48 protein-coding genes (1 of these 48 running past the window's edge) are annotated in these 57,671 nt (G+C 63.0%); 16 read left to right on the top strand and 32 right to left on the bottom strand.

All coding sequences use genetic code 11. From position 1 onward, the window contains the following. Window positions 1-533, bottom strand: the 5' portion of a protein-coding gene (locus ACXAF3_RS03250; protein WP_475110843.1) for an SLC13 family permease. 844 nt of this gene lie to the left of the window's left edge; only the first 533 of its 1,377 coding nucleotides appear in the window; its start codon is at window positions 531-533; the stop codon falls past the left edge of the window. A gap of 288 nt (window positions 534-821) precedes the next feature. Here ACXAF3_RS03250 and ACXAF3_RS03245 point away from each other — a divergent pair, with 288 nt between their 5' ends. The 4 genes from ACXAF3_RS03245 to ACXAF3_RS03230 all read left to right on the top strand — a co-directional run bounded on the left by ACXAF3_RS03245 (window position 822) and on the right by ACXAF3_RS03230 (window position 3,495). Continuing rightward, window positions 822-1,439 (top strand): MliC family protein, encoded by a 618-nt coding sequence (locus ACXAF3_RS03245; RefSeq protein WP_475110842.1) that lies wholly within the window; start codon window positions 822-824, stop codon window positions 1,437-1,439. Between the two features lie 146 nt (window positions 1,440-1,585). Then, on the top strand, window positions 1,586-2,170 hold the full coding sequence (locus tag ACXAF3_RS03240) for a DUF4231 domain-containing protein (RefSeq protein WP_475110841.1): 585 nt from the start codon (window positions 1,586-1,588) through the stop codon (window positions 2,168-2,170). A gap of 138 nt (window positions 2,171-2,308) precedes the next feature. Next, complete coding sequence (locus tag ACXAF3_RS03235) at window positions 2,309-2,674, top strand: hypothetical protein (RefSeq protein WP_475110840.1); 366 nt, start codon at window positions 2,309-2,311, stop codon at window positions 2,672-2,674. Continuing rightward, window positions 2,674-3,495 carry a hypothetical protein gene (locus tag ACXAF3_RS03230; RefSeq protein WP_475110839.1) on the top strand — a complete coding sequence of 274 codons (822 nt, stop codon included), beginning with the start codon at window positions 2,674-2,676 and terminating at the stop codon, window positions 3,493-3,495. The genes ACXAF3_RS03235 and ACXAF3_RS03230 overlap by 1 nt, the downstream gene beginning before the upstream one ends. A gap of 41 nt (window positions 3,496-3,536) precedes the next feature. Here the strand turns inward: ACXAF3_RS03230 and ACXAF3_RS03225 are convergent, their stop codons facing one another. The 4 genes from ACXAF3_RS03225 to purL form a co-directional block, all read right to left on the bottom strand. Beyond that, window positions 3,537-3,860, bottom strand: coding sequence for a TfoX/Sxy family protein (locus tag ACXAF3_RS03225; RefSeq protein ID WP_475110838.1), 324 nt, complete (start codon window positions 3,858-3,860; stop codon window positions 3,537-3,539). A gap of 10 nt (window positions 3,861-3,870) precedes the next feature. Continuing rightward, on the bottom strand, window positions 3,871-4,221 hold the full coding sequence (locus ACXAF3_RS03220; protein WP_475110837.1) for a DUF1801 domain-containing protein: 351 nt from the start codon (window positions 4,219-4,221) through the stop codon (window positions 3,871-3,873). 117 nt (window positions 4,222-4,338) lie between these two features. Further along, window positions 4,339-5,076 carry a carbonic anhydrase family protein gene (locus ACXAF3_RS03215; RefSeq protein ID WP_475110836.1) on the bottom strand — a complete coding sequence of 246 codons (738 nt, stop codon included), beginning with the start codon at window positions 5,074-5,076 and terminating at the stop codon, window positions 4,339-4,341. A 387-nt stretch (window positions 5,077-5,463) separates the two neighbouring features. Then, the gene (purL, locus tag ACXAF3_RS03210; RefSeq protein WP_475110835.1) at window positions 5,464-9,342 is read right to left on the bottom strand and encodes a phosphoribosylformylglycinamidine synthase; all 3,879 of its coding nucleotides are present in this window, start codon (window positions 9,340-9,342) and stop codon (window positions 5,464-5,466) included. A 422-nt stretch (window positions 9,343-9,764) separates the two neighbouring features. Between purL and mltF the strand changes: the two genes are divergently transcribed. Continuing rightward, entirely contained in the window at window positions 9,765-11,243 is a 1,479-nt protein-coding gene (gene mltF / locus ACXAF3_RS03205; protein WP_475110834.1) for a membrane-bound lytic murein transglycosylase MltF, read from the top strand. Window positions 11,244-11,321: 78 nt separating this feature from the next. Here mltF and ACXAF3_RS03200 read toward each other — a convergent pair whose 3' ends face one another. The 15 genes from ACXAF3_RS03200 to sdhC form a co-directional block, all read right to left on the bottom strand. Beyond that, window positions 11,322-11,942, bottom strand: a complete 621-nt coding sequence (locus ACXAF3_RS03200) for a TIGR04282 family arsenosugar biosynthesis glycosyltransferase (protein ID WP_475110833.1) — start codon at window positions 11,940-11,942, stop codon at window positions 11,322-11,324. Continuing rightward, a complete protein-coding gene (locus tag ACXAF3_RS03195) occupies window positions 11,935-12,609 on the bottom strand; it encodes a TIGR04283 family arsenosugar biosynthesis glycosyltransferase (protein WP_475110832.1) in 675 nt (224 codons plus the stop codon). Before ACXAF3_RS03195 ends, ACXAF3_RS03200 begins: the two co-directional genes overlap by 8 nt. Beyond that, a complete protein-coding gene (locus ACXAF3_RS03190; protein ID WP_475110831.1) occupies window positions 12,609-14,090 on the bottom strand; it encodes a dihydrolipoyl dehydrogenase family protein in 1,482 nt (493 codons plus the stop codon). Before ACXAF3_RS03190 ends, ACXAF3_RS03195 begins: the two co-directional genes overlap by 1 nt. Before the next feature lie 9 nt (window positions 14,091-14,099). Further along, window positions 14,100-14,783, bottom strand: coding sequence for a TVP38/TMEM64 family protein (locus ACXAF3_RS03185; RefSeq protein WP_475110830.1), 684 nt, complete (start codon window positions 14,781-14,783; stop codon window positions 14,100-14,102). Window positions 14,784-14,892: 109 nt separating this feature from the next. Continuing rightward, the gene (arsS, locus tag ACXAF3_RS03180) at window positions 14,893-15,840 is read right to left on the bottom strand and encodes an arsenosugar biosynthesis radical SAM (seleno)protein ArsS (RefSeq protein ID WP_475110829.1); all 948 of its coding nucleotides are present in this window, start codon (window positions 15,838-15,840) and stop codon (window positions 14,893-14,895) included. A gap of 62 nt (window positions 15,841-15,902) precedes the next feature. Further along, complete coding sequence (mtnP, locus tag ACXAF3_RS03175; RefSeq protein ID WP_475110828.1) at window positions 15,903-16,793, bottom strand: S-methyl-5'-thioadenosine phosphorylase; 891 nt, start codon at window positions 16,791-16,793, stop codon at window positions 15,903-15,905. Between the two features lie 163 nt (window positions 16,794-16,956). Continuing rightward, window positions 16,957-17,829: a succinate--CoA ligase subunit alpha gene (gene sucD / locus ACXAF3_RS03170; protein ID WP_475110827.1), complete on the bottom strand. Its 873-nt coding sequence runs from the start codon at window positions 17,827-17,829 to the stop codon at window positions 16,957-16,959. 123 nt (window positions 17,830-17,952) lie between these two features. Beyond that, window positions 17,953-19,113: an ADP-forming succinate--CoA ligase subunit beta gene (gene sucC, locus ACXAF3_RS03165; protein ID WP_475110826.1), complete on the bottom strand. Its 1,161-nt coding sequence runs from the start codon at window positions 19,111-19,113 to the stop codon at window positions 17,953-17,955. 153 nt (window positions 19,114-19,266) lie between these two features. Continuing rightward, window positions 19,267-20,709, bottom strand: coding sequence for a dihydrolipoyl dehydrogenase (lpdA, locus tag ACXAF3_RS03160; RefSeq protein ID WP_475110825.1), 1,443 nt, complete (start codon window positions 20,707-20,709; stop codon window positions 19,267-19,269). A 63-nt stretch (window positions 20,710-20,772) separates the two neighbouring features. Continuing rightward, window positions 20,773-21,969, bottom strand: coding sequence for a 2-oxoglutarate dehydrogenase complex dihydrolipoyllysine-residue succinyltransferase (gene odhB / locus ACXAF3_RS03155; protein WP_475110824.1), 1,197 nt, complete (start codon window positions 21,967-21,969; stop codon window positions 20,773-20,775). Between the two features lie 74 nt (window positions 21,970-22,043). Continuing rightward, the gene (locus tag ACXAF3_RS03150) at window positions 22,044-24,872 is read right to left on the bottom strand and encodes a 2-oxoglutarate dehydrogenase E1 component (protein ID WP_475110823.1); all 2,829 of its coding nucleotides are present in this window, start codon (window positions 24,870-24,872) and stop codon (window positions 22,044-22,046) included. 341 nt (window positions 24,873-25,213) lie between these two features. Beyond that, complete coding sequence (locus ACXAF3_RS03145) at window positions 25,214-25,918, bottom strand: succinate dehydrogenase iron-sulfur subunit (RefSeq protein WP_475110822.1); 705 nt, start codon at window positions 25,916-25,918, stop codon at window positions 25,214-25,216. Window positions 25,919-25,936: 18 nt separating this feature from the next. Further along, window positions 25,937-27,709, bottom strand: coding sequence for a succinate dehydrogenase flavoprotein subunit (gene sdhA, locus ACXAF3_RS03140; RefSeq protein WP_475110821.1), 1,773 nt, complete (start codon window positions 27,707-27,709; stop codon window positions 25,937-25,939). Window positions 27,710-27,712: 3 nt separating this feature from the next. Next, window positions 27,713-28,081: a succinate dehydrogenase, hydrophobic membrane anchor protein gene (gene sdhD, locus ACXAF3_RS03135; RefSeq protein WP_475110820.1), complete on the bottom strand. Its 369-nt coding sequence runs from the start codon at window positions 28,079-28,081 to the stop codon at window positions 27,713-27,715. Next, window positions 28,075-28,449: a succinate dehydrogenase, cytochrome b556 subunit gene (gene sdhC / locus ACXAF3_RS03130; RefSeq protein ID WP_475110819.1), complete on the bottom strand. Its 375-nt coding sequence runs from the start codon at window positions 28,447-28,449 to the stop codon at window positions 28,075-28,077. The genes sdhD and sdhC overlap by 7 nt, the downstream gene beginning before the upstream one ends. 603 nt (window positions 28,450-29,052) lie before the next feature. Here sdhC and gltA point away from each other — a divergent pair. The 5 genes from gltA to ACXAF3_RS03105 all read left to right on the top strand — a co-directional run bounded on the left by gltA (window position 29,053) and on the right by ACXAF3_RS03105 (window position 35,620). Further along, window positions 29,053-30,342, top strand: a complete 1,290-nt coding sequence (gltA, locus tag ACXAF3_RS03125) for a citrate synthase (RefSeq protein WP_475110818.1) — start codon at window positions 29,053-29,055, stop codon at window positions 30,340-30,342. Window positions 30,343-30,858: 516 nt separating this feature from the next. After that, on the top strand, window positions 30,859-31,383 hold the full coding sequence (locus ACXAF3_RS03120) for a hemerythrin domain-containing protein (RefSeq protein ID WP_475110817.1): 525 nt from the start codon (window positions 30,859-30,861) through the stop codon (window positions 31,381-31,383). A 301-nt stretch (window positions 31,384-31,684) separates the two neighbouring features. Then, window positions 31,685-33,712 (top strand): FAD-dependent oxidoreductase, encoded by a 2,028-nt coding sequence (locus ACXAF3_RS03115; RefSeq protein WP_475110816.1) that lies wholly within the window; start codon window positions 31,685-31,687, stop codon window positions 33,710-33,712. Beyond that, a complete protein-coding gene (locus ACXAF3_RS03110) occupies window positions 33,713-35,059 on the top strand; it encodes a cytochrome c3 family protein (RefSeq protein ID WP_475110815.1) in 1,347 nt (448 codons plus the stop codon). It begins immediately after the preceding gene. Between the two features lie 12 nt (window positions 35,060-35,071). Then, window positions 35,072-35,620: a Tll0287-like domain-containing protein gene (locus tag ACXAF3_RS03105; RefSeq protein ID WP_475110814.1), complete on the top strand. Its 549-nt coding sequence runs from the start codon at window positions 35,072-35,074 to the stop codon at window positions 35,618-35,620. A 176-nt stretch (window positions 35,621-35,796) separates the two neighbouring features. On the opposite strand, the gene ACXAF3_RS03100 is transcribed toward ACXAF3_RS03105, so the two are convergent. The 3 genes from ACXAF3_RS03100 to ACXAF3_RS03090 all read right to left on the bottom strand — a co-directional run bounded on the left by ACXAF3_RS03100 (window position 35,797) and on the right by ACXAF3_RS03090 (window position 40,559). After that, window positions 35,797-36,369 (bottom strand): RNA polymerase sigma factor, encoded by a 573-nt coding sequence (locus tag ACXAF3_RS03100; protein ID WP_475110813.1) that lies wholly within the window; start codon window positions 36,367-36,369, stop codon window positions 35,797-35,799. A gap of 438 nt (window positions 36,370-36,807) precedes the next feature. Further along, window positions 36,808-39,702, bottom strand: coding sequence for a glycosyl hydrolase family 18 protein (locus ACXAF3_RS03095; RefSeq protein ID WP_475110812.1), 2,895 nt, complete (start codon window positions 39,700-39,702; stop codon window positions 36,808-36,810). A gap of 635 nt (window positions 39,703-40,337) precedes the next feature. Further along, on the bottom strand, window positions 40,338-40,559 hold the full coding sequence (locus tag ACXAF3_RS03090) for a DUF3820 family protein (RefSeq protein WP_475110811.1): 222 nt from the start codon (window positions 40,557-40,559) through the stop codon (window positions 40,338-40,340). 83 nt (window positions 40,560-40,642) lie between these two features. On the opposite strand from ACXAF3_RS03090, the gene ACXAF3_RS03085 reads away from it, so the two are divergent. Beyond that, entirely contained in the window at window positions 40,643-40,915 is a 273-nt protein-coding gene (locus ACXAF3_RS03085) for a hypothetical protein (RefSeq protein ID WP_475110810.1), read from the top strand. Window positions 40,916-41,238: 323 nt separating this feature from the next. Here ACXAF3_RS03085 and ACXAF3_RS03080 read toward each other — a convergent pair whose 3' ends face one another. From ACXAF3_RS03080 to dcd, 7 genes are all read right to left on the bottom strand, one after another. Beyond that, entirely contained in the window at window positions 41,239-41,424 is a 186-nt protein-coding gene (locus ACXAF3_RS03080) for a hypothetical protein (RefSeq protein ID WP_475110809.1), read from the bottom strand. A 5-nt stretch (window positions 41,425-41,429) separates the two neighbouring features. Then, complete coding sequence (locus tag ACXAF3_RS03075) at window positions 41,430-42,563, bottom strand: BaiN/RdsA family NAD(P)/FAD-dependent oxidoreductase (protein ID WP_475111010.1); 1,134 nt, start codon at window positions 42,561-42,563, stop codon at window positions 41,430-41,432. A gap of 56 nt (window positions 42,564-42,619) precedes the next feature. Beyond that, window positions 42,620-43,777: a Wadjet anti-phage system protein JetD domain-containing protein gene (locus ACXAF3_RS03070; RefSeq protein ID WP_475110808.1), complete on the bottom strand. Its 1,158-nt coding sequence runs from the start codon at window positions 43,775-43,777 to the stop codon at window positions 42,620-42,622. Between the two features lie 226 nt (window positions 43,778-44,003). Then, window positions 44,004-47,387 (bottom strand): ATP-binding protein, encoded by a 3,384-nt coding sequence (locus ACXAF3_RS03065; RefSeq protein WP_475110807.1) that lies wholly within the window; start codon window positions 47,385-47,387, stop codon window positions 44,004-44,006. Continuing rightward, window positions 47,384-48,040 (bottom strand): DUF4194 domain-containing protein, encoded by a 657-nt coding sequence (locus ACXAF3_RS03060; RefSeq protein ID WP_475110806.1) that lies wholly within the window; start codon window positions 48,038-48,040, stop codon window positions 47,384-47,386. Before ACXAF3_RS03060 ends, ACXAF3_RS03065 begins: the two co-directional genes overlap by 4 nt. Beyond that, on the bottom strand, window positions 48,027-49,490 hold the full coding sequence (locus tag ACXAF3_RS03055) for a DUF3375 domain-containing protein (protein ID WP_475110805.1): 1,464 nt from the start codon (window positions 49,488-49,490) through the stop codon (window positions 48,027-48,029). Before ACXAF3_RS03055 ends, ACXAF3_RS03060 begins: the two co-directional genes overlap by 14 nt. Before the next feature lie 10 nt (window positions 49,491-49,500). Beyond that, a complete protein-coding gene (gene dcd, locus ACXAF3_RS03050; RefSeq protein ID WP_475110804.1) occupies window positions 49,501-50,070 on the bottom strand; it encodes a dCTP deaminase in 570 nt (189 codons plus the stop codon). Window positions 50,071-50,303: 233 nt separating this feature from the next. On the opposite strand from dcd, the gene imuA reads away from it, so the two are divergent. The 5 genes from imuA (at window position 50,304) to hepT (ending at window position 56,674) form a co-directional block, all read left to right on the top strand. Next, window positions 50,304-51,011, top strand: a complete 708-nt coding sequence (imuA, locus tag ACXAF3_RS03045) for a translesion DNA synthesis-associated protein ImuA (RefSeq protein WP_475110803.1) — start codon at window positions 50,304-50,306, stop codon at window positions 51,009-51,011. 81 nt (window positions 51,012-51,092) lie between these two features. Then, the gene (locus ACXAF3_RS03040) at window positions 51,093-52,604 is read left to right on the top strand and encodes a Y-family DNA polymerase (protein ID WP_475110802.1); all 1,512 of its coding nucleotides are present in this window, start codon (window positions 51,093-51,095) and stop codon (window positions 52,602-52,604) included. 63 nt (window positions 52,605-52,667) lie between these two features. Next, window positions 52,668-55,751 carry an error-prone DNA polymerase gene (locus ACXAF3_RS03035; protein ID WP_475110801.1) on the top strand — a complete coding sequence of 1,028 codons (3,084 nt, stop codon included), beginning with the start codon at window positions 52,668-52,670 and terminating at the stop codon, window positions 55,749-55,751. A gap of 90 nt (window positions 55,752-55,841) precedes the next feature. Beyond that, entirely contained in the window at window positions 55,842-56,261 is a 420-nt protein-coding gene (gene mntA, locus ACXAF3_RS03030; RefSeq protein ID WP_475110800.1) for a type VII toxin-antitoxin system MntA family adenylyltransferase antitoxin, read from the top strand. Further along, the gene (gene hepT / locus ACXAF3_RS03025) at window positions 56,258-56,674 is read left to right on the top strand and encodes a type VII toxin-antitoxin system HepT family RNase toxin (protein ID WP_475110799.1); all 417 of its coding nucleotides are present in this window, start codon (window positions 56,258-56,260) and stop codon (window positions 56,672-56,674) included. Before mntA ends, hepT begins: the two co-directional genes overlap by 4 nt. A gap of 25 nt (window positions 56,675-56,699) precedes the next feature. Here hepT and ACXAF3_RS03020 read toward each other — a convergent pair whose 3' ends face one another. Both ACXAF3_RS03020 and ACXAF3_RS03015 read right to left on the bottom strand, forming a co-directional pair. Further along, entirely contained in the window at window positions 56,700-57,116 is a 417-nt protein-coding gene (locus ACXAF3_RS03020; protein ID WP_475110798.1) for a PIN domain-containing protein, read from the bottom strand. Then, on the bottom strand, window positions 57,095-57,671 hold a 577-nt coding region (locus ACXAF3_RS03015), incomplete at its 5' end, for a transposase (protein WP_475110797.1). The genes ACXAF3_RS03020 and ACXAF3_RS03015, both read right to left, overlap by 22 nt.

The raw sequence follows: 57,671 nt of genomic DNA, 5'->3' as shown, positions 1-57,671 counted from the left end.
CCGCCGAGGCTGGCCGCGTAGGCGATGCCCAGGATCAGTGCGATGGTCAGGCGCTGGTTGTCGATCCGCGACAGTATCGCCAGCGCGATCGGCAGCATCATCAGTGTGGTGGCGGTATTGGAGATCCACATGCTGAGCAGGCCGGCGGCCAGCATAAAGCCCAGCACCAGGCGACGGCCGCTGGAGAGGCCGACCAGTTTCAGCATGTAGAGCGCCAGCCGCTCGTGGGCACCGCTCTTTTCCAGCGCCTTGGAGAGCATAAAGGCGCCCATCAGCAGCAGTATCACATGGCTGCCGAGAGACGAGGCCACCAGCTTGTGATCGGCCACACCGGCGAGCGGCAGCAACACGAAGGGCACCAGCGAGGTGGCGGGAATCGGCAGCGCCTCGGTGACCCACCAGATCACCGTCAGCAGCGTGATGGCCGCGGTCGCGGCGGCGGCATGGGGCATACCCAGGCTGCCCAGAATCCCATAGAAAACTGCGGCCACAAGCGGCCCCAGCGCGATGAAGTGCTGTCGCTTTATCGACATGAATGAACCTTCCCCAAGACTGCGCGCCGTGCGGTTGCCGGCCTCTTCTTTATTGGCGCTATTTTACCGCGAAAAATCTTCCGCCCCGTATGCGAATCGCGGACAGGCAGCATACCTGAATCCGGGCGAGCGGGTTGTGGCGCCCGCGCAGACCGCATCCGGCATCCGCCAACCCCGGCGACCGTTGACCAACCTGACAGAGATACGGCCGTTGGGCTATCGTTAAACGGATTTCTGCCGCCGAAGGCCCGATTCGCGACCCCAACCACACCACCGAGGAGTGCGACCATGCCCCCATTTCTCCGCCGCGCCTGCCGCCCGCTGATACTGACCCTCGGCTGCGTTCCGCTGGGCTGTGCGGCCGAAAACGGCGGCCCGTCCTTTGCCTGCGAGCGGGTCGAAAGCGGTAGCATCGAGGCGATGATCTGCGACGATGGCGACCTGGCGGCACTGGACCGCAAGCTGGCGGATGTCTACGCATCGGCGTCCGCCAAGGCCACCGGCGAGCGACCGCCGGTGCTGAAAGCGGAGCAGCGCGGCTGGATCAAGGGCCGCAACGACTGTTGGAAGAGCGAAGATAAAAGGCAGTGCGTGGCGGACGCCTACCGCCACCGTATCGCCGAGCTGCAGGCCCGCTACCGCCTGGTCGCGGGCACCGGCCCCGTCACCTATATCTGTGGCGACAGCCCCGCCAACGAGGTCGTGGCCACCTTCTTCCACACGGATCCGCCGACCCTGATCGCCGAGCGCGGCGACAGCGTCTCGCTGATGTACCTGCAGCCCAGCGCCAGCGGTGCCAGGTACCGGGGGCGCAATGAGAGCCTGTGGGAACACCAGGGCGAAGCGCTGATCACCTGGGGCTATGGCGCCGAGGAAATGCGCTGTGTGAAATCCCGGCGACAATAGCCCGAAGCCTCCATAGGGGCCCGGCGGCGGCACATCCCGGTGCCGCCTCACCCCCTCTACACAGTGCGTTGCCGGATCAAAAGCCCTGTACATCCGGTCGCCAATCGGCAAACTATAGCTTCCGACAGTCTTGGCCGAATGGATTCATGCACCATATCCCCAACACCGTAGAAGTCCTGGATAAACTGCGCTGGAATGCCCACCTGTGCAAGCACAGCCACTTTCGCGCGTCGATGCGCGGCCGCAATCTGCATGTGCTCTGCGGTGTGCCGATCGTGGTCATCAACCTGTTCCTGGGCTCGCTGTTCTTCTCGCTGATCAACGCAGAGCTACCGGACTGGACCAAATGGACCGGCGCCGGCCTGGCGCTGGTCACCGCTCTGCTCGGCGGCGTACAGACGTTTTTCAATTTCAAGAAAAACTACGAAGGCCACCGCGAGGCGGGCAACGAATACCTGGCCATTGCCCGCGAGTGCGAGCGCCTGATCGCGCTCTATTTCGACGGCATCCTGGACCTGGAACACCTGTCGCGGAAAATCGAGGAGCTGAACGGCCGCTACAGCGAGATCAATCAGCGCGCCGAGGAGTACATAGTCTCCGACAAGGTCTACCGCGAGGCGCTGCGGGTGCAGAACCAGAAAGCGGAGCGCGAGCCCTCGCTGGTGGAGCGCATGCGCGAGATAGCCCGGCACAAAAACAACACGGCGGAAGAGACGGCCCCATCGCTCTAGCGGGCCGTTTCAGGCGGCCAAGCCGGCCGGACGCCCGCTAAACGGCCCACTTTTTGCGCCGCATCACAGAACAGTGCTTTAATGGCGCCGCCACCGGATGCCCATAGTCGACAACCAATAAGAAGAAGGACTGCCCAGATGAGTAACCTGACCTGGGGGGAGAATCCCGCCTGTCTCGCCACCTACCGCATCCTCGAAGCCGACGACCTGTTCAACGCCTTCGACGAGGACGGGCTGCCGTTCGCCGAGGCCGGCGAAACCACCATCGGCGAGCTGCTGCTGTTTTTTCATACCAGCAGCGAACCGGAGATGCACGCGAAGACCAATGCCAAGGCGTTTCTGAATGCGTTTCGAAAGCGCTACCTGGCTAAGAGCGGCCTCGAACTGGCGCAGTACACAAAATCCCTGAGCGGCCTGACGGAGGTCTTTTCCAACAAGGACGCCACGCTGCTGTCCATCGCCGCGGTGCTGCACGCGGTTTTCTACGCGGAGGAGACAGAGTGATGCGCCGAATCCTGTTTGCAATTGCCGCGATGCTGGCCGGCGGCAGTGCCTTTGCCGAGGACACCGCCGGCAGCCCGGGGATCAAGGGGCTGAAACTGGAACTGAACGCCGGCAACGCCTCGACGAGCGAGGGCGGCGGCGTGACCCTGGACTATCAGTACAGGCGCACCTTCGGCGGCGCCTACCGCCAGTGGGGCGGGGACGTGACGCAAATCTGGCAGCCGCGGGCCAAGCTGGAAGCCAGCGGCAGCGTGGCGCTGCTGGATGAAAATCCGCAGGATTTCAGCGAGCTCAAGCTGGACCTGGGCGCAGACCTGGACTCATTGCTGGGGGAAAACTCGGTTATCCAGTTGGGCACTTTCTATGCCCAGGAGGGCAATGAGAAGTTTGACGACCACCAGGCTGTGTACGGCGGCACCCTTGCGCTGGCGACGAAGGGCGCGCTTACACAGAACGCGCTCAGGGATGACCTGCTGCTGCGCCTGTCCTACGGCAGCGTGGACCCGTCCGGCGACGAAAGCCGCAAGGCGCTGCTCGGAAATCAGATGGAGGATTTCGACCGGGTACATCTGCGGGCGGAATACGCCTACCGCCTGGACAATGCCGGCCCGGTGCACAAGGTGGAACTCACCTACAACGAATACCGGGAGCAGAATGCACCGGCGCTGATTCGCGCCGCCGGCCTGGACGAATACAGCTACTCCACCATTGCCCTCTACCTGCCCAACAACTTTGCACTGACTTTTGGCGAGGGAAAACTGCCCTTCGACCTGGAGGACAGCCGTATCGTGCAGCTCGGTTTCCAGATTCAGCCCTGGTAACCGAGCCTGAGCCGGCAGCCCCTGCCGGCTTTTTTAAGAATCTATTTCGGCGGCAGTGAGCCGGCGAACTCGACGCCGCGGTTTACCCAGTCATCCAGGTCCGCCGCCACCGCATCCTCCTCCACGTACACCATGCCCTTCAGGGGCCGGCCGGTATAATCCATCGGCCGCGTGTAGCGTTCCGCCAGGGCCTCCTGGTAGTTGTCCGGCCCGACACGCACCATCAGCTCCTCACCCACGACGCCGCAGGCCATATTGCCGTTCAGCATAAAGGCGAGACCGCCGAACATCTGCTTTTCCGTGAGGCCCTCGTTGTCCTGCAGCAGTTCCCGCACTTTTTCCGCCAGTTCTTCGTTATATGCCATAGCAACCTCCTTAGCGACCTTTGCTGAATGCGGAAGCCAGCACCGGTTGCAGATCCGCCCAGGCAATTTCATCGCCGTCGCGGAAATTCAGGCAGCCGGTGCCACATTTAACCTCGGGGTGTTTGTCGATATAGGGCTGGATATGTTCCCGCGCACAGGTGTAGAGCGACACATAGTTTTTCTGGCTGGCCACCGCCACCCAGCCCTCGCCCGACTCATAGGTGGGCATCTTGTACTTCAGGGAAACCTGCGCATCGGGGTGATGCTGGAGGATAAACTGGTGCAGAGCGTGTATGCGCTCGCTGCGCTCGGGCAGCAGCAAGCTGATGTATTCGGCGATCTGTTTCGGAATCTGCACCATTTGTAAAAAATTATTTTGAGTGACCTTTTAAGTGTAGCAGAGAATATTAAACTGATGGTGCAGCATAAACCGATTGGTCGGGCCACTCGCGGGGTCACTCGCCCCAAAAGGCGGCTTTCACTCTAACAGCCGCAAGCGACCGCCTTCCAGGTGGTACATGGCCCCGACAATCTGAATCTTACCCGCGTTTTCGAGTTGCGAAAGCAACTCGCTGCCTGCCCGAATCTGCGCGATGGAACGCCGCACGTTGCTGGCCGCCACCAGGTCCACGAATTCCGCATTCTCACCGGTCCTTTCGCCTGCGTACTCGGTGGCAGCTATCGCCGGCCTGATCTCTTCGAGCAGCCCGCTGAGCGCGCCCAACTGCACCTCGTCGATGGCGCCTTTCACTGCGCCGCAGGCCGTATGCCCGACGACCAGGATGACCTTGGCACCGGCCACGGCGCAGGCGAATTCCAAGCTGCCGACAATATGCGCATTGCAGATATTGCCGGCAATGCGCGTGTTAAACACCTCTCCCAACCCCGTGTCCAGCAATATCTCCGCCGGGGTGCGCGAGTCGATGCAACTCAGTATCGCCGCCGCCGGATACTGACCGGAGGCGCTGGCGCGCTTCTGAGCCAGGTAATCGTACTGTCGCATCCTGCCGCTGCGAAAGCGCTGATTGCCCGCCTCGAGCATCTCGATTACCTGTTCCGGACTCATCGCATCCCGCTCGGCCCTGGTCAGTGCGGCGGCGAAACTCACTCCGGCAAAAGACAGCAATCCGCCACCGAGAAGACCGCCGGCAAGCGCACCTTTCAACAGGTCGCGGCGGTTTAGTTTGTGGTTGCCGGGCTTCGACTGGTCACACATGGGTATTTTCCGGGGCACTTGAGGAGGATTCAGTCTCAGTCTAGCGGGTCGGACTTCCGGGCAGGGTTCCTGTGCGCGTCAGTACTGCTGGACGAAGCGGGAAAAGGAGTGGAGAGGGATGGGGCACCGCTGAGAGCGGCGCCAGGAAATCTCGAAGCCCCGGCCTTGCACCGGAGCTTCGCCCCTAGCAGGCTGCTGAAAAATACTTTTTCAGCAGCCTGCTAGGGGTCCATGCGGAAAGTTCGGTAACAAAGGCGCACAGCCAAAGCGTTCAGATCAAGGCGAGAAAGCGCAGGAATAGTGGTTCTATTTCAAGCTTTCTCAACGCAGAGCTGGACGCTTTGGCGAAGCGAACTGTTACGCTACTTTCCGCATGGACCACTAGGATCAGTCGACGAACACCCGCGCGTTGCGGAACAGGCGCATCCAGCCCGAATCCTCCTGCCAGTCGTCCGGGTGCCAGCTGTTGCTGACCGCGCGGGCGACCCGCTCCGGGTGCGGCATCATAATGGTCACGCGGCCGTCCTCGGAACACAGCGAGGTGATACCGTTGACCGAGCCGTTCGGGTTGGCCGGATAGGTCTCGGTGATCTCGCGTTTGTTGTTCAGGTAGCGCATCGCGATGGTGCCGGACTGCTCGCAGGCCTCCAGCGCCTCGCGACTGGCGAACTCCACCCTGCCCTCGCCGTGGGCGACAGCCACCGGCATATGGGAGCCGGCCATGCCCTTGAACAGCACCGACGGGGAATCCTCGATACCCACCAGCGCGAAGCGCGCCTCGTACTGCTCGGACAGGTTGCGCACGAAGCGCGGCCAGTGGCCGGCGCCGGGGATCAGCTCCTTGATCACCGAGAACATCTGGCAGCCGTTGCAGACGCCGAGGCCAAAGGTGTCCTTCCTGTTGAAAAAGGCCTCGAACTGGTCGCGGGCGCGGTCGTTGAACAGGATCGTCTTGGCCCAGCCCTCGCCGGCGCCGAGCACGTCGCCGTAGGAGAAGCCGCCGCAGCCCACCAGGCCCTTGAACGCATCCAGGGTCACGCGGCCGGCGAGGATATCGCTCATATGCACATCCACGGCGCTGAAGCCGGCGCGGTGGAAGGCGTGCGCCATCTCAACATGGCTGTTGACCCCCTGCTCGCGCAGTATCGCCACCTTGGGCCGCACACCCTTGTTGATATAGGGCGCGCTGATATCCTCATTGAGGTCGTAGGTCAGGTGCACCGACAGGCCCGGGTCCTGCTGCGCCGTCTTGGCGATGGCGGCGAACTCCTGCGCCGCGCAGTCGGCGTTGTCGCGCAGGGACTGGATGCGGTAGCTGGTCTCGGACCAGATCTGCTGCAGCTCGGCGCGGGAGCGCTTGAAGATCTCCACGCCGTTGTTGGTAATGCACAGCTGCTCGCTGTTGTTCAGATAGCCGATCTGGTGCGCCGGCACGCCGACGGCGGCGAAGCGCTGCACCAGCATCTCGGCGTCGCAGGCGGGCACCTGCAGCACGGCGCCCAGCTCCTCGGAAAACAGCGCCGCGATCGGGTCGTCGCCCAGCTCGTAGATCTCGATATCCATACCCACGCGGCCGGCGAAGCTCATCTCCGCCAGCGCGACGAAGAGACCGCCGTCGGAGCGGTCGTGGTAGGCGATAATCTGGTCTTCGCGCAGGGCCTGCTGCACCACCTCGAAGAAGCCCTTCAGGCGCTTCGGGTCGTCCAGGTCCGCCGGTGTGCTGCCGAGCTGGTTGTACACCTGTGCCAGGCAGGAGCCGCCGAGGCGGTTCTTGCCGGCGCCCAGATCCACCAGAATCAGCTCGCTCTCGCCCTTCTTGGTGCGGCGCAGCTGCGGCGTGGCGGTCTTGCGCACGTCGGTAACCGGGCTGAACGCGGAGATGATCAGCGACAGCGGCGCGGTGACCGCCTTTTCCTCGCCACCGTCGTTCCAGGCGGTGCGCATGGACATGGAGTCCTTGCCCACCGGTATCGTGATACCCAGCTCAGGGCACAGCTCCATGCCGATGGCCTCGACGGTACGGTAGAGCTTCTCCTCCTCGCCCGGGTGGCCGGCGGCGCACATCCAGTTGGCGGAAAGCTTGATATCGGACAGCCGCTCGATCGGCGTACAGGCGATATTGGTAATCGCCTCGCCCACCGCCAGGCGGCCGGAGGCCGGCGCGTCCAGCAGTGCCACCGGCGTGCGCTCGCCCATGGCCATGGCCTCGCCGGCGTAGCTGTCGTAGGAAACCGTGGTCACGGCGCAGTCTGCCACCGGCACCTGCCAGGGCCCCACCATCTGGTCGCGGGCCACCTGCCCGGTCACCGTCCTGTCGCCAATGGTGATCAGGAAGCTCTTGCTGGCCACGGTGGGCAGGCGCAGCACCCGCTCCACGGCCTCGTTCAGGTCGATATCCGCGGTGCTGAACGCCCTGGTCTCGACGACGCGCTTTGTCGCTTCGCGGTGCATGCGCGGCGGCTTGCCGAACAGCACGGACATGGGCAGGTCCACCGGCACAGCGTCGAATTCCTTGTCGTTCAGCAGCAGGCGCTTGTCCTCAGTCGCCTCGCCGACCACGGCGAAGGGCGCGCGCTCGCGCGCGCAGATCTGCTCGAAGCGCGGCAGATCCTGCGGCATCACCGCCAGCACATAGCGCTCCTGGGATTCGTTGCACCAGATCTCCAGCGGGCTCATACCCGGCTCGTCACAGGGCACGTTCCTGAGCTCGAATTTGCCGCCGGTGCCGCCATCCTTCACCAGTTCCGGGAAGGCGTTGGACAGGCCGCCGGCGCCGACGTCGTGAATAAACGCGATCGGGTTCTTGTCGCCCAGCTGCCAGCACTGGTCGATGACCTCCTGGCAGCGGCGCTCGATTTCCGGGTTCTGGCGCTGTACCGAGGCGAAATCCAGATCCTCGGAGCTGGAACCGCTGGCCATGGAAGAGGCCGCACCGCCGCCGAGGCCGATCAGCATGGCCGGGCCGCCGAGCACCACCAGTTTGGCACCGGGGGCGAACTCGGGCTTTTCGATATGCTCCTCGCGGATATTGCCGTAGCCGCCGGCGATCATGATCGGCTTGTGGTAGCCGCGGCGCTCGCCATCGAAATCCTCCTCGAAGGTGCGGAAGTAGCCGCAGATATTGGGGCGGCCGAATTCGTTGTTGAATGCGGCGCCGCCGATCGGCCCCTCGATCATGATATCCAGCGCGGTGACGATACGCTCCGGCTTGCCGTAGTCGGACTCCCAGGGCTGCAGGTAGCCGGGGATCTGCAGGTTGGACACGGTGAAGCCGGTCAGACCCACCTTGGGCTTGGAGCCGCGACCCACCGCGCCCTCGTCGCGGATCTCGCCGCCGGCGCCGGTGCCGGCGCCCGGGAAGGGGGCGATCGCGGTCGGGTGGTTGTGGGTCTCCACCTTCATCAGCATATGGATCGGCTCGATGCTGAAGCCGTACTCCTTGGTCTCCGGGTCCGGGTAGAAGCGCCCCGCCTCGTGGCCCACCACCACCGCGGCGTTGTCCGCGTAGGCGGACAGCACATTGTCGCCGCCCTTCTGGTAGGTGTTCTTGATCATGCCGAACAGCGAGTGCGGCATCTCTTCGCCGTCGATGGTCCAGCTGGCGTTGAAGATCTTGTGGCGGCAGTGCTCCGAGTTCGCCTGCGCGAACATCATCAGTTCCACGTCGGTGGGGTTGCGCTCCAGCTCCTGGAAGCTGGTGAGCAGGTAGTCGATCTCGTCTTCGGCCAGCGCCAGGCCGAGGCTGACATTGGCCTCCTCCAGCGCGCCGCGGCCGCCGTCGAGCAGGTTGACTGTGGTCAGGGGGCGCGGCTTCTCCTCACGGAACAGCTGCTCGGCCTGGTCGAAATCGGCGAATACCGATTCCACCATGCGGTCGTGCAGCTGGGCCGCCAGCAGATCCCGTTCAGCCTGGGTTAATTCGACACCGCTAATGTAATAGGCGATGCCCCGCTCCAGACGGCGAATCTGCGTCAGGCCCGCATTGTGGGCGATATCGGTGGCCTTCGAGGACCAGGGCGAGATGGTGCCCGGGCGCGGCACTACCAGCAGCAGCTCGCCTTGCGGCTGGTGCTTTTCCTCGGTGGGACCGTACTGCAGCAGCCGCTCGAGCAGCGCCCGCTCCTTCTTGTTGAGCTTTTCGCTGTCGGCGAAGTGGACATATTCGGCATAGATATCGCCGATCGCAGGCTGCAGCGCGCGCAGCTGGCTGAGGAGTTTCAGATGGCGGAATTTCGACAGTGCGGGAGCACCACGCAGAACTAGCATCGCGGGAGTTTGCCTCTTGTCTGAATGTAAACCTGAATCAGGTTGGAGACCCCGCGCGGCAGAAAATCGCGCAAAGCCCCGGGAATTGGAGAGGGCGCAATTGTACCCGAAGCGTCGCCGCTCCAACACTGCCCGGCGGCACAGGCGTGCGCTTTCGGCGGTGAAAACCCGGGGCGCGACCCGAGGCGCGAAAATTGGCGCGCTATTGATGGCGACAGCGGGCCGACGCCAGCGGCGCCTACTAAAATTACCGCGTAGATGCAACTCCACGGATCACAAAGCCAATCGGCCGATTTGGGCAATTTGCCCGCAATTAAGGTAAAATTGGCGATCTTTGCCGGCCTCCACCGTCCAGGAAGGACACCGCCGGTAGCCCTAGGGCATAACAGCGATAACAGCTAAGGGACTAGAGGGGACTGTCTATGATCATGAAAAGCCGCCTGCTGCGCTACAGCCGCCGCCTGGCCAAGGGCCTGGTGCTGGCCTGTTGCGCCTCGCTGATAGTGGCGAGCAAGACGCCGGACATGCTGGAGCGAATCAAAACCTCCGGCACACTGGTCGTGCTGTCCCAGAATGGCCCCACCACCTACTACGAAGATGCCTCGGGCACCCACACGGGTTTCGAGTACGGCATGCTCAAGGCCTTTGCCGACGAGTTGGGCGTGCGCCTGGAAATCCGCGATGTGCACGACCTCGACGATATGTTCAAGCGCCTGCGCGATCCCAAGGAGGGCGCCCACCTGGCCGCCGCCGGCCTGACCGTGACCCCGCAGCGCCGCGAGCAGGTGCGCTTCACCCCATCCTATTTCGAGATCCGCCAGCAGGTCATCTACAAACTCGGCGAGGAGCGCCCGCGCAAGGCTTCGGACCTCGAGGGCAAGAAGATCGCCGTGATCGCCGGCAGCGCCCACGCCGAGGAGATGCGCAAACTCTCGCAACGCTACCCCGGGCTGCAGTGGGAAGAGGTTTCCGACGTCGACGCGATGGAACTGGTGGAGATGGTGGACCAGGGCAGGTTCCACTACGCGGTGGTGGATTCCAACGCCTACGCGGTACACCGCGGCCTCTACCCGAACACCGCCGTCGCCTTCAATCTGACCCAGTATCAGCCGGTGGCCTGGGCCTTCCCGCAGGGAGACGACGACAGCCTCTACCGGGCCGCGCGCCGCTTTATGCTGCGCGCCAACACCAACGGCCTGGTGGCGGAGCTGCGCGAGCAGTTCTTCGGCCACGTCAGCAAGCTGAACGCCGGCGGCGCTCAGGCCTTCGCCAAGAGCAGCCGCGAGCGCCTGCCCCAGTGGCGCGAGACCATGCAGAGAGTCGCGGAGAAATACGATCTCGATTGGCACCTGCTGGCGGCACTCAGCTACCAGGAGTCCCACTGGAACCCCCGCGCCAAGTCCCCTACCGGCGTGCGCGGCCTGATGATGCTGACCCGCAATACCGCGCGCGATCTGGGCGTGAACCGCCTGGATCCGGAGGAGAGCATCGAGGGCGGCGCCCGCTACCTGGCGCAGATCCGCGACAAGATCCCCGAGCGCATCCGCGAACCGGACCGCACCTGGATGACACTGGCGGCCTACAACGTCGGCTACGGCCATTTGGAAGACGCCCGCGTGCTGACCGAGAAGATGGGCGGCAACCCGGACCGCTGGGCCGATGTGCGCGAACACCTGCCGCTGCTGGCCAAGCGCCAGTACTACAAGCACACCAAACACGGCTATGCGCGCGGCTGGGAGCCGGTCACCTATGTGCAGAATATCCGCCACTACCAGGCGCTGCTGACCTGGAGCAGCCGCATCGAGGAACAGCGCCTGGCCGCGGCCAACGACGAGGCCGTCGAGGCGCTGGCGGACAGCACCCAGGTGGAGCCGGAAGCGGCCGCGGCCTCGGCGCTTTAATCAGGCGCTGCAGCCTCGATTCGTCCTCTTTTGTAGGAGCAAAATCGGCATTCCCGCCACCCCTGGCGATCGCCGCGCCTACAGGCCGCTCATCCAGCCCTCGGGTAGCCATTCCAGATCCCGCGGCTCGTCGATATCCGCCAGGGTTTCCAGCCACGCACAGCGCATCCCGCACTGATCCATCCGCTCCCGCGTCTGCCGCGCGACCGCATCCGTACTCCAGCGGATATTGTCGAACAGCGCCGCCTCGGCGCGTTTCAGCCCCAGAAGCGCGTAGCCGCCGTCGCGGGTCGGATAGACGACCGCGTCCGCCTTCTCGAGGGCCGATGCCGCCGCGCGCAGCCGCTCGGCCGAGAGTTGCGGGCAGTCGGTGCCGAGCAGCATCACGCTGTCCCCGCCCTCTATGCCGGCATGCGCGGCGCGCCAGAGGCGCTGCCCCAGATCCCCCTGCCCCTGGCTGGTCAGTTGTACCCCCGCAGGCAGCGCGAAAGCGCGCCAGTAGTCGTGCGCGCTGTCCGGCGCCACGCGGAGTTCGACGGTCCCCAGCCGCGCCTGCACACACTGTTGCAGGGTGTGTGCGAGCATTCGCTCGGCCAGCGCCGCCGCGCCGCCCGCACCAAGCGCCGGTATCAGGCGCGTCTTGGCGAAACCGGCCAGCGGCGCCTTGGCAAAAACGATCAGGCGCGGGGGCTTATTCATAGCGGCGCGCCAGCAATTCCGCGGGCACCCCGCGCCAGTAGTCGAAGCGCAGCCGCCACATCAGCAGTACCGTGCGCAATACTCCGAACTTTTCCCAGCGGCGCCCGGAAGTGGTCGCGCGGGCGCGGATACAGGCGGGGCGGGAAAACTTCAACAAGCGCCTGCTCAACTCGATATCCTCCATCAGCGGCTGTTGCGGGAAACCGCCAATACGCTCGAACAGCGCCCGGCGCACGAAAATGGCCTGATCTCCGGTGGCGATACCGCTCAAGCGCGAGCGCCAATTGATCATTGTCGCAATCAGCGGAAACCAGACCGAGCGGCCGCGGATACGCAGGTCGAAACGCCCCCACTGATAGCTGTGCGGCGCAATCCGCTCGATTTCCCGCAGGGCTCCGGTGGGCAGGCGCGTATCCGCGTGCAGGAACAGCAACCAGTCGCCGCGGGCGCCGGCGGCACCGGCATTCATCTGCCCCGCCCTGCCGCGCTGTGCGGAAATCACCTTCAGCCCGGCGGCGGCGGCCAGTTCCGCACTGCCGTCGCTACTGCCGCCGTCCACCAGCACCAGTTCGCAATCGGTTTCCGCCTGCAGGCGGCGCAGGTGCTCGATCAGATCCGGCAGCTGCGCCCGCTCGTTCAGCATCGGGACCACGAGTGTGCAGGACACTAGCCGCGCCTCCAGCGGTGGAAGTGCTCCAGAAGCCGCAGCAGCTTCCGCGGCGCGTTGGCGCGCTTCCAGTTGCCTGCGACATATTTGTTGGCTTCGGCCATGGTCGGGTAGATATGGATGGTGCCGAGAATTCTGTTCATACCGAGCCCGTGCTTCATCGCCAGCACGAATTCGGCGATCAGTTCCGCCGCATTCTCACCGACGATGGAAACACCGAGAATCCTGTCCCGGCCCGGCACCGTCAGCACCTTGACGAAACCGCGCGCGGCACCGTCGACGATGGCGCGGTCCAGGTCGTCGATACCGTAGTGGGTAACCTCGTATCGCATATTGCGCTCGATGGCCTGCTGCTCACTCAAACCGACGCTGGCCACTTCCGGATCCACGAACACCGCCCGCGGCACCAGGGAATAGTCGACGCGGAATTTTTTCAGGTCGCCGAAGAGGCCATTGACCGCCGCGTACCAGGCCTGATGCGAAGCCATATGGGTAAACTGGTAGGGTCCCACCAGATCGCCGGCGGCGAGAATGTGCGCATAGCGGGTGCGCAGGAAGGGGTCCGTGTGCAGCTTGCCGTCCTCGACGATGCCCAGCGCCTCGAGACCGAATCCGTCGACCCTGGCCCTGCGCCCCAGAGCGAGCAGCAGCTGGTCGAACTCGAGCCGCGACTCGCCCTCCGCGCCGCGCAGCCGCACGCTGCCCGACGCGCTGCGGCCACTGCCCGCGCCGACAAACTCCAACGCCTCGCGCGCGGTGCGCACGTCGACGCCCTCACTCCGCAGGGCCTTCTCCACCGCCGTGGAAACCTCGCGGTCCTCCACGGGCAGCAACCGCTCCGCCTTTTCCACCAGTGTCACCCGGGTACCGAGCCGCGCGAAGGCCTGGGCCAGCTCACAGCCGATGGCGCCGCCGCCCAGTATCAGCAGCTTTTCCGGCGCCCGCGGCAACTGCGCGAAGCGGTCCCACAGCGTATCGCTGGTGACGAAGTCGATGTTTTCCAGCCCCGGCAGCGGCGGTACCAGCGGCTCCGCACCGGTGGCGAGAATGATCGAGCGCGCGGTCAATACCCGCTCGCCACCATCATTTAGCGCTACCCTGACCGTCCAGGGATCGAGCAGACTTGCCCGCCCGGCAAGCACCTCCACACCCAGGCCGGTATAGCGCTCGACACTGTCGTGGGGCGCTATCCGCTCGATGGATGCGCGCACATGTCGCATCACACCGGGGAAGTCGATCTGCGGCTCACCGAGGTGCACGCCGAACTTTTCCGCGCTACGCGCCTGCTGCGCGATGCGGGCGCACTTGATCAGCGCCTTGCTGGGCACGCAGCCGGTGTTCAGGCAGTCGCCACCCATGGCTCCGGACTCCACCAGCGTAACCCTGGCTTTGACCGCCGCGGCGATATAGGCGCTCACCAGCCCGGCGGCGCCGGCGCCGATGACGATCAGGTTGCGGTCGAATTTAGCAGGCTTTTTCATCGGTGGTTTTCAACGGCTTGCACGTCGGCGCTTGAGCCAGTTCAGAAAATATTTTGCCAACAGCGGAAACAGGCCCAGTAGCGCAAACGACAACAGCAGCTGCGGCGACAGGATATCGCCGAGGCTGTACACCTGCCCCAACTGGGTGCCCGCATTCACATAGACCACGGTCGCGGCCAGCATGCCGATCTGGCTCACCCAGTAGTAGGTCCAGATCTTGATGCGGGTCAGGCCCATCAGGATATTGATCACGAAGAAGGGAAACAGCGGCACCAGTCTCAGCGCAAACAGGTAGAAGGCGCCCTCGCGCTCGACGCCGCGGTTGATGGCCTGCAACCTGCCGGAAAAACGCGCCTGCACCCAGTCGTGCAACAGGTAGCGGGAGACGAGGAAAGCCAGGGTGGCGCCGATACTGGAGGCAAAGGACACGATCAAGGTGCCCCAGAAGAGCCCGAACAGGGCGCCGGCAGCCAGAGTCAATATCGCCGCGCCCGGCAGCGACAGGCCGGTAACCAGGATATAGAAAAGCGCAAACAGCAGCCCCACCAGTATCGGAGAAGCGGCCCGCCACTGCTCGAATTGCGCCTGGCCCTGTTTCAGGTTTTCCAGCGTCAGCCACTGGTGCAGGTCAAAAATATAAAAGGCCAGTCCCAGCACCAGCAAGACTGCGACCAATAAAACTTTCTTGCTCATACAAACTCAGCGATATGTTGTAGGAGCCTGCTTGCAGGCGAACAGGATAGAAACTCCGTAGCGTTCGCCTGCAAGCAGGCTCCTACAGGGTGCCACTGCAAAACGGCGGTTAAAGCGCGCCACCGCAACTGCTGCCCTGCCCGGCGGTGCAGCCGTAGCAGTGGTCGGCCACGCGAATGGGTGTGTCCTGCATATCCCGCTGCAACAGGTCGCGCAGGTGCGCGCGGCCGGGCACGCCGATACCGAGCTGCTGATTGAAGTCGCAATCGTAGAGATAGCCCCGCCAGTCCACGCTGACCAGGCTGCGGCACATCACGCCGGCCAGGTTCGCATCGCTGTAGTTGTCCTTCAGCAGTTGCATATAATCGTCAAACTGCCCTTTGGAAACCAGCGTGGAGCCGAAACGCTTGATCGGCATATTCGCCAGTGCGAACAGCCGGTTGAAAACGATACCGAAATGCGCGAACAGCTCGCGGCGGTAGTCCGCTTCCAGCGCCTGTTGGTTTGGCGGCAGGAAAGGCCCCTGGGGGTTGTAGACCAGATTCAGTACCAGGCCGCTGTCGGGTTTCCCGTAGCCCAGTGCGTTGAGCTTCTGCAGCGCGGCGATGCTCTTGTCGAAGACGCCCCTGCCGCGCTGCTTGTCCACATTGTCGAGCGAATAGCAGGGCAGCGAGGCCACCACCTCAACCCGATTTTGCGCCAGGAACTCCGCCGTATCCTCCTGCCCCGGCTCGAACAGGATGGTCAGGTTGCAGCGGTCCATCACATGCACTCCCTGGGCGCGCGCATCGGCGACCAGCCGGCGAAAGCCCGGGTGCATCTCTGGCGCGCCGCCGGTGATATCCAGCGTCGAAATCCGGCGCGCGCGCAGCACCTCGGGGATCAACGCCAGGTTTTCATCGCTCATCATCTCGGTGCGCCCGGGCCCTGCGTTCACATGGCAGTGCACACAGCTCTGGTTGCACCTGTAGCCGATATTGATCTGCAGCGTATCGATTCGTTCCCGGCGGATCGGCGGGAAATCGGAGACTTCCAGCAGGGGCAGTGTTTCGTGCATATCTCAAAATGGTCCGGTAATTTCTTTCGGTGGACAGGCTCGGCGCATGGCCACCCTGCCCATCAGGCCTCTTGCGGGACTTCAGTCGGTGCAAGCAGCGGTTCTATTACAGCGGCCTTTTCCGCCGACATGGCCGCCAACGGAGTGACCAGGCCACTCGCCAGCGCCGTGTGCGCGGCGGATACCGGCTGCTCCTCGCCCAGCAGGCGAATCGCCTCGGCGGCGATCTTCTGCGCGCGCGCGGCGTTCTGCTGCAGGTTGGCTATGGCCACCTCGGCGGTGACCGCGGCCTCGCGCGGGTGCCAGCAGTCGTAGTCGGTGGCCATGGCCAGGGTCGCGTAGGCGATCTGCGCCTCCCGCGCCAGCTTCGCCTCCGGCATGTTGGTCATACCGATCACGGAGGCGCCCATGGTCCGGTACCAGTGGGATTCCGCGCGGGTGGAGAACTGCGGCCCCTCGATGCAGACATAGGTGCCACCGCGGTGCAGCGCGATCGGCTGCCCGGCCTGCGTCGACTCGAAAGCGCGCGCGAGGCAGTCGGCCACCGCCGGGCACACAGGGTCCGCCATGGAGACATGGGCCACGGCGCCGTCGCCGAAAAACGTATTTTCCCGTTTGCGGGTCATATCGATAAACTGGTCGGGAATCAGCATATCCAGCGGCCGCACTTCCTCGCGCAGCGAGCCGACCGCGGACAGCGACAGGATATAGCGCACACCGAGTTGCCGCAGCGCGTGGATATTCGCCCTGTAGGGCACTTCGGAGGGAATCAGCCGGTGGCCGCGACCGTGGCGGGCGAGGAAGGCCACCGGCACGCCGTGCAGCTCGCCGGTGACTATCGCATCGGAGGTGGGACCGAACGGGGTTTCAATCTGCCGTTCGCGTATATTCTGCAGCCCCTGCATCTCATAGAGGCCGCTGCCGCCGATTACGCCGATCACCGCTGTGGCCATATTTCTCTCCTCGATCAATGCGTTTCGCGCAGTATAAGGAGTGACCGCGGTTCCTGTATATCGTTCAGCGCACAACAAAAAAGGCCGCCTCGCGAGAGGCGGCCTTTTTATCGCCCTCTTGCCCCATTGACTGGCGCCGAGGGAAGAGGATGGAGGAAGTGGCTTACCAGCCGGTAACCTCTTTCAGCGCGTTGCCGATTTCGGCCAGGGAGCGCACGGTCTTCACGCCGGCGTCTTCCAGTGCGGCGAACTTCTCGTCCGCAGTGCCCTTGCCGCCGGAGATGATGGCGCCGGCGTGGCCCATGCGCTTGCCGGGCGGTGCGGTTACACCGGCGATGTAGGAAACCACCGGCTTGGTGACATTGTCCTTGATGTAGGCCGCCGCCTCTTCTTCCGCGGTACCGCCGATTTCACCGATCATCACGATGGCTTCAGTCTGCGGGTCCTTCTCGAACATTTCCAGGATGTCGATGAAGTTGGAGCCCGGAATCGGGTCGCCGCCGATGCCCACGCAGGTGGACTGGCCGAAGCCGTAGTCGGTGGTCTGCTTGACCGCTTCATAGGTCAGGGTGCCGGAACGGGACACGATGCCCACCTTGCCCGGCTTGTGGATATGGCCCGGCATGATACCGATCTTGCACTCACCGGGAGTGATCACGCCCGGACAGTTGGGGCCGATCAGGCGCACGCCCAGTTCGTCGCACTTCACTTTGGCGTCCAGCATATCCAGAGTCGGGATGCCTTCGGTGATGCACACGATCAGCTTGATGCCGCCGTTGGCCGCTTCCAGGATGGAGTCCTTACAGAAGGGTGCCGGCACGTAGATCACGGAGGCTTCCGCACCGGTGGCTTCCACCGCTTCCTTCACGGTGTTAAACACCGGCAGGCCCAGGTGAGTCTGGCCACCCTTGCCCGGGGTCACGCCGCCGACCATCTTGGTACCGTAGGCGATGGCCTGCTCGGAGTGGAAAGTGCCCTGGGAGCCGGTGAAGCCCTGGCAGATGACTTTAGTGTCTTTGTTAATCAAAACGCTCATTGATGAGTCCTCAAAATCTTTTTTGGCTGCGGAGTGACAACCATCCCTGGAGCCGCATTCCGGCCCGGCCATCCATGGCCGGGCGCTAACGGCGCTGCGGATACACTCAGTATCCGGTCGCCGTTAGCCCGCTGCTTTCACCACCTGCTGAGCCGCGTCGGTCAGGCTGGTAGCCGCGATGATGTTCAGACCGCTCTCGCTCAGTACCTTGGCGCCCAGGTCTGCGTTGTTACCTTCCAGGCGCACCACTACCGGTACCTTTACGCCCACTTCTTTCACCGCGCCGATCACGCCTTCCGCGATCATGTCGCAGCGCACGATGCCGCCGAAGATATTGATCAGAACCGCTTTCACATTCTCGTCGGAGAGGATGATCTTGAAGGCTTCAACCACGCGCTCCTTGGTCGCGCCGCCGCCGACATCGAGGAAGTTGGCCGGCTTGCCGCCGTGCAGGTTGACGATATCCATGGTGCCCATGGCCAGGCCGGCGCCGTTTACCATGCAGCCGATGTTGCCGTCGAGGGCCACGTAGTTCAGATCCCACTTGGCCGCGTGCGCCTCGCGCGCGTCCTCCTGGGACGGGTCGTGCATTTCGCGCAGGTCCGGGTGGCGGTACAGCGCGTTGCTGTCGATCACGACCTTGGCATCCAGACAGTGCAGGTTGCCCTCGGTGGTGATCACCAGCGGGTTGATTTCCAGCAGGGCCAGGTCCTTCTCCTGGAACATCTTGGCCAGGCCGAGGAAGATCTTGGTGAACTGCTTGATCTGGTCGCCCTGCAGGCCCAGTTTGAAGGCCAGTTCGCGCGCCTGGTAGGGCTGTGCGCCCACCAGCGGGTCGATGGTGGCTTTCAGGATTTTTTCCGGAGTCTCTTCCGCTACCTTCTCGATTTCCACGCCGCCCTCGGTGGAGGCCATGAAAACGATGCGGCGGGTGGAGCGGTCGACTACCGCGCCCAGGTACAGTTCCTGGTCGATGTCGGTGCAGCTCTCTACCAGAATGCGGGAAACCGGCTGACCGTTCTCGTCTGTCTGATAGGTTACCAGGCGCTCGCCCAGCCACTTCTTGGCGAATTCTTCAATTTCCGCCTTGGAATCCACCAGCTTTACACCGCCGGCCTTGCCGCGGCCACCGGCGTGTACCTGGGCCTTTACGACCCACTTGTCGCCGCCAATTTCATCAGCCGCCGCTGCTGCCGCTGCCGGGGTTTCCGCTGCAATGCCTTTGGAAACCGGCAATCCGTATGCTGCAAACAGTTGTTTGCCCTGATACTCATGCAAGTTCATAGTCAATACCAATTCACATTTGAAAGATTAGATGGGGCTTTCCATTTCCCCTTCCCGTAGGGACGAACCCTGTGTTCGCCCGATCTGGGCGGGGCGAACACAGGGTTCGCCCCTACACCGGGATAGCGGCCGGCGCGCCCGCGTCCTGATTTTTTATTTGCGCTTCTTGCGGTTGGCGATATGGATCGCGTGGCCGTTGGCGGCAAGCGCGGCTTCCTTGACCGCCTCGGACAGGGTCGGGTGACCGAATACGGTCATGCCGATATCCTCGGCGCTGGAACCGAATTCCATCGCAATCGCCACCTGCTGCACCAGATCCGCCGCAGACGGGCCGACGATGTGCGCACCCAGTACGCGGTCGGTTTCCGCGTGGGCGATGATCTTCACCATGCCGGCGGTTTCGTTTGCGGCCACAGCGCGGCCGGACGCAACGAACGGGAAAACACCCACATTGTAGGGCTCACCGTCCGCCTTCACCTGCTCTTCGGTGCGGCCGACGGCGGCAATTTCCGGATGGGTGTAGATCACGTTCGGAATCACATCGTAGTTCATCATCGGCTTCTGGCCGGCGATGCGCTCGGCAACCACCACGCCCTCTTCAGAGGCCTTGTGCGCCAGCATCGGGCCGCGCACCACGTCGCCGACGGCCCAGACGCCCGGGGCGGAAGTCATGCACAGGTCGTTGACGTAGATAAAGCCGCGCTCGTCCAGCTTGACGCCGGCGTCTTCAGACAGCAGGCCCTCGGTGTAGGGGCGACGGCCCACGCACACGATCAGCTTGTCGAAGGTTTCCTGGTGCTCTTTGCCGTCCTTGTCTTCGTAGGTGACAACGACTTCTTTGCCCTTCACCTCGGTGCCGGTGACACGGCAGGACAGGCGGATATCCAGGCCCTGTTTTTTCAGAATCTTCTGCGACTCCTTGGCGATCTGCTGGTCCATGATCGCCAGGAACTTGTCCAGCGCCTCCAGAACCACCACGTCGGAACCCAGACGGTTCCAGACGGAACCCAGCTCCAGGCCGATCACGCCGGCGCCGATCACGCCCAGGCGCTTCGGCACTTCGGTGAATTCCAGCGCGCCGGTGGAGTCGACGATGATCTTGTTGTCCACCGGGGCCGGCGGAATGTTCACCGGCACGGAACCGGAGGCCAGGATCACATTGTCGGCTTCGTAAACGGTAGTCTTGCCGTCGTGGCCGGTCACTTCCACCTTCTTGCCCGCCAGCAGCTTGCCGGTGCCCTCGATGGAGGTGACCTTGTTGGCCATAAACAGGCTGGCGATACCGCCGGACATCTGCTTCACGACACCATTTTTGCGCTCGATCATCTTCTTGACATCGATCTTCACCTTGCCGGTGTCGATGCCGTGCACGTCGAGGGCGTCTTTCGCCTCGTGGTACTTCCAGGAGCTGTCCAGCAGCGCCTTGGACGGGATACAGCCGACGTTCAGGCAGGTACCGCCGTTGACCACCTTGCCTTCCTTGTTGACCCACTTTTCAACACAGGCGGTTTTCAGGCCCAGCTGCGCGGCGCGGATGGCTGCGACATAACCTCCGGGACCGGAGCCGATTACGATTACGTCAAATTTTTCCGACATGGTCTGTTCCAAATTTGGTGAATTCAGTGTGCAAGAGGGGCCTCTTCGGGCCCCTGAATTTTTTTAGATTTCCAGCAGAATGCGCGCCGGATCCTCGATCATTTCCTTGATCGCCACCAGGAAGCCTACCGCTTCCTTGCCGTCGATCAGGCGATGATCGTAGGACAGCGCCAGGTACATCATCGGCAGGATTTCCACCTTGCCGTTTACCGCCATCGGACGCTCCTGGATCTTGTGCATGCCGAGGATCGCAGTCTGCGGCGGGTTCAGGATCGGGGTGGACAGCAGCGAGCCGAAGACACCACCATTGGTGATGGTGAAGGTACCGCCGGTCATCTCCTCGATGGAGAGCTTGCCGTCGCGGGCGCGCACGCCCATATCGCGGATCGCGTTCTCCATATCCGCCAGGCCCATATTCTCCGCGTTGCGCAGAATCGGCACCACCAGCCCCTTCGGCGAAGAAACCGCAACGCCGATATCCTGGTAACCGTGGTAGACGATATCGTCACCGTCGATGGACGCGTTTACGGCCGGATAGCGCTTCAGCGCCTCGACCGCGGCCTTGACAAAGAAGCCCATAAAGCCCAGGCGGGTGCCGTTGTGCTTCTTCTCGAACAGCTCCTTGTAGTTCTTGCGCAGGTCCATCACCGGCTTCATGTTCACCTCATTGAAGGTGGTGAGCATGGCGGTGGACTGGGTGGCGTCCAGCAGGCGCTCGGCGATACGCTTGCGCATACGGGTCATCGGCACGCGCTTCTCGACGCGCTCGCCCGGGGCCACGGCCACCTCCGCCGCCGCGGCCGGAGCGGCGGCTGCGGCCGGCGCAGCGCCCGCCTTCATCACATCTTCCTTCAGCACGCGGCCGCCCTTGCCCGAGCCTTCCACGCCGGCCAGATCGACGCCCTTCTCGGCCGCCATCTTCTTCGCGGACGGCATGGCGATTTTCTCGCCCGCAGCCGGGGTGGACTCAGCCGCAGGGGCCTCAGCCGGCTTTTCTTCGGCCGGCGCGGCGGCTTCACCGGCACCCGCGGCAAAGAGCGCGATCACTTCATTGGAGAGAACGGTATCGCCCTCGCCCTTGATGATTTCGGTGAGGGCGCCGTCGGCGGGCGCGACGACTTCCAGCACCACCTTGTCGGTTTCGATATCCACGATCAGTTCATCGCGGGATACGGCTTCGCCGGGCTGTTTGTGCCAGGTGGCGACGGTGCCGTCCTGAACGGATTCCGGGAAAGTTGGCGCTTTAATCTCGATCGTCATTGGTCCTGTTTCCTGAGATTGACTCTTGGGCGGCTCAGATAGGCACCGCCCTATTCACTATTTACTGCCGCCTGTTATTTGACGGTCAGCGCCTCGTTGATGAACTTGTTCTGTTCTTCCAGGTGCGTGGACATATAGCCCGCCGCCGGCGCGGCGGAGGGGGCGCGGCCCACATACTGAAGCTCCAGCTTCGGGTGCGTCTCCGCCAGCAGGCGGCGCAGGTGGTGCTGGCTGTGATACCAGGCGCCCTGGTTCATCGGCTCTTCCTGGCACCAGGCCACACTCTCGATATTCTTGAACGCAGACACCGCCTCGACGAACTCCTCGTCCGGGAAGGGGTACAACTGCTCCAGACGCACGAAGGCCACGTCGTCCTGCTCCCGCTCCATGCGCGCTTCCAGCAAATGGTAGTAGACCTTGCCGGAGCACAGGATCAGGCGCTTGACCTTGGCGGGATCCACTGCCTCGTCCTGAATCACATTGTGGAAACGGCCATTGGCGAGCTCGTCCAGGCTGGAAGTGGCCAGCTTGTGCCGCAGTATCCACTTGGGGCTCATGATGATCAGCGGGCGGCGCATCGGGCGTATCGCCTGGCGGCGCAGCAGGTGGAAGATCTGCGCCGGCGTGGTGGCGTTACACACCTGGATATTGTGCTCGGCACACAGCTGCATAAAGCGCTCCAGGCGCGCGGAGGAGTGCTCCGGCCCCTGACCCTCGTAGCCGTGCGGCAGCATCATCACCAGGCCGCACATGCGTCCCCACTTGTGCTCGCCGGAAGTGATGAACTGGTCGATCACCACCTGGGCGCCGTTGGCGAAGTCGCCGAACTGGGCCTCCCAGACCACCAGTGACTTGGGCGTGGTGGTGGCGTAACCGTATTCGAACGCCAGCACCGCCTCTTCCGACAGCAGCGAGTCGTAGATATAGAAAGGCGGCTGCCCCTCGTACATATGCTGCAGCGGCACATAGGACTGGCCGTCCTTCTGGCTGTGAATCACCGCGTGGCGGTGGGAGAAGGTACCGCGGCCGACATCCTCGCCGGTGAAGCGCACCATATAGCCCTGCTCCAGCAGCGTACCGTAGGCCAGGGTCTCGGCCATGCCCCAGTTCAGCGGCAGGGCGCCGCCGGCCATCTTGCGGCGGTCCTCGTAGATCTTCGCCACCTGGCGCTGCATTACAATGCCGTCGGGCACAGTGGTCATACGGGTGGCCACGTCCTTCAGCTTCGGCAGCGGGAAGCTGGTATCCGCCGGTGTCTGCCAGTCGTGGTTCAGGTAGGGGGTCCAGTCCACGAACATGGAGGAATCCGGCTGCTTGACCAGGCCGGTGGCCACATCTTCGCCGCGATCCAGCTTGTCGCGGTAGTCGCTGGCCAGCTTGTCCGCGGCGGCCTTGTCCAGCACGCCCTCGCTGACCAGCTTCTCCGCGTACAGGGTGCGGGTGGTCTTGTGCTTGCGGATGGCCTGGTACATCAGCGGCTGGGTGCCGGACGGGTCGTCAGTCTCGTTGTGACCGCGGCGACGGTAGCACACCAGGTCGATGACGATGTCTTTCTTGAATTCGTAGCGGTAGTCCACCGCCAGCAGCGCGGCCAGCACGACCATTTCCGGGTCGTCGCCGTTCACGTGCAGCACCGGAGCGTCGATCATCTTTGCCACATCGGTGCAGTATTCGGTGGAGCGGGCATCCTCGCGCTTGCTGGTGGTGAAGCCCACCTGGTTGTTCAGCACGATATGCACGGTGCCGCCGGTGTAGAAGCCGCGGGTCTGGGACATCTGCAGGGTTTCCTGCACCACGCCCTGGCCGGCAAAGGCGGCGTCGCCGTGGATATTGATCGGCATTACCTTTTCGCCGGAGGGATCGTTGCGGCGATCCTGGCGCGCACGCACCGAGCCCTCCACCACCGGAGCGCAGATCTCCAGGTGCGACGGGTTAAAGGCCAGCGCCAGGTGCACTTCGCCACCGGGGGTCATCACATTGGAGGAGAAGCCCTGGTGGTACTTCACATCGCCGGAGGTATCCAGGGTCTTCTTGCCCTCGAACTCCTCGAACAGGTCCGCCGGGTTCTTACCCAGAATATTAACCAGGGTGTTCAGGCGGCCGCGGTGGGCCATGCCGATGACGATTTCTTTCACCCCGTAGGTGCCGGAGCGGCGGATCAGCGCGTCCATCATCGGGATCAGGCTCTCACCGCCCTCGACGCCGAAACGCTTGGTGCCCGGGTACTTGGAGTCCAGGTGGCGCTCCAGGCCCTCGGCCGCGGACAGGCGCTGCAGTATTTCGACGCGGATATCGGCGCCGAAGTTGGGCGTGGACTGGCTGCGCTCCAGGCGCTGCTGGAACCACTGCTGCTCCTCCAGGTTGGACAGGTGCATGATCTCCGCACCCAGATTGCCGCAGTAGGTGCGCTCCAGGCCCTCGACGATCTCGCGCAGCGTGGCCTCCTCCTTGCCGAAGAAGAGGTCGCCGGTCTGGAAGGTGGTATCGAAGTCGCCTTCGGTGAGGCCGTGGTAGTTCAACTGCAGGTCCGGCACCTGCTCACGCGCCATCAGGCCCAGCGGGTCCAGGGTGGCCTTCTTGTGGCCGCGGTGGCGGTAGGAGTTGATGAGCTGCAGGACTTTGACCTGCTTGCGTTCGTGCTCGATGTTGACGGCGCCGGCACCGGGAGCGGCCAGCGGGCGGGTGCGGTGTTTGGCGAGCAGTTCAAAGTGCTGACGCACTGCGGCGTGGGACACGTCGCCACCGCCGTTGACCCGCGGGAGGCTGTCGAAGTAACTGCGCCACTCCTCCGGCACGCCGTTCGGGTCGTGCAGATAGGTCTCGTACAGTTCCTCCACATAGGCGGCGTTGCCCCCGGAGATATGGGAGCTACGCCACAGCTGCTCCATGGTACTTTCGTGCATTGTTGATGCCTACCTCGATGGAGAAATTGGGGCAGAGCAAACGATAATTTCACTCTGACCCCAATTTCATATTTCCTTTCACTCACAAAAGGGGGCCAAACCGCGCGCATACTAAGTGCTGCCTTGTGCGCGGTTTGGCGCCCCGCCATGGAAGGCGGGGCCGGGGCCAGAAAGGATTCTCCAGGTCGCGCCATGGATGGCGCTCCGGAGGTCCCAACTGGCACCAGCCCCCTTTTTAATTTCGCACCGGCTCACAGGCCGGCTTTCTCGTCGTTGGATAGGCGCCGCCGTTGGCGCCGAGCCCGCGCTGCGGGCTCAACCGGGCTCGATACGCGCCGCGCTTATACGGCGCGGGCCAGCAACATATTGCGGATGTGGCCGATGGCGCGGGTCGGATTCAGCCCCTTCGGACACACATTCACGCAGTTCTGGATGCCGTGGCAGCGGAATACGCTGAAGGGATCATCCAGGTTGGACAGGCGCTCGTCGGTGGCCAGGTCGCGGCTGTCCGCCAGGAAGCGGTAGGCCTGCAGCAGGCCCGCCGGGCCGATGAACTTGTCCGGATTCCACCAGAAAGACGGGCAGGCGGTGGAGCAGCAGGCGCACAGGATGCACTCGTAGAGACCGTCCAGCTTTGCGCGGTCCTCCGGGCTCTGCAGGCGCTCGATGGCCGGCGCCGGGGTGTCGTTCTGCAGGTAGGGTTCGATCTTCTTGTACTGCTCGTAGAACTGCTCCATATCCACCACCAGGTCGCGGATCACCGGCAGGCCCGGCAGCGGGCGCAGCACCAGCTTGCCCTTGGGCGCCGCCTCGGAGATGGGCGTGGTGCAGGCCAGGCCGTTGCGGCCGGAGATGTTCATACCGTCGGATCCGCACACACCCTCGCGGCAGGAGCGGCGGAAGGACAGGGTCGGGTCCTCGGCCTTGAGCAGTTCCAGCACGTCCAGCACCATCAGGTCCTTGCCCTGGGTGTCCAGCTCGTAGTCCTGCATATAAGGCGCTTTGTCGGTCTCCGGGTTGTAGCGATAGATACTAACTTTCAACATACTCTTTCCGCTCCCGATTTAATAAGTCCGAGCCTTGGGCTCGAAAGCTTCCATGGTGGTGGGCGCGAAGTTGACCGCGCGCTTGCCGACACGCTTCTCCCCCGGGAAGAACATGGAGTGGCACAGCCAGTTTTCGTCGTCGCGCTCCTGGAAGTCCTCGCGGGCGTGGGCGCCGCGGCTCTCGGTGCGGGCCTCGGCGGCGATGGCGGTCGCCTCGGCCACCTCCAGCAGGTTCTGCAGTTCCAGCGCCTCGATACGGGCGGTGTTGAAGGCGCGGCTCTTGTCCTCCAGGCGCACGTTCTCGATGCGGCCGCGCAGCTCTTCCAGCTTCTTCACACCCTCGGCCATATAGTCGCCGCGGCGGAAAACGCCGAAGTGGTTCTGCATCACGTTCTGCAGTTCCTTGCGCAGATCCGCGGCCTTCTCGCCGTCGTTGGTATTTTCCAGGCGGTTCAGGCGCGCCATGGCCGCCTCGATATCGGATTCGGACGCCTCGCGGTGCTCGATACCCTCGCGCAGAGCCTTCTCGATAAACAGGCCGGAGGCGCGACCGAAGACCACCAGGTCCAGCAGCGAGTTGCCGCCCAGGCGGTTGGCGCCGTGCACGGACACACAGGCCACCTCGCCGCAGGCGTAGAAGCCGTCGATCACCTGGTCGTTGCCGGCGGCGTCCTGGGTCAGGGCCTGGCCGTGCACGTTGGTGGGGATACCACCCATCATGTAGTGGCAGGTGGGCACCACCGGAATCGGGTCCTTGACCGGATCCACATGGGCGAAGGTCTTGGCCAGCTCGCAGATACCGGGCAGACGGCTGTGCAGTACCTCCTCGCCCAGGTGGTCGAGCTTCAGGAACACGTGGTCGCCGTTCGGGCCGGCGCCGCGGCCGTCGAGGATCTCGAGGATCATGGAGCGGGCCACCACGTCGCGGGAGGCCAGGTCCTTCGCGTTGGGGGCGTAGCGCTCCATAAAGCGCTCGCCATCCTTATTGATCAGGTAGCCGCCCTCACCGCGACAGCCCTCGGTCACCAGCACGCCGGCGCCGTGGATGCCGGTCGGGTGGAACTGCCACATCTCTATATCCTGCACCGGCAGACCCGCGCGCAGGGCCATACCCACGCCGTCACCGGTATTGATATGGGCGTTGGTCGTGGACGCGTAGATACGGCCGGCACCGCCGGTGGCGAATACGGTGGCCTTGGACTTGATGAAGACCACTTCGCCGTCTTCGATGCACATCGCGATCACGCCGACCACGGCGCCGTCCTGGTTCTTCACCAGGTCGATCGCGAACCACTCGTTCAGGAACACGGTGTCGTGCTTGACGTTGTTCTGGTACAGGGTGTGCAGCAGCGCGTGGCCGGTGCGGTCAGCCGCCGCACAGGTGCGCGCGGCCTGGCCGCCGCGGCCGAAGTCCTTGGACTGGCCGCCGAAGGGGCGCTGGTAGATGCGACCCTCCTCGGTGCGGGAGAAAGGCAGACCCATATGCTCCAGCTCGAACACCGCCTCCGGGCCCACGGAGCACATATACTCGATGGCATCCTGATCGCCGATATAGTCGGACCCCTTGACGGTGTCGTACATGTGCCAGCGCCAGTCGTCCTGCGGATCCGCACTGGCGATGGCGCAGGTGATGCCGCCCTGGGCGGACACGGTGTGCGAGCGGGTCGGGAACACCTTGGTGATTACCGCAGTCTTGAAGCCGGACTGGGCCATTTGCAGGGCCGCGCGCATACCCGCACCGCCGCCGCCGATTACGATTCCGTCAAAGGAAATAGTACGCATGTTCGCCATCAGTTATACACCCCACAGAATTTCAATGCCCCACACCGTGTAGAACACGGCAACGACCGCCAGCAGCACCTCGGCGATGACGCGCAGCACAGTGGCCTTGGCGCCCATCATGCGGTTGGTGATGTAGTCGGTCACGACCGACCAGAGGCCGATCCAGGCGTGCGCAATCGTGGAGATCAGGGCCACCAGGCTGAACACGCGCATCCAGCGCTGCTCGAACAGGGCCGACCAGCTCTCGTAGCCGAAATCTTTACTCAGGAAAATAAAACCCACTATAAAGAGGGTGTAAGCAGCGAGAACCACAGCGGTGACACGCTGGATCAGCCAGTCGTAAGTGCCGCTGCGACCGAAACTAGTGATTGTGGTTACCATACCCATACCCCCGCCAACAGAATCAGAATTGCGCTCAGCACCAGCACCATAACGGCGCCGCGACGACCACCCTCCAGGGATTCACCGATCCCCAGATCCATCAACAGGTGGCGCAGGCCCGCCACCAGGTGGTAGGCGAGAGCTGCCAGCGCAGCCCACAAGACGAGCTTGGCGGGAACGCTATTAAAGGCCGCCGCCACGTCGGCGAAGCCCTGCTCGGACTCCAGACTGGCATCGAGCATGCACAGCAGCAGCGCGACCACGGCGAAGAGGACGACGCCGGAGATACGATGCAAAATGGAAACCAGAGCGGCAGCGGGAAGCTTGATAGTGGAAATGTCTAGATTGACAGGTCTGTTTTTGTTCACAGGAAAAACACCTTGTTGCCCTGAACGACCGGGCGCCCGTTAGCTTTTCAAATGGAGGGGCGAGCTGCCTGCTGATCACTTTGCGCGCGACCTGTACAAGCCTTGTGCAAAGCGGCCTTACCGTGGCGCAAGCCGCGCGGATTATAGGCATTCGCCCCCCAAAACACAACGAACGCCTCGGGTTCCGCGACCGCCCCGCCACCCCGGTCGCGGACCCGATCAGCGGCAAAGGCGCGCCGCGGCCGCGGCGGAATTTCCGCGGAGAATAAACGGCGGAGCCAGGCAAATCCTCTACCGCCCGCGCTGGACGCCGGATATCCTGTTGCTGTGAGACCGGCCGTCCACACCTTTTGGTTTGACAATTAGCGGCGCGCAACTTAAGTTTGGCCCCGCTCAAAAGCCCCCCGGGGCGCACAGATGCTGGACTGACCCGGCTCCCCACGGCGGGTGCAGGAGCGCACCCTCGCCGGCGGAAGCCTGCGCGAGCGCCGCGAAACCAGCAAAACCACGCTTTTGCGCCAGCTCTTGCGGCGCGACTGTCGCACAAGGCAGGGAGCCCGCCTGGCGACAAGCAGGTAAAAAGAACAGTTTTAGGAGTCCGCAATGTCCGATAAGAAAGCGCAACTCACGGTCGACGGTGTCGAAGGCACCATTGAGATGCCCGTACTCTCAGGCACCCTCGGCCCCGATGTTGTCGACGTCAGCAGCCTGACCGGCAAGGGCTTGTTCACTTACGACCCGGGATTTGTGTCCACCGCCGCCTGCGAATCCAAGATCACCTTTATCGATGGCGCCAAGGGCCAGCTGCTGCACCGCGGCTACCCCATCGAGCAGCTGGCAGAGCAGTCCGACTACCTGGAGACCTGCTATCTGCTGATGAAGGGCGAGCTGCCCAACGCCCAGCAGAAGAAAGAGTATGTGGACACCATCATGTCCCACACCATGGTGCACGAATCCCTGGTGAACTTCTTCAAGGGCTTCCGCTACGACGCCCACCCGATGGCGATGATGTGCGGTGTTGTCGGCGCACTGGCCTCCTTCTACCACGACTCCCTGGACATCAACGATCCCGAGCACCGCGAGATCTCCGCGCACCGCCTGATCGCCAAGATGCCGACCCTGGCCGCCATGTGCTACAAGCACTCCAAGGGCCAGCCGTTCATGTACCCGGACAACAGCCTGAACTACGCGGAAAACTTCCTGCACATGATGTTCGGCAACCCCTGCGAGCCGAGCAAGATTGATCCGGTGGTCGCCAAGGCCATGGACGTGATCTTCCTGCTGCACGCCGACCACGAGCAGAACGCCTCCACCTCCACCGTGCGCCTGGCCGGTTCCTCCGGCGCCAACCCCTTCGCCTGCATCTCCTCCGGCATCGCCGCACTCTGGGGACCGGCGCACGGCGGCGCCAACGAGGCGGTGCTGAACATGCTGCAGGAGATCGGCGACGAGAGCCGCATCGACGAGTTCGTCAAGCGCGCCAAGGACAAGAACGACCCCTTCCGCCTGATGGGCTTCGGCCACCGCGTGTACAAGAACTTCGACCCGCGCTCGCGCGTGATGCAGGGTATCTGCGACGAGGTGTTGGGCGCGATGGGTGCCGAGAACGACCCGCTGCTGCGTATCGCCAAGAAGCTGGAAAAGATCGCTCTCGAGGACGAGTACTTCATCGAGAAGAAGCTCTACCCGAATGTGGACTTCTACTCCGGCATCATCATGAAGGCGATCGGCATCCCCACCGACATGTTCACGGTGATCTTCGCCACCGGCCGCACCGCCGGCTGGATCGCGCACTGGAACGAGATGATCTCCAACCCTTACAAGATCGGCCGCCCGCGCCAGCTGTACACCGGCTACCCGCAGCGCGACTATGTTCCGCTGGACAAGCGCTGAGTATCGGCACCGACAGAGCATTAGAAAACCCGGCGCACGCCGGGTTTTTTAATATCTGCACCAAACCAGTGCACCTCTTATCGGAACACTGTACACACCCACACGCTATTGCGGCGGCAACACCGAAAACTTTAACTGGCACTCCCGTCATAATTTTCACTCAACTTCGGCGGCGACCACCCACCATCTGTTTAGCCGAGAAATTTTTTATCTCTACAATTGTAAAAAGCCCCCTTCCACAAAAAGGAAGTCGTGCCATTTTTTAGCGGAGATCGCCAAATAAATCGGCACGCGAATTTATTTTCGTCTACCTTGCCAATAGCACAGGCGCCGGCCAGATAATTGGGAATGAATCACAATTTCCGAAGCTCTGCTCGGGGTTTCAATGACATTCCGCGCAAGTGACGCTATTCTCCACTGCCGGTGAACAGTCACTGGTCGCCTAACCGCTTGCTAAAAAAATTTCAACAACGCGCTAAACGGTTCGCTTACAACGCATAATTAAGGGCAGATACCATGTTCAACTTTATTTCCGACCTGTTCGGTGGCAATAGCCAGGTGGACGAGGAAAAATACACCCGCAGCTCGCACACCGGAGCCAAAGCCAACCGCACAATTTCCTACGACCCGACCCTGATCAATGCACTGGAAAAAGACCACCAGACACTGGTAGATATTTTCCAGCGCATCTGGTCCGAGGGCTTCGAGCCGCAGGATTTCCGCCAACTGGCCCACCTGATGACCCTGTTCAAATCCAACTTCCAGGCTCACCTGATCAAGGAGAACGTGCGCTTTTACGTATACCTGGAGCAGACCCTGGCAGAAGACGTGCACACCCTGCAGATCGTCAAGGACTTCCGCACGGACATGAACGAGATCGCCAATGCAGTAGTGCAATTCTGCAAGCGCTACACACATGAGGCCTTCACCCAGGAAATGATTCGGGACTTCCGCCGCGACTACCAGAAAATCGGAGAGGCGCTGACCCGGCGCGTCTCCCTGGAAGAGAAAGAACTGTACACCCTCTACCAACCGTCCTAGCCCGCACTAAACTCAAGCGCCGCCGTCGCGGCTATCGAACTTAGCGCGAACGGCTCGGTCGCACCTCTCCCGGTGGCCCCGGAATGCGGGCCACCTGCCCCCTATCCCCCCTCCCAAGCCTCCCCCGGCGGTGGCAGTACTCATTTCACAATTTTGTTTCTTTTTATTTAAATAAAAAGGCATTAGAATCCACAAAATAATCAAAAATAAGAATATTGATATCGCGCTTAAGAGCCCATCAATACAACAAATCACAACAAGGCAGAGCCATTGATGAGTGCCGCTATCACGGGGGGTTGGCGTGGCCGAGCTTGAAGATACCCTCGCCCCGCACCAGACTCAGGCCAGACGGGAGCCGGCCGAAGCCGACTATCCGGTTTATGTCATTGTCGGCACCGGCCCCGTCGGTGTGCGCTGTGCGCAGAAGCTGCTCGAATACAGCGAAGATGCCCAGGTGGTGATTTTCGGCGCTGAAGCCGACGCCCCCTACAACCGGGTAAAACTTTCCCAGTACCTTTCCGAACAGCTCACCCTGCCCGATATCGACAACCCGATACTCGGTGAAAACGACAACAGGCTGGCGGAGTTTATCGACCACCGGGTTGTTTCCATCGACAGGGCCAACAAAACGGTTACAGATGTAACCGGAAGGGTGCAGCCCTACAGTAAACTGATTCTGGCCACTGGCTCCAATCCATTCATTCCCGATATTCCCGGCGCCGATCTGGCAAACGTTTATCCCTTTCGCAGCCTCCGCGATACGGAAACCCTGCTGCAACTGCGCGAGCAGAGCCGGCAACTCTGTGTTGTCGGCGCCGGAGCCCTGGGCTTGGAGGCGGCGGCCGCATTAAAGACACAGAAAAACCACGTCACACTGCAGTCCCGCACGCGACTGCTCGGCGGCCTGTTGAACGACGAAGCCGAGGGCTTTCTCGAATCGGCGCTGAGCGCGCTTGGCGTGGAGCTCAAAATTGGCGATGCGGTGAGCGAAATCACCGGCGATGACCGCGTTCGCCGGCTGCACTTTGCCAGTGGCGACAGCCTGGAGGTCGATGCGGTCGTCATGTGCACCGGCATTCGCCCGGAAATCGACCTGGCTCGCCAGTGCGGACTGAAAACCGGACGCGGCATCATCGTCTCCGAGTGGCTGCAGACCTCCGATCCCGATATCTACGCCGTGGGCGAGTGCGCTGAATTTGCGGAAAAGGTGTATCAGTTCGTCAGGCCCGGCTACGAACAGGCGGCAAGCTGCAGCCAGCATATCTGCCGCGAGTACAAGCGCGAACTGCCCACGTCCCCCTACCGCGGCAGCCTGACCGACATTCAGCTTAAGATCGCCCATATCCCCTGCGCGCTGATCGGGGAGCTTGGCGTCGATGTTGCAAGCAGAGGCGGCGGCGAAGAATTTACCTACCGCAACCGCTTCAAGGGGCTCTACCGCCAGCTGCTGGTCAGGGAGGGACGCCTGGTCGGCGCCATGTATATCGGCAGCTGGGGCGAGGCCAACCGCATCCGCCAGGCGGTCGCGCGCAACGAGGAAATCTCCTCTCGAACACTGAAGCAGTTCGAGCAGGGGGGGTACCTGTGGCAGAAAAAAGTTGCGATCGGCGTCAAGGAGCAGCCGGACAGCTATCTGGTGTGCCAGTGCAACGGTGTGAGCAAGGGGGAGCTGTGCAATGCCATCTCCCAGGGCAAGCGCACACTGATGGAACTGCAACAGGCCACAACGGCCGGTTCCGTGTGCGGCAGCTGCCAGCCGTTGATCGCGGAACTGCTGGACGCCCCCACCCCCAATCTGGTGATGCGCCACGCGCGCGGCATCCTGCTGACCTCGATTGTTTCCCTGCTACTGATTGCGCTGGCCGCCTTGATGCCGCCGGCGCCGATTTCCGACAGTGTGCAGAACCACTGGTACTGGCAGAAACTCTGGTACGACAATTTCTGGAAACAGGTCAGCGGCTACACCCTGCTCGGCTTCTGCGCCTTCACCACCACTCTCAGCCTGCGCAAGCGCTGGCGCAAACTGACCTACGGACATGTGGATCACTGGCGCTACCTGCACAGCCTGGTCGGCTGCGCGGCGCTGGTGGTGCTGGTGGTGCACACCGGCTTCCGCCTGGGTGAAAACCTCAACCTGGCCCTGATGCTGGTTTTCCTCTCCGCGACCACAACCGGCGCGCTGGTGGGCGTTTTTATGGCCCGCAACCACCACTGGACCGACTTGAAACTGCGCGAACACCGCAAGTGGTGGTCGCGGGTGCACTACGCGCTGCTCTGGGCACTGCCGGCACTGCTCGGCTATCACATTCTCGCGGTGTATTACTTCTAAATGAAAATCTATCGTTTCAAATTCTGGCACTACGGCCTGCTGGTGACCCTGGCGATTAGTTCCGCACTGGCTTACAACCTGGAGTTTTCCGACAAGACGCTGTTTATCAGCGGCGACGCCAGCCACGGCCACCACCAGATTGAACTCGCCTGCAGCGCCTGTCACGGCGACGGCTTCGCCGGCCCCGACGCTATGCAGCAGGCCTGCCTCAACTGCCACGCCGAGGAACTGGAGCTTGCGAACGACTCTCACCCGCGCAAGAAGTTTCTCGATCCGCGCAACGCGCCCCTGATGGCCCACCTGGATGCGCGGAAGTGCGTGACCTGCCACACGGAACACAAGCCGGAGATCACCCGCGATATGGGCGTCACCCTGGCCGGCGACTTCTGTTTTCACTGCCACAGCGATATCGCCGAAGACCGCAGCAGCCACAGAGACTTCGCCTTCGACAGCTGCGCCACTGCCGGCTGCCACAACTTCCACGACAACCGCACGCTCTACGAGGATTTCCTGATCGCGCACGTCGGTCAACCGGGGCTGCTGCCCGATGCCCAACTGCCGGCGCGCACCGCTATGCAGTCCTGGCTGCAGGAAAACCCGCACAAAAAACCGCTGCAGATACAGCAGGCGGATCTCGACGGCGGCGACGCTTCCATTACCGCGGCCTGGGCCGGAAGTGCGCACGCACGGGTATCCGTCAACTGTAGCGGCTGCCACGCCGATGGGCAGATGCGATTCTCCAGCCGCGAAATAGTGGACCAGTGCGGCAGCTGCCACAGCGAACAGCGCGAGGCCTTCACGCGCGGCAAACACGGCATGCGCCTGTCGACGCTGCTGCCGGAAGAGTTTGCCCTCGACGCAACCGCCGTGTCGCCGCAGCAGGCGCGCCTGCCGATGCACCCCGAAGCCGACGCCGCACTCAGCTGCGCCAGCTGCCACAAGCCGCACGAAACCGATCTGCAATTCGCCGCCGTCGAGGCCTGTCTCGGCTGCCACCGCGATGAACACAGCCTCGCCTTCAAGGATTCCCCCCACTTCAAATCCTGGAGCGCGGGAGACCCCGGCGGCGTCAGCTGCGCCAGCTGCCACCTGCCACGAGAGCCCCAGGGTGATCGGGTGGTTGTGAACCACAACCAGAATCACAACCTGCGCCCCAACGAAAAGATGCTGCCGGTTTGCCTGAACTGCCACGGCGTGGAGTTCGCGCTGGCCGCACTGGCGGACGAGGAACTGATCGCCCGCAACTTCCATCGGGCGCCCGCGCAGGAGCACCGGACTTTCGATTTGATCCGCGACCGGATCGCGCGAATTGCCAACGGCAACAAATCCCAAACCAAAACCCAATAGGAGGGGAACACTATGCGAATCGCCGCTTGTATCATTGCCAGCGCGGCCCTGCTCGCCGGCTGTGGACAGAAACAGGGCATTGCGCCGGAGCGCATGGCCGATGCAATTTTCGCCGTGATCGAGGCCGACCGCGCGAGCTACACCAACAATGTGGTCAACCGGCTGCAGAACGAGGAGAAGGTCATCAAGGCCGACGAGCACTGGCAGGATGCCAAGGCGCTGCCGCTGCCGGCGCAGATGTTGCGCATGGGCGCGGAGCGGGTGGCCGAGCAGGAAGCCGGCTTTAGCTATGCCCTGCTCTCCCTCTGGGCCATCAACAAGCAGAACAAACCGCGCACCGAACTGGAGAAGAGCGGGCTGCAATACATCATCGACAACCCCGGCAAAAACTTCTACGGCCGCGAGACACTGGGGGATACCGAATACTTCACCGCGATCTACCCGGATGTGGCCGTCTCGCCCGCCTGCGTCAGCTGCCACAACGAGCATATCGACAGCCCGCGCACGGATTTTGAGCTGGGCGAAACCATGGGCGGCGTCGTGATCCGTATCCCGCTGTGACAGACTGCTGAAAGGCCACGGCCGATTCCTCCGGGCCGGCGCGACTGCGCGGGCCCGGCGTCACCGCCGGATTTAGATCAGCCGGGAGCCGGCACCGGTTTCCGCGCACCGCCCCCGCTGCAGGCGCTCCAGCGACCGTCTCGTTGCAGTGCATCCCACGATTGCCACCTACCCCCTTATACCTCCACACCCCTGGCGGCCGGCAGTGGTTCCCGGCGCAGAGCCTGTTGCAGTTTCTTGCGCGCGCGGTGCAGCCGCGATTTCACCGTACCGACGCCGATGTCGAGAATTTCCGCCACCTCGATCAGCGAATGCCCCTCGACGTCGTGTAGCAGTACCGTGTCGCGCTGGGCGTCATCCAGGTCCGCGAGCGCGCGGTTCAATGCGCGCCGCAACGCCAGGCTGTAGAGCGGGTCGCGGCCGCCGGCATGGTTTTCCAGCGGGCAGTCTCCGTCGGCACTCCAGCCGCCGTCTTCGACCGGGCAGCGGTTCCGTCTCCGGTAGAGATCCACGAAGCGACGGTAGAGCACGCGGATCAGCCAGGGGCAGAGTTTGTCCACCGCCGCCATCTCCCCGGTGCGCGTCACCAGACGTGTGAGTACGTCCTGCACCAGGTCCTCCGCCTCGTCGCGATTCTGTGTCCAGCGGTAGGCCATACGGTACATGGCGTCGATATGCGGGCGCACCAAAGCGATGAAGCGCTCCTCGCGGCGCGACGGCAGCTGGAAAAGGTAGCGGAGCTTGCTCAAACCGGCGGTCCCTCGGCGATTTGTGGCGGTTTATCGGCGGCGGTGCGTCTGAATCGCATCCCTCCCGCTGCTTCAGAATAGTTACACGCACCGGAAGCACAAAAGGTTCCACCACTTTGACTGGGACGGCGGTGGCCAGAGACGCCTGCTGTGATGTCGCAGGCGCAAAAAACAAAGGGCGCTCGAAGCGCCCTTTTTAGACGGCTAACAAAGTCTGTCAACCGGAACCGAAGGCAAAGTGCGGGGACGGGTATTTCGAACCGTCGGCGACAGGGATGTCGCCGACGGAGCGTACAGGGACGTATTCACAGCGTTTCGAAATACCCGTCCCAGTGCTTTGCCGCCACAGCTCCTGCTTAGAACGACAGGAGGGGTTGTCAACGCACTGAAAGGGCGCTCGAAGCGCCCTTTGCCTACCGCTTTTTCCTGTGGGCAATATCAATTACAGCTGGCCGGCCCTACATCCTCCCAGACGTCCTCCACGCCGGGCTCGTCGCCCTGGGTCCACCATTTGGCGCGGTAGCGGCGGTCGTTGTGGTTGACCTCGTCGCCGCCGTTGTAGGCGGTGGTCGCGTTCCAGGGCACTTCCACATCGCTGGTCAGCTGCCAGTCCGCGACGGAGAAACCCGGCTCCGTCTGGGTCCAGTACTTGGCCTCCCACACAAGACCCTCGTGGCTGACCCGGTCGCCGCCCAGGTAGGTGGCACCGGAAGTCCAGGCCGGGTAGTTGCCGGCATCCGGGTCGGTCATCTCACAGCCGCCGGTCGGCAGGTTGACCACCGTCACGTCGACCTGGGCCGAAACCGGCGAATTGACGCCGTCGCTGACGGTTACGGTCACCGGATAGCTGGTGTCGCTGCCCACCTGCGGTGCAGTCAGAGTGACGGTGGCGCTGTCGCCGTTGGTCAGGTTGAAGGCCGGCGCGCTCCAGCTGTAGCTGAGCGCATCGCCGTCGGGGTCCGAGGCGTCGGCGAAGAGGTTCACGCTCTCGCCCTCGTTCACGGTGACGCCGGCGGGCAGGCTGACGCTCGGCGGGCTGTTGGGCGCCACCAGCGTGACGATGATCGAGTCGCTGGCGGTGAATTCGCCATCGCCGACGGTCAACTCGAATTCCAACGGCTGGTCGGCACCCACTTCCGCGGCGGCGAAGCTGGCCGCGGCCTGACCGGCGTTCTGCAGAGTCACACTCGGGCCCGAGAGCTGCACCCAGCTGTAGCTGAGACTGTCGCCGTCCGGGTCACTGGAGCCGCTGCCGTCGAGGATGACCGTGGCCGGGGTGACTACCATCTGATCGGCGCCGGCATCCGCACTGGGGGCGCGGTTGGCCGGCACATCCGTGATCTGAACCGTCACCGTATCCGGGGCCGAGTCCGCCTGGCCGTCGTTGACCACCAGCTGGAAGGTGAGAGTCTGATCCGCGGCCACATCCGGGGCGCTGAAGCAGGGTTGTTCTGCGCCGGCGTCGTCCAGGGTCACCGCGCTGCCTGCGGTCTGACTCCAGCTGAACGTCAGCGGGTCCGCGTCCAGGTCGTAGGAACCGGAGCCGTCCAGGCAGACGTTGCCGCCCTCGTCTGCGGACTGGTCGGCGCCGGCGTTGGCCACCGGCGCGCGGTTGCCGCCGCTGCCGCCGTGGCCCAGGCTCTCGTGCACCGCGTTGAGAATGTCGCCGTTGTCCGCATCTATCTCCCAGGAGAAGAGGCCGGCGAGGCCGAGGCTCCGCACATAGGCGCCCTTGGCCATGACGGACTGGGCGTTGTCGTAGGTGATCAGGTCGCCGGTGTCCGGCTTGAAGATATAGGCGCCCTGGGCCGTGGAATCGTAGTACTCCTGCCACTGCCCAGTGGCGATCCTGGCGACGATATCGCGGTAGTCCACCACGCCCGCCTCCCAGGTGCCGTCCACGGCGCCGGTGGCGGTGCCGGTCATATGGTCGCTGCCGGTCCAGCCGGAAACCCCGGTCCAGCCGCGGCCGTACATGGCGGTGCCGACCACCAGTTTGCCCGGCGGCACACCTTCGGCCAGCAGGGCCTGGATACCGCTGTCGATGTTGTAATCGTCGCTGGGATCCCAGCTCGGCGCATAGAGTGCGGTCTGGTGTCCGAGGACCGTATTGCTCCAGGCGCCGTAGAAGTCGTAGGTCATGACGAACAGGTAATCCATGTACTGCTCGACGCTGGTGTAATCGACATCCTCGATCTTGTCGGTGCCGGCACCGATGGCGGAGGTGAGCTGGTACTCGCGGCCGGTTTCCGCTTCGAGGCCGTCGAGCATCGCGCGCAGGTCCCGCATCAGCAGGCGGTAGGTCTCACCGTCGGTGGCCGGGTTGCCCAGGCTCGGATTGGCGCCCTGGCCGCCCGGGTATTCCCAGTCGATATCCACACCGTCGAAAAATTTCCAGGTGCGCAGAAACTCCTCCACCGAGTCGACGAAAGTCTGGCGCTTGGCGGGATCGTCGAAGAAGTAGAAGGGATCGGACAGGGTCCAGCCGCCGACGGAGGGCAGTATCTTGATATTCGGGTAGGCCCTTTTCAGCGCCATCAGCTGACCGAAGTTGCCCTTGTAGGCGGTGGCGTGGGTGTGCCCCTGCTGCGCCTTCTGCACCGCGGCGAAGGGATCGTGCAGAGCAACCTTGAAGTCTTCGCGGCCGGCGCAGGAGCGCTGCAGCGCCTGGAAGCTGCCCTCTATCTGCTTGAGGCTGTCGTTGATGCCGTCGCCGCCACAGATCGGGATAAAGCCGTACAGGATATGGGTCAGGTTGTAGGCGGGGATCTTGTCCACCGGGAAGGCGCGGCCGTAGACGCCCCACTCCACGAAGTAGGTGCCCACCACGGAGTTGCTGGTATTGGTATAGGGCTGGTTGTTTTCGCCGGCGTTGAGCTGGATCGGGTCCAGGTGGCTGCCATCGGTATCGGCAACCACTATCTCCTTGACCGCGGAGCTGCTGCAGCCGCTGCTGTCGCAGAGCGCGACCTGCAGATCGTACTTGCCGCCCCGGTCGATCTGCAGGGTCGCGGAGCCACTCTGGCTGCCGCTGCCGCTGGCGGCCTCTTCCAGTACCACCTGGCCGTTCAGCAGGTACCGTACTGTGTCGCCGTCGGCGCCGGACCACTTGGTCCAGGAGACCGGCACCTCGGCGTAGTCCCTGACGGTGATCAGGTTTTCATAGGCGGTGGCCGCGTCGTCCACTTCGATAATCGCGAAGCTGGTTTCCATCCAGTCGATTTGCGGCGCGCCGGGTGCGGCAGCGGCCGGGACACTGATCAGAGAAGAGGTACTGGCGAGACCGAGCGCGAACAGTGCGCGGCGCCAGCGGCTGGGATTTAGCCCTTTCATAGACGTTCACCTTGAGCGATTTTTATTGTTCTGGGCCAGGCTGTTCCGTACCGCTGAGCCGATGGCCCTGTTCGGTTTTTCGAGACAACTGCTTTCGATAGACCTGAATGACACCGCTGTCATCTATTTACAAAAATATGACAGCGGTGTCATTCAGTCCGCACATTAACGTCGAGAACGGGCAAAAGCCAGTTCAAAGGGTCATCATTGTCTTGAAAGTCATGTTCGAAGGGTGTTTTTTGGCATTCAATACCACAGGGTGTGAAGGTCGGCGCAGCCTGCCCGTTAACCGGGTCCGTAAAAAATGCGGCGGGGTCGCGTATTTTGGTAGGCACAAATAAATAGCGGCCGAATTCATTTCGACCGCTTCCCTCTTTGAAGCTGACTGGCTCAACTCCCGCTGTTCACCTCGCTGAAGTCATTCAGACCAGTGGCTGCCCGCTGTGGGTCTATTTACGGGTTTATCCAGTCTCCGTTACGGACCGCTTTTAATTGCTCCCCTTTTCCTTCGGGGACTGCTTTTACCCGGGCACTTCTATATTAGTGTCGAAAGCGGCCGTTACAAATACCGGAGCCCGCCCCGCAGGCGCAGATCCGTTCCGCCTGCCTAGGGAACCCTCTTTGCCTGGAGCCATTCACTCGGAAACTTGCTTCAGCGGCCGGATCAGCCCCTCCAACCCCTCGATTTTTATTTCCAGCGTCAGCGCCATCAGCTGCCCCAGCCTGCCCGCGGGAAACGTCTTCTTCGCAAACCAGAGCAGATACTCCTCCGGCAGGTCGATCAGCGCGCGCCCGGCGTACTTGCCGAACGGCATCTGGGTTCGCGCTATATCCAGCAGGTCCTGTTTTTCAAACATCGTTGCAGTTCGGCCTTTTCATTGGTTGCCCCTTCCCCGCCACCATACACTGAATCCTGTCTGTCCGTAGTACCGAGGTTCTTATGCGTATTCAAGCAATGAAACACCTGGGCCTGGCCGCCGTACTGGCCGCCGCTCTCGGCAGCCAGGGCTGTGCCAATATGAGCGATACGGACCGCCGTGTCGGTACCGGCATCGGTATCGGTGCAGTGACCGGGGCTCTTATTTCAGGCGGCCGTCCGGGAGGCACGGCGGCGGGCGCCGTGCTCGGCGGTGTCGGAGGCTGGCTCTACGACCGCGAGAAGAAAAAGCGCTATTACTACGACCGCCACGGCCGTCGCGTGTACGAGCGCTAAATACACTTGAGGGAAACGGGGGAGTCCGCGTGCGGATTCCCCCGCAATCGCCGGCGGTTACAGCAGTCTGGTCTTGGGAACCTCTGAATAACTCCATGGCCTCTCTGGCTTTCAGAGCGGTTCACAATCAAGGCGCGACTTTGCAGGAATGTCGAGACCTTTCAAAAAGTCGCAACGCAGAGTGTGAATCGCTCCGAAAGCCCCGCAGGGCGGGCCCTGAAGCATGCATCTGCGGCGTTGCAGCTCTTGCAAAGGGCCGGGCCATTCGCTGCGAGCTGCGCCTTGCATCTGCATGCTTCAGGGCCCGCAGAGAGGCTATGGAGTTATTCAGAGGTTCCCTTGATCTTGCCGCAGCGCTGGCAGCGGTATTCGGTCACCAGCCTGCCCTGCTTCACGTCAAATTTTCTCTCCGTGACCACCACCCACTTGTGGAAGCCCTCGCGGCACAGGCTGCTGCCTTTGTGTTTTTGCCAGGCAGTTTTCTTCTTGAAAGGAATCACTTCGCCCATGGTCTTTACACCACCTCTCCCGCCGCATGGCCCGAAGCCCAGGCCCACTGAAAATTGTATCCGCCGAGCCAGCCGGTCACGTCCAGTACCTCGCCGATAAAATAGAGCCCCGGCTGTGTCTTGCTCTCCATCGTGCGCGAGGAAATAAAGTCCGTGTCCACCCCGCCCAGCGTGACCTCCGCGGTGCGGTAGCCCTCGGTGCCGGCGGGCACCAGTTGCCAGGTCTGCAACCGGCGGCCTATATCCGCGAGCGCCTGTTCACCGTACTGCTTTAGCGGCCGGCTTTCGATCTTCTCCCGCCGCAGGAAAAACTGCACCAATTTTTTGCTCCAGATTTCCGCCAGCACGCTGTGCAGGTGCGGCTCCGGATTCCGCCCGCGCCGCTGCCGCAACCACTCGGCCAAATCCCGCCCCGGGGCCAGGTCGAACTCCACCGCCCGGCCCTCGCGCCAGTGGCTGGAGATCTGCAGCACCGCCGGGCCGCTGAGACCGCGATGGGTAAACAGCATCTGCTCGCCGAAGCTGCCCCCGCCGCAGCTGGCGGTCACCGCCAGGGCGCTGCCGGGCAGATCGCTCTGCTGCGCCAACTGGCGCCTGTGCAAGGTAAAGGGCACCAGGGCCGGTCGGGTGGGGACTATCTCCAGGCCGAACTGGCGCGCCACATCGTAGCCGAAGCCGGTGGCACCCATGGTCGGGATCGACAGGCCGCCGGTGGCGATCACCAGAGATTCGCAGGCCACCCTTCCCAGGCTGGTATCGACGAGAAAGCCGCTATCCAGCGCCCCTATGCCCTGAATACTGCAGCGGGTGCGTATCCGCGCTTTGGCCGCGCGGCACTCCGCCAGCAGCAGGTCGACGATATCTTTGGATTTGTTGTCGCAGAACAGCTGGCCGAGGGTCTTCTCGTGGTAGGGCACACGGTGCTTCTCCACCAGTGCGATAAAGTCCCACTGCGTGAAGCGGGCCAGGGCCGATTTGCAGAATTGCGGGTTCCGGCTGTAGAAGTTTTCCGGCGATGTGTACAGGTTGGTGAAATTGCAGCGGCCGCCGCCGGACATCAGGATCTTCTTGCCGACCTTGTTGGCGTGGTCCAGCACCAGCACGCTGCGCCCGCGCTTGCCGGCGGTGGCCGCGCACATCAGCCCGGCCGCACCGGCACCGACGATCAGCACCTCTGTTTTGTCGGGCAGCTCACTCACCGGCCACCCCCGTCAAGGCACTGTTTGATACGGCCCCAGGCGTGGGGCCAGGCGATACGCTCCTGCTCCAGGCGCAGGCGCCGGTCCCCCACCTCCCGGTAGAGGTTCTGCTCCGCGGCAGTGAGCCGCTCAAGCTGCGCCCCACTTCCGGCATTCGGGTCCCGTACACACAGATCCCGGTGGCACTCCAGAGTGTGCCTGTCCATCATCAACGACTGTATCTCCGGGTAATATGTCCGTATACGATTGAGGATCGCGAAGCCGTCGCTGTCGATATCACCCCAGTAATAACAGCGCGCCCGGTGTAGCCAGGGCAACCCGGCCAAAACGCCGACGCCGAAGCCGCGCCCGAAGACAACGGCGGATTCCGCAAGCGGTTCAAAGGCCAGAAAGGTGGCCAGGTTCTCGACGATAAAGACATTTTTGACCGGCAGATCCAGCAGGCGCAGCTGCGGCACCGGCATTTCCAGGTCTTCCAGCCCGCGCAGCCGCAACTGCAACTCCCGGTCCAGGAGGCGCAGGCGCACGCGCGGCGACGCCTTGCGCAGCCCGAGGAAGTCGGCAAAGTCGCCGCTGTACTCACGCCCATCGACGGTACCGAGCAGGGCTATCAGGAGTTTCCTGTGCCGCTCGATCCATTTGGAATCCAGCCCTTCGATGGGTAGCTGGCGCAGATAGAGATTCGAGCGCGGGTGCTCCTGCAACCACTGCAGCCCCCGCAGCAGTGCCTCGAAGTCGCCTTCGTCCATTGCCGACAGGGCGCTATAGAGCGGGGGCAACTCGGCCTGCGGCCAGAGAGAATGGATTTTCTCCCGCAGCTTGCGCACACGCTGCCAGGGCTCAAGCTGTCCGCACCAGGCCGCCACCGAATCCGCATCCGGGAACGACAGTTTCTCCGGCAGCCTCTGCCTGCCCAGCGTGCGCCAACTGCGCTCGCACCACTGTAATACTTCCGGATGCGCGGCACACTCGGGACAATCCCGCCAGCGCTGCAGCCAGTCGCGCACTGCCGCCAGTTGCTGTTGCGCGCGCGCCTCCGCCGGTACCCCCAGGTTGATCACCAGCGGCCACTGGCCGCCGCCGGCCAACCAGGTATCGCGCTGGTTGCGGAAACGTTTGTGCAGAATTTCGGTAACAACTTCGGGCGTTTTCAATGAATCTCTTTCCTGGCACTTCGCCGTGTAGGAGCCTGCTTGCAGGCGAATGGGTCCGAGAGGCACCTGGATCGTGTTCCCTGCAAGCTAGCTCACAACCGCGTAGGATGGGCAAAGGAGCGCAGCGACGTGCCCATCTTCCGCTCTAACTGGCACGAAGCCACCATGAATAGCGGGGATGCAGAAAACGCGGGAGCGATCTCTGCCTTCGCTTTACCCCACCCTATTAATCCAGTGCCGCTTCGGTTTCCTCCTGTGCCTGCTGCCGCAGACGCCCCGGCAGATTGAGCTGGCTGGACTGCTCGTCGTAGTCAATCTGCAGCGCACTGGAGCGCTGGCGGTCCTCAATGCTGACAAAGCAGGCGCCGCCGATAAAGGGTTCCAGCGTCATTACCGACTTCAGCGGCGTGGCCAGAATCATCTGGAAGCCGAAGTTGGTAAAGATATTGACCGCCAGTTCGGTAAATTCGTTGTCCGCCTTGTCGAAAGCCTCGTCCATCACCACGGCGCCGTAGCTGGGCACGCCGCCGTCGCTGCCGCCGAGCTGATAGCGCAAGGCCGCCGCCAGGCAGGTGGTGGTCAGCTTCTGGCGCTGGCCGCCGGACTTGCCGCCGCTGCCCCGGTAGACCTCCACTTCTTTGCCATCTGCGTCCCGCTCCCGGCCGACGAATTCCACCTGCAGACGCACATCCAACACCTGTTCGCGCCATCGACGCAATTCCGGCTCCTGGCCGCCCAGCTTGTCCACCAACTGGCGCAGAGCGCTGAAGCGCTCCTCCGCCGCCTCCCGGTCCAGCTCCGTTTCCAGGGAGCTGCTGAGCGCCCTGTCTATCTGCTGGCCGAACTCGGTCACGGCGGGCATGTACCTGTCCTTGACGTCTATCTCCAGGTAGGTGCCCGGGTTGAACTGGGCGTTGGCGAGACTCTCGTTGACCAGCTCCATGCGCTCGCGGATCTGCCGGCGCGCCTCCAGCAGGTAGTGCTTGAGACGGGTGAGGTTGTCGAGGCTTTGCTTCTGCAATAGAGCGAAAAAGCGCTGTTCGTAGGCGGGCAGGCCGTCGGCCTGCAGGCGGCGCAGCTTTTCGAAGAATTCGCCGGCGCAATCCAGTGCCGCCTCCAGTTCGCCGCACTCCTGGGGCCACTGCCTCTTAAACTCGACAAACTGTTTTTCTATCAGCGCTTTCAGTTCTGCGGAGCGGTCTTTCAGCCGTTCTTTTTCCCTGGAAATGGCCCGCTCCACCGAGTTCCGGATCTGGTCCAGTTTGTCCAGCGACAGCGCCCGCCCCTCGGCCGCGAAGGCCTCGTCCAGCCCCCGCTGCTGCTCGGGTGTCAGCGCCGGAGCCATGCCCGAGACTTCCTCCAATTTGCGCTGCAGACCGTCTATCTCTCTGGCAAGAGTGAGGGATTCCGCCTCCAGTTTGCGCAGCTCTTTATCCAGGGCCTCTATATTTTCCTGCAATATTTGGATCTTGCGATCCAGTTCCTGCAGGGCGCTGTTGCCGGTTTTGAGCTCCGCGATATCCTGTGTCAGGGCCTGGATGCGGTCCAGCAGAGGGCCTATATCGATTTCGTCGAAACGGCAGTTGACCAGCACCGTGCTCGCCTGCAGGTGTTGCTGGCGGTCCGCCTGCCGCTGTTCCATTTCCTTGAGCCGGGATTGCAAATCGGCGATGGCCTCGCCCAGCTCCTGCGCCTCCCTGCGAAACAGCGCCAGTTTTTCCCGGTTATCGAACCCCAGCACCCAGTTGCGGCGGTCGTTGATCGCGCGGCGGTCGTCCTTCTCGTGGCGGCTGCGGTTGTGACGTATCTGCCCCTCGCGGGTAATCGCGCGGGATTCCGCACGGAAGGCGCGCAGGCTGTCGACACAGACATAGTCGAAGCGCTTGCGCAGCTCCGCCCCCAGCCATTCACCGTAGATACAGGGTTTGATATCAAGTTTCTCGACAACCGAATCGGCACCGATATAGTCGCGCTTTTCGGCGGCTGGCTCGGCGACCCGGTAATAGACCAAGCGCTGGCCGGGAAAGGTGTTTTCGTTGACGTAATCGGAAACGGCGCGGTAATTGCGCTCTTCCACCAGTATGGACAGCGCAAAGCCGTGCAGCAGGCGCTCTATGGCGCCGCGCCAGGGAGCCTCGCTCTCCTTGACTTGCAGCAGCTCACCCACGAAGGGCAGCTCGGATTCCGACAGGCCGAGGGCCGCCGCCATCTCATCGCGGAGCTGCAGCATGCGCCCGGGGATATTCGACGGCTGCCGCTCCAGGGCCTTCACCTCGCCGACCACCTCCGCCAGCGCCTCGCCCTTTTCCTTGACCTCGTCGCGCAGCGCATCGCGCTTGTGCAGGTAGTCGGCCTGCTCCTGCTGCCAGTTGTCCACCAGGGACTGCGCCCTGCCCGCCAGTTCGGCGAACCCCTGCGGGGAATCGGAGAAGGCCCAGCCCAACTGTTTGCACGCAGCCCGGACCTGGGCCAGTTTCTCTTCGCACTGTCCGCGGCGCTTTTCGCAGTCGCGCAGCTCCTGTTCGAGCTGTACTATCTGGTCGCCGCCGAGCGCGCTGTGGCGCTGGCGCAACTGGCGCAGCTCGGTGCTCTTGTTGTCCCGCAGCGATTCCTGCTGGGAGATACGCCCAGCCAGAGACTGCCGGGCTATGTCCTTTTCCGCAATGGCCTGCTGCAGCAGCTCTTTGCGGCACCGATCCGTGTAGCCATCCAGTCCCGCAAGCAACTCCTCGCGCCGGGCAATTTCGCCTGTTACCGATTCCCTTTCCCCGTGGGCGTCCTGCGCCGGCAGCAGGGTCTCCACCTGCAGGCGCGCGGTGACCACCTGCTGATGGGTGGAGTCCAACTCGCCGAACTCCCGCACCAGGTCCTCGGCCACATCGAAGGTCTGCGGCCGGTCGAGCATAAATTCGCGCAGGAAGGTGTTGAGGTCTCCCAGGCTCTTGGCGGACTGGGTTTTCTGCAACAGCTTCAGCGCCTCCTCCTTTTCTATGCCCACCAGGTGGCGGAAGCGCTCGCTGTAGGCCTTGAAGGTGGGCGGGTGTACATCCCCTTCCAGCTTCTGCTTCAGCCTGCGTCTGTCCAGCTCGAACCCGGACAGTTCCCTGTCGATATCGAAGCGGCGCTCGGCAATGATGAAATGCTCGGAGAGATCGTCCGTGGCAGTGCCGTTGCCCTTGATCCAGAAGAGGCGCACCAGGGTGACGATGCGCCCCTCGGCATTGGCGAACTCCAGCCCCAGGGCGGACCAGGTGGTGTGCGGCCGCAGATAGCGGGTGGCGATCTCGCCGGTATCCGCCTCCGACTGATCCGCCCAGGCGCCGCGCACATAGGAGACGGTGTTGCGGTCCTGGCGGTTGCGCTCCCCTTCCTGGGCGGCCACGTTGAACTTGGCCCACCGTGGGGGAATCAGCACCGCGGCGATGGCATCGAGGAGGGTGGATTTTCCGGAACCGGATTTGCCGGTAAACAGGTAGCCCTGTTCGGCGATATGAATGGTGTGCAGCTCGGAGAAGGTGCCCCAATTGTAGACCTGCAGGCGGCGCATGCGGAATTGTTCGCGGCGCTGCTGCTCGAGGACGCTCTCTGAAAAAAGCTCCTGGAATCTCATCGGGCCTCCACCTCCGCCTGTGCCGGAATCAGCCGCCGGTACTGCTCCGCCAGGCTGCGGACCTCCTCGGCGGAAAACAGCAGACGCAGGGTTGGAGAGATTTCGAAACGGTCTTCGCTGGCGCGCAGCTTGCGCAATACGCTTTTCTGTTTCATTTTTTCAATGGCGCTGTTGACCCGCTTCAGATAGCCGGCCCTGTCGGTATTAGCCGCCTTTTCGTAGAGCGCGAGCTGTTCGTGGATCTCCACCGTATCGACGCTGGCGCGTTCGCCGCGCACTTCCGCCTCCATCAGTTTCTGGCGCAAGAACAGCAGTAACACCGTTTCCACAAAAGTCAGCGCGCTCTTGGAAAGCAGTATCGGCGTGTCCAGCTCGCCGGTATCCGCCTGCCGGGTGAAGGCCACGCCGGCGTCGGCATCCAGCACCAGTTCCAGAAACAGATCCGACAGCCGCGAGCGCATCTGCACCTCGTAGCGCAATAGCGCCGGCCACAGTTTGGGGTGCTGCTGGCTGTCGAGATAGGGACCGGCGAGCAACCGCACCAGTACCTGCCGCGCCTCCAGGGGCAGCTCCCCGGTGTCACCCGGATACAGCCCCTGACGCTCTTCCGCCGTCTGCTCCGCTGGTTGGGTTTGCTCTTCAGGCCAACTCACGTGTACTTTTCTCCCGGGTGAAATAGATTCTCGGCGCCTGGGCGCGGCGCCTTTTGCCGTCGCGGCCGTTCCAGCTGACGCTGTCCCGCTCCGCCGTGACATGCCCCTCCCTGACCGCCAGCGCGATATAGCCGATCACGCTGCCGAGACCCTGCTCGGCGGGAAAATGGCGCAGCAGGTCGGCCAGCGTTACCTGGGACTGTGTCCGCAGCAGGGTGCGGATATTGGATCTGAGGGTGCGGAAATCGATTTCCGATTCGCTCACCAGCGCTTCCACCATCTCCAGAGAGATATCCGCGGCACCCGCGCTGCTGATGCGGCCATCCACCCGGTCCCGGCTGGGGTCGTGCAGGCGCCAGCGGGACAGGGAGTCCAGTTTGGCGCGGGACTGGTAGAGTTGGATACCGACCGGGTCCGACGGCTTGAGGTAGTCCCTCGCCTCCAGGGCCGACTTCTGCGCGTCTTTCAGCAGGCGCTTCAGGTGGCGCTGTTCCAGGTATTCCTGGCTCTGCACGAAATTGTTGAGACTGCGGGCAAAGTTGGTCAGCACCTCGTTGACCGCGCCGCTGCGTTCCAGCAGCGTATTGGTCAGACGCAGCAGAAACCTGCGCTCCCGGCGGTTGAGCTTATCGGCGAAGGGGCGCGAGAGGATCTGTTCCAGCGCCTGCTCCAAAGCCAGCGCCTGGTCCGGGTTGTTGAGCAGCTGCCAGAAGGCGTTGAAGGTACGCCCCGCCTCGCTTTCACTGATCACGTCGATGCCGGCAAAGAGTTTTTCCAGCACCTCGCCGCGACCGCCCTCGTGTTCCACTATCTGCTCGCGCAGCTGGCGGTTCAGTTCGGCAAAGTCGTCGCGCACCTGACGGAAATCGTTGGCCAGTTCGTCGGTGAGTGTCACCACCTCCCGCGCCCGCTCCAGCGCACGCGCCTCGTCCAGCACCTCCAGTTTGCCGCGCTGGATCTGTTCTATCTGCGCATCGATGCGGTCGCGCTCTGCCTGCAGCTTCTCTATACGGGAGGCGGGATTGGGGTCCGTTTGTTCGGCGAGGGTCACCAGTTGCTGTATCACACCGGCGAGGCGGCTCTCGGTAGCGGCGGAGCGTTTGTCGGCCAGGCTTTCCGCAAAACGGATGGCCTGCAGCGCGGGGGCAGTGAGTTCGTACTCCTCCTCGCTGGCATCGGCGGGAAAACGGCGCTCCAGGTAGCCGGCGGCAAGCCAGTCGGCAATATAGGCCTGGGCACTTTGCGGCAGCTCGAAGCCGCGCGCGCGCAACAGTTCCAGATCGCGCTCGATACGCTCGATAAAAATGGAGGCCGGCAGGCTGCGCTGCTGCTCCGCCAGGTGGGCGTGCAGCAGGCCGAGAATCACCGCCGCGTGCTGGGCGCGGAGCAGCCGCCAGACCGGCTTTTCGGTCAGTTGACGATAGCTGTCAACCCGGGCGAGACCTTTCACCGGGTTGCCACTAGGCCCGCGGCAATGTCACGCCACGCTGGCCCTGGTACTTGCCGCCGCGGTCCGCGTAGGACACATCGCAGACCTCGTCGGACTCGAAGAACAGCATCTGCGCCACACCCTCGTGGGCGTAGATCTTCGCCGGCAGGTTGGTGGTGTTGGAGAATTCCAGGGTCACATGCCCCTCCCACTCCGGCTCCAGCGGCGTCACGTTGACGATAATGCCACAGCGGGCGTAGGTGGACTTGCCCAGGCAGATGGTCAGCACCGAGCGCGGGATGCGGAAGTACTCGACGGTGCGCGCCAGGGCGAAGGAGTTGGGCGGGATGATACAGGAATCCCCCTCCACATCGACGAAGCTGTTTTCGTCGAAGGTCTTCGGATCCACGGTGGCGGAGTGCACATTGGTGAAGATCTTGAACTCGCCGGCGCAGCGCACGTCGTAGCCGTAGCTGGAGGTGCCGTAGGAGATCAGCCGCTCGCCGCTGCCGTTCTGGCGCACCTGGGCCGGCTCGAACGGCTCGATCATGCCGTGCTGCTCGGCCATACGGCGAATCCACTTGTCGGACTTGATACTCACTCCGCCCCCTCGCTTCTCGTGTTTCTGCTGGTCTGCTCTTTTTGTCCCGTTGTCCCGGTCGACAACGAGGCCGAATCATAGCCCTTTTGCGCTGTGCAAAAAAGTGCCAATCGCGCCACTGGCCCCTTGTTGCCCTGAATAAACTACTGTATAAATCACCAGTAAAAGCTGTACGAATATACAGTCGCCACCTCGAAGGGGCGGCCACGGGGCTGAAGAAGAGGGCCGAAAACGTGAGCAACGCCGAAAACCTATTGCAAAACAACCACTTAGCCGATCACTCCAAGCAGCAGCGGCTGAGCCAGCTGCTCGCCAGGCCGGATATCTGGCAGGCCGCCAATGAACACAGGCGCCGGCGCGGTGGCATAGCCAGCGGCCATGCGGCGCTGGACGCCCTGCTCGCCGGCCGCGGCTGGCCCCGCGGCGCCACCACTGAGCTGCTGGTCGACCGCTCCGGCATCGGCGAGATGTCCCTGCTGCTGCCGGCCCTGGCGGAACTCACCCGGCGGGAGCAGATGGTGGTGCTGGTCAACCCGCCCCATATCCCCTACGCGCCGGCGCTGGCCACCGCCGGCGTGCGCCTGGAGAAGCTGCTGATACTGCACCCCCGCGGGCAGAAAGACGAACTCTGGGCCATAGAGCAGTCCCTGCAATCCGGCTGCTGCGGCGCCCTGCTCAACTGGCAGGGCCGCCAGTCACCGGCAGACAAGGACCTGCGCCGCCTGCAGCTCGCCGCCCGCGAGGGCGACTGCCTGCACTTTCACTTCCGCCCCCAGTCCGCAGCCGCCAGCCCCTCCCCGGCCAGCCTGCGCCTGCAGCTCGCCAGCGACGGCGAACAGCTGGCGGTACAGCTGCTGAAGCAACTGGGCGGCCACTCCGGCCAGCGCCTGCACCTGTCCCGCAGCGCCGACCTGACCCGCCGCGACCGCCCGCTGCACTGACACGCCCTTGTAGAAGCGGCCCACGGCCGCGATCGATTCGCCCGAATGGCGATCTGCAACAGGCAAAAACGGAAACCAACCATGCTCTGGCTCTGCATCCAATTCCCCAAACTCCCGCTGGAAGTGCTCACCCGCGCCCAGCGCGACGGCGCCCAAACCGCCCCCCGGGCCGTGGTGGAACAGCAACTGATCGTAGACGTCAACCGCCCCGCCGCCGAGCGCGGCGTGGAGACCGGCCTCACCATCGCCACCGCCTGCGCCCTCTGCGCGGACCTGCAACTGCTGCAGCGGGACACCCAGCGGGAGGAGCAACAGCTGCAGCAGCTGGCCCAGTGGGGCTACAGCTTCACCCCGGTGGTCTCCCCCCAGGCCGCCGGCGCCATCGACGCCGGCGACGACCGCTTCGCCTGCCTCTACCTGGAGCTCTCCGGTTGCCTCAAGGCCAGCGGCGGCCTCAAACCCCTGCTGCAACAGCTTGTGCGCGAACTGCGCCAGATGCATATCAGCTGTTTTATGGGCCTCGGTCACAGCCCCAGCGCCGCGCGCCTGCTCAGCCAGCTGCCGGAACACCGCCAGTGGCTGGCGGAAACCCAGGCACCACCCGGCCCGCAGCAGTGGAAACAGTGGATCAGCTTCTGCCCGAGCAAGCTGCTCGACTGCGACAACAAGACCATCGCCAAGCTCTACGCCTGCGGTATCAAGCGGGTCAGCCAACTGCTGGCGATTCCGCTGTCGGAAGTGGGCAGCCGCTTCGGCCGCGGCTTCGTCGACTACCTGGCGCGCCTGGGCGGCACCCGCCACGACCCGGTGCCCAGCTACCAGCCGCCGCCGGAATTCCACAGCGAGCTCTTCTTCCCCAGCCCGCTGGACAACAGCGAACAACTGCTGTTTCCCGCCGGCCGCCTGGTGCGCGAACTCTGCCAGCAGCTGCAGCGCCGCCAGCTGTACAGCCACCAGCTGCGCTGGAAACTGGATTTCGGCCAACAGGGCTGCAAGGTCTTCAGCGTGGAAGTCTCGCGCCCATTGCTGGACCCGCAGCGGCTGATCGCACTGACCAAGCTGCAGCTGGAGAGGATCCAACTGGAACAGCCGATACAGGCCCTGAACCTGACCTGCGACCAGCTGCTGCCGCTGGAGCAGAACAAGCTCGACGACGACCTGTTCGGCGGGGAGACCCGGCTACAGCGCAGCCACCAGTTGCTGGACAAACTCAAAGCCCGCCTCGGCCACCAGGCCCTGTCCGGCGTCACCCTGAAGGAGAGCTACCTGCCGGAACAGGCCTGGGCCAGCGCCGACACACTGGTGCTGCAGAGCGATCGCGGCAGTAAGGGCCACCAGCTGCAGCCGGTCAATGCCCCCCGCCCCACCTGGCTGCTGGCGCGGCCCGACAGACTGCAGAGCCGCGAGCACAAACTCTTCTACCGCGGCGAAATCAAACTGCTGCAGGGCCCCGAGCGCATCGACGGCTACTGGTGGCAACACGGCCGCCACGGACGGGACTACTACATAGCACGGGGAGAGGAAGGTGGCCTCTATTGGGTGTTTCAGGATCTGACCTCGGAGGAGTGGTATCTACACGGAGTCTATGCCTGATACTGCGCCGCGAGGAAATAGCCCTCCGCGAGAATAACCTGACATCACACGAGTGACGCACCTGTGCAGTACGCCGAACTCTTCTGCCAAAGTAATTTCTCCTTCCTGCAGGGCGCCTCACACCCGCAGGAGCTGATCCAGACGGCACATCAACTGGGTTACAGTGCCCTGGCCATCACCGACGAGTGCTCCCTGTCCGGCGTGGTCCGCGCCTATAAAGAACTGGAGAAACTGAAAGCGGAGGGCAGCCAGCTCAAGCTGATCTGCGGCAGCTTCTTCCGCCTGCAGGAAGGCGGGCAACTGGTCCTGCTGGCCCCCAACATGTCCGCCTACAGCGAACTCTGCCAACTGATCTCCACCTCGCGGCTGCGCGCGGAAAAGGGCCAGTACCAGACTTATCGCAAAGACCTGCTGCAACTGTGCCGGGAGAGTATCGCCCTCTGGCTGCCCTGCCAGTCCCCACTGAATATACCCGGGGAACTGAAGCAGCACTTCAACGGCCGCCTGTATATCGCTTTCAGCAACCATCTGCTGCCGCAGCAAAGCCTCCGCTGCAGCGAACTGATGGAATTCGCCAGGCGGGAGGAATTGCCTCTGGCCGCCACCGGCGCGGTGCTGATGCACTGCCGCAGCCGCAAGCCGCTGCAGGACGTGCTCAATGCCAGCTATCACAACTGCACCCTGGAGCAGCTGGGCTACCGCATAGAACAGAACGCCGAGCGCTATCTGCGCAGCCTCGACGACATCAAAACCCTGTACCCCAGACAGGCGATAGAAAACACCGTCAAAATCGCCGAGTGCTGCCACTTCAGCCTCAGCGAACTGCGCTACCAGTACCCATCGGAAGTGCTCCCGGCCAACAGACAGGCCAGCGACTACCTGCGCGAACTGGTGGAAGCCGGCAGGAAAAAGCGCTGGCCCCAAGGCCCCTCAAAAAAGATCGCCGACCAGATAGAAAAGGAGCTGGCCCTGATCGCCGAGCTGCAATACGAGCACTATTTCCTGACCATCTACGACATAGTCCAGTACGCCCGCAGCCGGCATATCCTCTACCAGGGCCGCGGCTCCGCCGCCAACTCGGTGGTCTGCTACTGCCTGTTTATCACCGAGATAGACCCGCACAAGATAGGCCTGCTGTTCGAGCGCTTTATCTCCCGCGAGCGCAACGAGCCGCCGGATATCGATGTGGACTTCGAGCACGAGCGGCGCGAGGAGATCATCCAGTACATCTACGGCAAATACGGCCGCCACCGCGCCGGCCTCGCCGCGACCAAAATCACCTACCGCTTCAAGAGCGCCCTGCGCGATATCGGCAAGGCCCTGGGGCTCAGCGCCGCCACCATAGAGCAGCTGATCGCGGAGCGCGCCTGGTGGGACAAGATGGAAGACTTCCCCCGGCAGATGCAGAAGGTCGGCATAGACCCGCACAGCGCCACCGGCAAGGCCCTGCCGCAGCTGCTGCAACAGATCCACGGTTTCCCCCGCCACCTGTCCCAGCATGTGGGTGGCTTCGTGATTACCGAGCAACCGTTGCACACGCTGGTGCCGGTCGAAAACGCGGCCATGGAGGACCGCACCATAGTGCAGTGGGACAAGGAGGATATAGAAGACCTGAAGCTGATGAAGGTGGATATCCTCGCGCTGGGCATGCTCACCGCGCTGCGGAAATCCCTGAACTATATCGCTCTCTACGGCCCCAAACTGCGGCTGCAGGACATCCCCCCGGAGGACAAAGCCACCTACGAGATGATCTGCCGGGCGGATACCGTCGGCGTCTTCCAGATAGAGTCCCGCGCACAGATGAGTATGCTGCCCAGGCTGCAGCCGCGCAGCTTCTACGAACTCACTATCGAAATCGCGATAGTCCGCCCCGGCCCCATCGAGGGCGGCATGGTGCACCCCTATCTGAGGCGCAAACAGGGACTGGAACCGGTCACCTACCCCCACGAAAACCTGCGCCCTGTACTGGAGCGCACCAAGGGCGTGCCGATATTCCAGGAACAGGTGATCCAGCTGTCGATGGTCGCCGCCGGCTTCAGCGGTGGCGAGGCCGACGAACTGCGCCGGGCCATGGCCAGTTGGGGTAAGAACGGCGACCTGTACAGGTTCAAGGACAAGCTGATCCGGGGCATGCTGGCCAACGGCTACGAGGCCGAGTTCGCCGAACAGCTCTTCAAGCAGATGAAAGGCTTCGGTTCCTACGGCTTCCCGGAATCCCACTCCGCCAGCTTCGCGCTGCTGGCCTACTTCTCCGCCTGGATAAAACGCCACCACCCGGCGGCTTTTTACTGCGGCCTGCTCAACAGCCAACCCATGGGCTTCTACGCCCCCGCCCAACTGGTCTACGACGCCCAGCGCCACAACGTAAAAGTATTGCCGATAGACGTTTTATATAGTCACTGGCACCACAGCCTGGAATTCCAGCCCCTGCCGACCTCGCAGGCCCCAACAATCGGCACCCCGATGCTGCGCCTCGGCATGCGCCTGATCAAAGGTCTGGACGAACAGACTGCAACTGCCATCGTCACCCAGAGAGAAAAACACCCCTTCACCTCCCTGCTCCAGTTCCGCCAATTGACTCAGTTGCCCAGGGACCAGGCCGCCGCCCTGGCCAGCGCCAACGCCTTCAAAAGCCTAGCCGAAAACCGCTACCTGGATACCTGGCTGTCCCTGGGCGAAGAGATGGAAAACACCACCGGCCACAGCCCCGGCAACTCCATCGAGGACAACACCTACAGCGACTACTCCAGCACGGGCCTGACCCTGCGCGAACACCCCATAGCCCTGCTGCGCCGGCGAAACCGCTTCCGCAAACACAGCACAGCGCAGGCGCTGGCCGGCTGCCGGAACGGCCAGCGGGCCACCATTATCGGCCTGGTCACCTGTCGCCAGAGGCCCGGCAGTGCTTCCGGGGTGATGTTTCTGACACTGGAAGATGAAACCGGTGTGATCAATGTGGTGCTGTGGGAGAAGGTACAGCAGCGCTACCGGGCGGAGATCAAGCGGGGCAATATTCTGGAAATCAGGGGGCGGCTGCAGATCAACGATGAAGGCAAGGCAAGCAGCTGCTCGGTGGTGCATCTGGTAGGGGAGAGAATCCGCTGCCTGGAGTGGGCGGAAATCCAGGCGGTGAGAAGCTTCCACTGACAAACCCCCAGCACACAGGGCCATACGCCGCCCCTCGCAATCCACCCCGCCAGCGCAATATACTTGCCTAAAGTGCCCCAGGAGGCCCCCATGCCCAATAGCGAAAACCGCAATCGAGATCCCAAGCTTGCGCGGATCGTGCAGCGGCTGGCAGCGCAGGAGAACCTGGCCGCCGCCTGGATCTATGGCTCAAGGGCCAGGGGAAGCCAACGCCCGGACAGCGACTACGATATCGCCATAGCCCTGAACAATTTCGACCAGCCCTACGCCAAACGGCGCCTGGCCCCAGAACTGCTCGGCATGGATCTGAGCGCCGAGCTCGAGCACCCGGTACAAGTCGTGGATATCAATCTGGTGCCCATCCCCCTGGCTATCGGCATTCTCGACGACGGCACTCCCCTACTGGTCCGGGATGAACTGCGCTACTGCCGGGAAATCAATCGCATCCACGGGCTCTGGGCTGACCACCTCTGGTATCGCGAACAACTGCACAAGGAACACGGCTCGTGAATTACACCGCCTATTGCACCGCACTGACCGAGCAGGTCTCTGTCCACCAGCAATTGCTCGACCAAATTGGCGCAAAACAGGAGCTCGGATTGCTCGAACGCAGCGCCGCCGAGCGCAGCCTGCAAATACTGGCGGAAGCGGTTATCGGTCTATCCAAACATGCCAATAGAAAGCTCGGGCTGCCGGAACGCAGCGATGCCGCCAGCAGCGCAACACAGCTGCTTGAGCAATCCCCCTGCCCGGGAATCACCAAAGACGAGATACGCGGCGCCATCGGAATGCGCAACGCCATAGTGCACGACTACCTGAATCTGGACTGGGCGCTGATTGAGCGGGTTATTCGCACCAGACAATACGTCAAACTAGGCGAGTTTGTCGGACACTACTGCAAGCTGATGTGTTCGAGTCAATAATCTCCATTTAAGGGAAAATCAGGGGTTACTTGCCGGGACTTTCTCTCTTATCGAAAAAAGTAACACCGTCCAAGCCCTCGAAATGGTCATCCGCAGTGACCAACTCCGACTGATGCCGGCGCGCGGAGGCATAAATAATCGCATCGGCAAACGACAAACGGTACTGAAGAGCCGCATCCGCTGCCAGCAGAGCAATGTTACTGTCCAGCGGAATCACCCTGGCCTGCTCCGTCCAGGCTACCGCCTCCAGCGCCACGGCTTCCCCGCGCTCCCGTTTAACCCACTTATACAGCTCGAACTGAATAGATGTAGGTACCAGCAGCCGTTCCGTATCGGCGAGCCAGGGCCTGAAGTCCTCCGCCAGAGCACCATCGGTCAGCCACTCACGGTGTTTGTCAACAAAGTTGTCGCATCCACTGATCAAGCGGCCTTGGATTTGCACTCCGCAGTAGCCTGATTTTCCTTAGGCGGGTTGAGCCATACTTCGCCAACCTGGTTCCAATTCCGGGTTTCGCGCGCCCAGCGCTCTGGTGTGCGCTGCCGGGCCTCCTCGTACACAGCCTGCCGCTGCTGTAGCACTGATACCTCTTCGCCACTGTGACGTTGGTTCGGTGTCACATAGCGGATGGAGCTGTGCCGGTGACCGCTGTTGTACCACTGCACGAAGCCATGTACCCACTTCCTGGCAGCCTCGATGCTGTCAAACGGCTTGCTCGGGTAGCTCGGACCGTATTTCATGGTGCGGAACAGGCTCTCCGAGTAGGGGTTGTCATCACTCACCGAGGGCCGGCTGAACGATGGCACCACACCGAGCTTCTGCAAGGTGGCCAGCATGGTGGCGCCTTTCATCGGTCCACCATTGTCCGAGTGCAGTACCAACCCGCGTTCAAGGATGCCCTCCGCCAAGCAGGCCTTGCGGATCAAGGTGCTGGCGTGATCGGCTGATTCCTCTGTATGCACTTCCCACCCAACGATCTTGCGGCTGAAGACATCGAGG

It is taken from the genome of Microbulbifer sp. ABF4_143 (assembly GCF_056160225.1).
Note: the sequence above shows the minus strand (reverse complement) of the source record. Positions and strands in the feature narration are given on the sequence as shown.

Coding starts and splice junctions, on each gene's coding strand:
- ACXAF3_RS03080 (WP_475110809.1), bottom strand. CDS start 41,424: ATGGGCGAAGTGATTCCTTTCAAGAAGAAAACTGCCTGGCAAAAACAC.
- ACXAF3_RS03190 (WP_475110831.1), bottom strand. CDS start 14,090: ATGAAAAAGCCTGCTAAATTCGACCGCAACCTGATCGTCATCGGCGCC.
- ACXAF3_RS03075 (WP_475111010.1), bottom strand. CDS start 42,563: ATGTGCGCGGCCACCGCCGGCAAGCGCGGGCGCAGCGTGCTGGTGCTG.
- ACXAF3_RS03240 (WP_475110841.1), top strand. CDS start 1,586: ATGCACCATATCCCCAACACCGTAGAAGTCCTGGATAAACTGCGCTGG.
- ACXAF3_RS03220 (WP_475110837.1), bottom strand. CDS start 4,221: ATGGTGCAGATTCCGAAACAGATCGCCGAATACATCAGCTTGCTGCTG.
- ACXAF3_RS03225 (WP_475110838.1), bottom strand. CDS start 3,860: ATGGCATATAACGAAGAACTGGCGGAAAAAGTGCGGGAACTGCTGCAG.
- ACXAF3_RS03040 (WP_475110802.1), top strand. CDS start 51,093: ATGCTCTGGCTCTGCATCCAATTCCCCAAACTCCCGCTGGAAGTGCTC.
- sdhD (WP_475110820.1), bottom strand. CDS start 28,081: ATGGTAACCACAATCACTAGTTTCGGTCGCAGCGGCACTTACGACTGG.
- arsS (WP_475110829.1), bottom strand. CDS start 15,840: ATGCACGAAACACTGCCCCTGCTGGAAGTCTCCGATTTCCCGCCGATC.
- ACXAF3_RS03185 (WP_475110830.1), bottom strand. CDS start 14,783: ATGAGCAAGAAAGTTTTATTGGTCGCAGTCTTGCTGGTGCTGGGACTG.
- sdhA (WP_475110821.1), bottom strand. CDS start 27,709: ATGGCGAACATGCGTACTATTTCCTTTGACGGAATCGTAATCGGCGGC.
- ACXAF3_RS03110 (WP_475110815.1), top strand. CDS start 33,713: ATGAAAATCTATCGTTTCAAATTCTGGCACTACGGCCTGCTGGTGACC.
- ACXAF3_RS03145 (WP_475110822.1), bottom strand. CDS start 25,918: ATGTTGAAAGTTAGTATCTATCGCTACAACCCGGAGACCGACAAAGCG.
- ACXAF3_RS03235 (WP_475110840.1), top strand. CDS start 2,309: ATGAGTAACCTGACCTGGGGGGAGAATCCCGCCTGTCTCGCCACCTAC.
- sucC (WP_475110826.1), bottom strand. CDS start 19,113: ATGAACTTGCATGAGTATCAGGGCAAACAACTGTTTGCAGCATACGGA.
- ACXAF3_RS03245 (WP_475110842.1), top strand. CDS start 822: ATGCCCCCATTTCTCCGCCGCGCCTGCCGCCCGCTGATACTGACCCTC.
- ACXAF3_RS03120 (WP_475110817.1), top strand. CDS start 30,859: ATGTTCAACTTTATTTCCGACCTGTTCGGTGGCAATAGCCAGGTGGAC.
- ACXAF3_RS03085 (WP_475110810.1), top strand. CDS start 40,643: ATGCGTATTCAAGCAATGAAACACCTGGGCCTGGCCGCCGTACTGGCC.
- mntA (WP_475110800.1), top strand. CDS start 55,842: ATGCCCAATAGCGAAAACCGCAATCGAGATCCCAAGCTTGCGCGGATC.
- lpdA (WP_475110825.1), bottom strand. CDS start 20,709: ATGTCGGAAAAATTTGACGTAATCGTAATCGGCTCCGGTCCCGGAGGT.
- sucD (WP_475110827.1), bottom strand. CDS start 17,829: ATGAGCGTTTTGATTAACAAAGACACTAAAGTCATCTGCCAGGGCTTC.
- ACXAF3_RS03150 (WP_475110823.1), bottom strand. CDS start 24,872: ATGCACGAAAGTACCATGGAGCAGCTGTGGCGTAGCTCCCATATCTCC.
- mltF (WP_475110834.1), top strand. CDS start 9,765: ATGATCATGAAAAGCCGCCTGCTGCGCTACAGCCGCCGCCTGGCCAAG.
- mtnP (WP_475110828.1), bottom strand. CDS start 16,793: ATGGCCACAGCGGTGATCGGCGTAATCGGCGGCAGCGGCCTCTATGAG.
- ACXAF3_RS03230 (WP_475110839.1), top strand. CDS start 2,674: ATGCGCCGAATCCTGTTTGCAATTGCCGCGATGCTGGCCGGCGGCAGT.
- ACXAF3_RS03200 (WP_475110833.1), bottom strand. CDS start 11,942: ATGAATAAGCCCCCGCGCCTGATCGTTTTTGCCAAGGCGCCGCTGGCC.
- ACXAF3_RS03095 (WP_475110812.1), bottom strand. CDS start 39,702: ATGAAAGGGCTAAATCCCAGCCGCTGGCGCCGCGCACTGTTCGCGCTC.
- ACXAF3_RS03105 (WP_475110814.1), top strand. CDS start 35,072: ATGCGAATCGCCGCTTGTATCATTGCCAGCGCGGCCCTGCTCGCCGGC.
- gltA (WP_475110818.1), top strand. CDS start 29,053: ATGTCCGATAAGAAAGCGCAACTCACGGTCGACGGTGTCGAAGGCACC.
- odhB (WP_475110824.1), bottom strand. CDS start 21,969: ATGACGATCGAGATTAAAGCGCCAACTTTCCCGGAATCCGTTCAGGAC.
- purL (WP_475110835.1), bottom strand. CDS start 9,342: ATGCTAGTTCTGCGTGGTGCTCCCGCACTGTCGAAATTCCGCCATCTG.
- ACXAF3_RS03215 (WP_475110836.1), bottom strand. CDS start 5,076: ATGTGTGACCAGTCGAAGCCCGGCAACCACAAACTAAACCGCCGCGAC.
- ACXAF3_RS03090 (WP_475110811.1), bottom strand. CDS start 40,559: ATGTTTGAAAAACAGGACCTGCTGGATATAGCGCGAACCCAGATGCCG.
- ACXAF3_RS03065 (WP_475110807.1), bottom strand. CDS start 47,387: ATGAGATTCCAGGAGCTTTTTTCAGAGAGCGTCCTCGAGCAGCAGCGC.